We start from the raw sequence: 53,323 nt of genomic DNA, 5'->3' as shown, positions 1-53,323 counted from the left end.
CCCCCGCGACATGGCCGTATTCCGGGTGGCCCGCGGTGATCGCGCCCCACTGGCGGAAATTCCTGATCTGGTCCAGCGTCATGTCCTCGTAGCCGGTCAGATAGAGAAGCGCATAGATCAGCATCGATCCATGGCCTGCCGACAGGATGAAGCGGTCGCGGTCCGGCCAGCGCGGCGCCTTGGGGTCGAACTTCAGGTGCTTCTCGAACAGGACCGTCGCCACATCGGCCATGCCCATCGGCATCCCCGAATGGCCCGAATTCGCCGCCGCCACCGCATCCAGCGTCAGAGTGCGGATCGCGGTCGCGCGCATCCAGTGGTCGGGGTTCTTCTGGCGCAGGGTCTGGATGTCCAAGGCGGCATTCCTTCAGGTCAAGCGTGGCAAGGGGATCGCAAGCCTCCTAACCAGCGCGACCGGCAAGATCAAGCTTGCTGGCCAAGGCCTTGGGAAGAAAGGCCGGTCGCCTTTCCCGGGTTTCGCGCTAAGATCGCTGCACGGTTGTGACGGGCGATTCGGGACGGAATCGTTCAGGGGGTTGCGGGTAAGGCTTCGACGCCCGGGGCAAGAGGGTAAGGGATGCAGGAAATCACCGAACTGGAAAAGCGGATCGCCGCCGCGCTGGAACGGATCGGCAAGGGGCTGGACCGCCTGCCCCTGGTGTCACGCGCGGCTCCGGCGGCCACGGGGCCGGCGGGGCAGGGGGCCGAGGCTTTGCTGCGCGCCCAGCTTGAGGAAGAGAAGGCCCTCACCGCCCAGTTGCAGGCCCGCCTCCGCGCCGCCAAGGACCGCGAGGCGCGCGGTGATTTGCAGGAAAAGGTCGACCGGCTGACGCAGGAACTGGACGTGCAGGGGCTGGAACTGCAACGGATGCGCCGCGTCAACGCCGCCTTGCGCGAACAGCTGGAATCCTTGCGCAGCGCCCAGGCCAGCGGCGTGGTGGAGCCTGGCCAGATCAACAAGGCGATGCAGGCCGAGCTTGAAGCCCTGCGCGCCGCCCGCCTGACCGAGATCGCCGAAATGGACGAAATCCTCGCCGCCCTGGAACCGCATCTTTCGGAGGCTCGCAATGCCTGAACTTGAAGTCACCATCGGCGGTCGTCCGTTCCAGGTCGCCTGCCAACCCGGCGAGGAACATTTCCTGCGTGCTGCCGCCGCGATGCTGGATGCCGAGGCGCAGCCCATCATCGCCCAGCTTGGTCGCCTGCCCGAGGCGAAGATGCTGCTGATGGCCGGGTTGATGCTGGCCGACAAGACCGCCGCCGTCGAGGACGAACTCCGCGCCCTGCGCGCCCGGGTGGCAGAGCTTGAGGCCCGCCCCGTTGCCACCCGCGACGTGGCCGTCGTGCCGAAACAGGTCTCGGACACCCTTGCCGAGATCGCCGCCCGCGCCGAAGCCATGGCTGCGCGGATCGAAGAACAGGTGCGCGCATGATCCGTCCGGTCTTGATCACGCTCGCGCTGCCCACCGCGGCCCTTGCCGCGCCCGAGTTCCAGACCGTCACCTACTACTGCGACCGCGGCGTGCAGGTGCCCGCGACCTATGTCAACACGCCCGAAGGCAGTCTTGTCGTGCTGATGGTGGACGGCCGCCAGATCATGCTTCTGGGCGAACAGGCCGCATCCGGTGCGCGCTATGGCTGGCCCTCGGACGGTTCGACCTATGTCTGGTGGACCTAGGGGCAGGAGGCGACGCTTTACTGGAAGACGCCCGAGGGCGAAAACCCGATCATGACCTGTCTGGGCGACGGTTGACCGTCAGTTGACCGGGCCGGGCCGGGCACAAGACCCCGCGCCCCGCCCGCTTTCGGACTGACCGGCACCGGATCAGGCGTTGGCTTCGCGGATCTTGTCCGCCGCCGCCTTGTCGAAGGGCACACCCTTGGCCTCGAACAGCTGGTCCAGCTCGCCCGACAGCGTCATCTCGGTGACGATATCGCAGCCGCCCACGAACTCGCCCTTGACGTAAAGCTGCGGGATCGTCGGCCAGTCGCTGAAATCCTTGATGCCCTGGCGGATCTCCGGGTCGGCCAGCACGTTCACGTCGTGGAAGTCCACCCCCATGAAGTTCAGGACGCCCGCCACGCGGCTGGAAAAGCCGCATTGCGGCATCATCTTGGTGCCCTTCATGAACAGCACCACGTCGTTCTTCTCGATCACCTCACGGATCGTCGCTTCAGCGCTCATCGCCTGATCTCCTGTTCGTCATCTTCCGCACCGTGATAGCTGGCTGCGCTGCGCTGCGCCAGATAGGCCGCCATCCGCCGTTCGCTTTCCAGTGCTGCCGCTTGCCGGGCCTCGAAATCCCGATCCACCGGCGCGGGCTGCCCGCGCTTTCGGCGGCTCCGGTCCTTGAGGATGGTCATCAGACCCACCAGCGGCAGGATCGCCATGACCAGCCCGCCGGGCCCGACCCCCGGTGCCATCAGTCCGGAGCCTTTGTCGTCAGCGCCAGCGCATGCAGCGCGCCGTTCGGGCCGTCCATCTTGCCTTTCAGCGCCGCATAGACCGCGCGCTGCTGCTGGACGCGGTTCAGGCCCCGGAAACTTTCGTCGATCACCTCGGCCGCGAAATGCGCGCCGTCGTCACCCTGCACGCTGATCTTCGCGTTCGGGAAGGCCTCCCGGATCAGGGCTTCGATGTCGCGGGCTTCGATGGGCATCGCGGTACTCCTCGTCGTTGGTGTCAACCTAGGCCCGGGCCCTGACGGGTTCAAGAGCCTCCCATTCCTCGCGCAGCATGCCGAAGAGGAGGAGGTCCACCGCCCGACCCAGCGCAGGACGGTGCCAATGCGCCCGAAGCCGCCCCTCCTGCCGGAAGCCGGCGCGCGTGTAGATCTTGACCGCGCGGGGGTTCTCGGCGCTTGCGTCCAGCCAGAGCCGGGCGGCCCCGAGGTCGCGGAAGGCGAAATCGACCAGCGCCCGGAAGAAGGCATCGCCCAGGCCGCCGCCCGCACGGTCCAGCGCGATGCGGAACAGCTCGACCACCGGCTGGTCGGCGCTGCGGAAGATCGCAAAGCCCCTGGCCGGACCCTCCCAGATCAGCACCCGGTCCGCGGGGCTGTCGATCCAGGCCTGAAGCTGCGCCTCGTCGGCGTCCCCGATGAAGGGCGCATAATCCGGCCGGGTCGTCAGGCTGCGGATGAAGGGAATGTCCCCCGGGACCGCTGCCCGCAGCATCAGAGCCCGACCTTGTCGGCAAAGGCCGTCCGGTAAAGCCGCGACAGCTCGACCATCGGCGCGCTGTCGCCGCCCATGGACACGATCGCCCCCCCGAACTGCCCGACCCGCGTCAGGGGCACGCCCGCCGCCTGTGCCGCCGCCTGCAAGCCCGCCAGATCGCCCGGAGCCACCGCCAGCAGATAGCGCGCCTGATCCTCGCCGAAGAGGGCAGGGGTGCCGGTCACGTCAAGCGTCACGCCCAGCCCCGCGCCTTCCGCCATCTCGAAGGCCGCCAGCGCCAGCCCGCCGTCGCTGAGGTCGGTGCAGGCGCGGATCGCCTTGCGGTTCGCGCGGACAAACTCCCCATTCCGCCGCTCGGCCACCAGATCGACGGGCGGAGCATCGCCCGCCTCGATCCCGAAGGCCTCGGCCAGAAGCGCGGATTGCCCCAGATGGCCCCGCGTCTCGCCCACCAGCACCGCAAGGTCGCCCTCGGCGGGCCGGCCCGCGATCAGCTCGTCCATCGTCCGCAACAGCCCCACCGCGCCGATCGTGGGCGTCGGCAGGATGCCCTTGCCGTCGGTCTCGTTGTAAAGCGACACGTTGCCCGACACGATGGGCATGTCCAGCGCGCGGCAGGCCTCGCCGATGCCTTGCAGGGCGCCGACGAACTGTCCCATGATCTCGGGCTTTTCCGGGTTGCCGAAGTTCAGGTTGTCGGTCGCGGCCAGGGGCAGGGCGCCCACCGCCGTCAGGTTCCGGTAGGCCTCGGCAACCGCCTGCCTGCCGCCCTCGACCGGGTTCGCCTTCACATAGCGCGGGGTCACGTCCGAGGTGAAGGCCAGCGCCTTCCCGGTCCCATGCACCCGCACCACGCCCGCAGGCAGGCCCGGCGTGACCAGCGTATCGGCCCCCACCTGGCTGTCGTATTGCTCATAGACCCAGCCCTTGTGGGCATGGCTGGGCGAGCCGATCAGCGCACGCAGGCCATCGATCGCGCCGATCTCGGGCACCTCGCCCAAAGGTGCCGCCGGGGGCGTCGGCACCCAGGGCCGGTCGTATTCCGGCGCAGAGGACGACAGCTTGGACAGCGGAATATCCGCCTTCACCTCGTTGCCGTGCAGGATCAGGAAGCGGTCCTCGGGGATCGTCTCGCCGACGATGGCAAAGTCGAGGTCCCACTTCTCGAAAATCGCCCGCGCCTCGGCCTCCTTTTCCGGCTTCAGCACCATGAGCATCCGCTCCTGGCTTTCGGACAGCATCATCTCGTAGGCGGTCATCCCCGTCTCGCGCTGCGGCACGTCGTCGAGTTGCAGCTTGATGCCAAGCCCGCCCTTGTCGCCCATCTCCACCGCCGAACAGGTCAGCCCCGCGGCCCCCATGTCCTGGATGGAAATGACGGCACCACTGGCCATCAGCTCCAGACAGGCCTCCAGCAGGCGCTTTTCGGTGAAGGGGTCGCCCACCTGCACCGTGGGGCGCTTTTCCTCGATCGTGTCGTCGAACTCGGCGGATGCCATCGTCGCCCCGCCGACGCCATCGCGGCCCGTCTTGGCGCCGAGGTAAACCACCGGCATCCCCACGCCCGAGGCCGCCGAGTAGAAGATCTTGTCGGCATCCGCGAGACCGGCCGCAAAGGCATTGACCAGACAGTTGCCGTTGTAGGCAGCGTGAAACCGCACCTCGCCGCCCACCGTGGGCACCCCGAAGGCATTGCCGTAACTGCCGATGCCTTCCACCACGCCCTTGACCAGATGCGCGGTCTTGGGATGCGAGGGCAGGCCGAAGGACAGCGCATTCATCGCCGCGATGGGCCGCGCGCCCATGGTGAAGACATCGCGCAGGATGCCGCCGACACCGGTCGCCGCGCCCTGATGCGGCTCGATGTAGGAGGGGTGGTTGTGGCTCTCCATCTTGAAGATCACCGCCTGCCCGTCGCCGATGTCCACCACGCCCGCATTCTCCCCAGGCCCGCAGATCACCTGCGGCCCGGTGGTCGGCAATTTCTTGAGGTGGATCTTCGAGGACTTGTAGGAACAATGTTCGTTCCACATGGCGCTGAAGATGCCCAGTTCGGTGAAGGTCGGCTCGCGCCCCAGGATCTCCAGCAGACGCTCCCATTCATCGGGCTTGATGCCATGCGCGGCCACGACGTCGGCGGTGATGAGCGGTTCGGCCACGGCGGTCCTCCTGACGAATTGATCCGGCCCCGCTAGTAATCCAAGCGCGCAAGGGCCGAAAGGGGCCTTCCCGACTTTCCAGTGCCATGCTAGCCCTTGGGGCGGGAGGACATCATGCGGATCTCACGCAATACGCTCTGGCAGTCGCTGTCGGACCGGTTGCGCCCGGTCGTGGCCACGCTGTTTGCCCGCGTCTGGCCGGGCCTCGATCAGGAGGGGGCCGAAGCGCGGCTTGCCGCCCTGTCTCCGCGTGACGAGGCGACGGTGATCCTGTCCGTGCTGCTGCTGCTTTTCCTCTGCGCCGTCCTTGCCGCGCAGTTCGGCTGGCTGGGCATGGCCCTGTATTTCCTGGCCGTGATCCTTCTCGCCCGGTGACGGTATGCCGCCGCATACGGTATGCGGCAGTATGCGATTGAAAAGACTAGACTTTTTGTCGCACCTCTGATCCGGCCCCGGTGACGCGGCGTAATCCAACCCATGACATCAGACATGGAGAGGCACATGGACGGCGCACTTGGTTTCCTGACGTTCGGCACGCTCGGTTTCGTGGCGGCCTTTGCTTATCTGTCCGCCCGCGCGACCGAAAAGCGGCGCCGCGAGGGGGGGCCGAAATCGGCCTTGGCCCGCGGAAAATACGCGAAGATCGAAGAAGAGGCGGCAGCCCGTCGCGTCTGACCGCCCGGCAGCACGTCAGAGGGGCCCGGCACCGGAACGTGCCGGGCCTTTCCCTGTGATGCCTGACGCGTCGCGTGCCCTGCGCGACAGACCATGGCGTGCCGACCCTTCAACCGGATAGGGGGGCGCGACGGGGGCAACATTCCCGCCCATGGATCGCCGCACAGGCCCGCCCAGGCCGCCAGTGACCGCACCATCCTTCGGATACGCCGCGTGGGAACGTGACGAAAAAAAAGGCCGAGCATTACGCTCGGCCAAGTCCAACAGGGAGGTACGAAGGGGCAAGAGCCAGGCTCATCACCGCTTCGACTGTTCAGATAGTGCCCCATGCTTGCGCAAACAAGTCCGGAATGCCCGACGTTTGGGCAAGGCCGCTATGCAGATGCTGCATGGCAGCATTTCAGGCGGCGGCATCCTCGGACTGGCGGCGGCGGAAGGCCATGATCTCGTCGACCACGAAGTCGCGGAAGGCCGCGACGCGCTTGGAATGGCGCAGCTCTTCGGGATAGGCCAGGAACACCGGCACCTCGGCGCTTTCGACATCGGGCAAGACCCTGACCAGGTTCGGGAAATCCTCGGTCAGATAGTCCGGCAGCACCCCGATTCCCAGATGGTTCAGCACCGCCTGCAACACGCCGAAATAGTTGTTCACCGTCAGCGTCGAGGGGATGTCATGCGTCATCAGCTCCGCCACCAGCATCGCCCCCGCCGCGACCTGAGGCGTCCCGGCATGTTGCGCGATCAGCCGGTGGCTGCTGAAATCGTCCATCGTCTCGGGCGTGCCATGCGCCGCCAGATATTCGGGCGTGGCGAAAAGCTGCATCTTGATGTTCATCAGCCGCTTGCGGATCAGGTCGGCCTGGGATGGCTCCTTCATGCGGATCGCCACATCCGCCTCGCGCATCGGCAGGTCAAGAACCCGCTCCTCCAGCATCAGGTCGATCTTAAGGGCCGGATACTTCTCGTACAGCCGCGCCAGCCGCGGGGCCAGCCACAGCGTGCCGAACCCCATCGTCGTCGTCACCCGCAGCTCGCCGAAGACCTCGTCCTCGCTGTCGCGGATCCGCGCCGCCGTCGCATCCAGCCGCCGCACCATCTGCTGCGTCGCATCATACAGAAGTTCGCCCTGCTCCGTCAGGATCAGCCCCCGCGCGTGGCGGTGGAACAGAGTGACCGACAGGCTCTCTTCCAGCGCGCGGATCTGGCGGCTGACCGCCGACTGCGACAGGTGCAGCACATCCCCGGCATGGGTCAGGCTGCCCTTTTCCGCCACCGCGTGAAAGATCCTCAGCTTGTCCCAATCCATGCGTTTCCCTCGTCCCTCTGCGCCCGGCACCCTAGCATGAACAGCGTCACTTAGGGAAACGCGTTCGAAAGTAAAGCCGACTTCCCCCGATCTTGACCGCGCGCCTTGGGACTTTCGCAGCCATCGGTCCCGGCCTATGATCGCCGAAAAGGCACGTCCGCGCAGCGGATGCGCGCCCCCAGGCGGTAGAGGCAGGCATGGCAGTTGGCGTCTTCGATTCGGGCCTTGGCGGGCTCACTGTTCTTGATGCGTTGACAAAGCGCCTTCCTGACGTCCCCTTTGTCTACTTCGGCGACAATGCTCATGCCCCCTACGGCGTCCGCACGGCAGACGACATCTTCAACCTGACCTGCGCCGCCACCGAACGACTCTGGGCCGAGGGCTGCGATCTGGTGATCCTTGCCTGCAACACCGCCTCGGCCGCCGCGCTGAAGCGGATGCAGGAAACCTGGGTGCCTGCCGACAAGCGCGTCCTGGGCGTCTTCGTTCCGCTGATCGAGGCCCTGACCGAACGCCAATGGGGCGACAACTCGCCCCCGCGCGAAGTGGCCGTGAAACACGTCGCCCTCTTTGCCACCCCTGCCACCGTCGCCTCGCGCGCCTTCCAGCGCGAACTGGCCTTCCGCGCCATCGGCGTCGATGTCGAGGCGCAGCCCTGCGGCGGCGTGGTCGATGCCATCGAACAGGGCGATGAAATCCTGGCCGAGGCGCTCGTCCGCTCTCATGTCGAGGCGCTGAAACGCCGGATGCCGAACCCCGAGGCGGCGATCCTGGGCTGCACCCACTACCCCCTGATGGAAAAGGTCTTTGCCGAGGCTCTGGGGCCGGGGGTCAAGGTCTATTCCCAGGCCAACCTCGTTGCCGAGGCGCTGGCCGACTATCTGACCCGCCGCCCGCAATTCGTCGGCACTGGCACGCAGTCGAAGTTCCTTACCACCGGCGACCCGGCCTCTGTCTCGAACAAGGCGACCCAGTTCCTGCGCCGGAAGATCACGTTCGAGGCCGCCTGATGCTGCCCATTGCCGACTGGCGCGCCGCCCGGCTTGCCGCGCTGACCGCGCCGGACGGCTGGCTGAACCTCGTCGCCCGCATCGAGCTGGCCCCCGGCCGCCACCCGGTCGGCGCGGCGCAAGCGGTGCGGCTTCCCTCCGGCCCCGACCTCCTCGGCACGCTGGAGATCACCGGGACCGGCGCCAGCTTCGCCCGACCGGGCGAGGCGCCGCAACCCTTCCTCCCGATCCCCGACGCTTTCCCGCAGCTTCGGGTCGATCCGTTCCTGCTGGAGATCCACACGGTTGACGGCATCCCGGCCCTGCGTGTCCGTGACCTGACCTTGCAGCCCGCGATCACGCTGCGTCATTTCCCTGACGCACCGGATTGGACGATCCGTGCAAAGTGGAAGAGCATCGCCCCACAAGCCTCGGAAGTGGCAATGAAAGACGGCTCGAAAGCCGTCGTCACCCTGACCCACCGCGCGACCTTCCAGCATCAGGGCAAGACTGTCGCCCTGACGCCCACGCACTGGAAATCCGGCAAGCCGATGTTCGTCTTCCGCGATGCCACGGCGGGCGAGACCTATCCCGCCTGCCGCTTCCTCTTCGGCGAAGACGCCACCGACAGCGAGATCACGCTGGACTTCAACCGCGCCATCTCGCCCCCCTGCGCCTTCACCGACTTCGCCATCTGCCCCCTGCCGCCACCCGGCAACATCCTGTCCTTCCGCATCGAGGCCGGCGAACTGGCTCCCTGACCCGAACGGACGCCGGGCGAACCGCCCGACGCCCCCGGCCGCGCATTGCGCCACGGGCACAGCGAAAGGCCAGGCCACGCCGCCCGGCACTCCTTTCGGGCCGAACCCCAAGCCTGCGCCCGCCGTGGCGACACACCAGACTGACCGCCAAAGCGGTATGCTGCCCCCGGCACAGCGAAAAGGCACGCCCAGCGGCGTGCCTTCCAAAGCTTTCCCGTTCCTTAATGTCCGCAACCAACCCATTGAAAAGATTGGTCCGAAAAAAGCGCCGCGCGCGGCGCGTCAGTCCTTGGCACGCTCGACGTAGCTGTCGTCGTCGGTGTTGATGACGATCCGCGTGCCCGGCCCGATATGGGGCGGCACCATGACCCGAAGGCCGTTGTCCGTGATCGCCGGCTTGTAGGAGGACGAGGCGGTCTGCCCCTTGGTGACCGGCTCGGTCTCGACGATCTCGACGGTGATCTTCTGCGGCACCTCGATCGCGATCGGCACGCCCTCGAAGGTCTTCACATAGCAGCGCATGCCTTCCTGAAGATAGGGCTTGTTCGCCCCCATCACGTCCTCGGTCACGACGACCTGCTCGTAGGTATTCGGCTCCATGAAATGGAACCCCTCGCTGTCCTCGTAGAGGAAGTCATACTCCCGCTCGTCCACGGTGGCCTTCTCGACCATCTCGGTGGTCCGCCAGCGTTCCGACACCTTCACCCCATCCGAAATCCGGCGCATGTCCACCGAGGTGGTGGGGGTGCCCTTGCCGGGGTGGAAGTTCGAGGCGGTCAGGACGACATAGAGCTTGCCGTCCATCTCGACGACGTTGCCCTTGCGAAGCGAGGAGGCGATGACTTTCAAAGGTCGGGTCCTTGTTATATCGGGGGGTCGGTCCCCTGCGACCGACATCTGCCCGCGCCCCTAACCGATCCGAACCGGAATTTCCAGATGAATCCCGCATCCCCCCCGTCCACCCCGTGGTGGAGCCCCGCCCGCCACGCCGACCGCCGCCCGATCCTTCTGGCCCGCAACCGGATTCAGGCGGCGATCCGGGGCTGGCTGTCGGCAGAGGGTTTCACCGAGGTCGATCCGGCCGCGCTGGCGATCAGCCCGGGCAACGAGGCGCATCTGCACGGGTTCGCGACTCAGGCGATCGGGAACGACGGGGCGGGGCGGACCCTGTTCCTGCACACCTCGCCCGAATTCGCGATGAAGAAGCTGCTCGCGGCGGGCGAGACCCGCATCCACGCCTTTTCGCACGTCTGGCGGAACCGGGAGCGGGGGCCGCTGCATTCCCCCGAGTTCACGATGCTGGAATGGTATCGGGTGGGCGAGGGGTACGAGGTCCTGATGGCGGATACGATGGCCTTCCTCCGCCTGGCTGCGCAGGAGGCGGGGGCCGGGGTGCTGCGGTTCCGGGACCGGACCTGCGACCCGTTCGCGGAGCCGGAGCGGGTCTCGGTGGCCGAGGCTTTCGCGACCCATGCAGGGGTGGATCTGATGGCCTCGATCCGGGCGGATGGGTCAACGGACGCGGATGCTCTCGGGGCGGAGCTGGACCGGATCGGGGTCAGGCGGGCGGCGGATGACACCTGGTCGGACATGGCAAGCCGGGTCCTGTCGGAGAAGGTCGAGCCGAAGCTGGGGGACGGGCGGGTGACGATCCTGGATCGGTATCCGGCGGCGGAGGCGGCCCTGGCCCGGAAGGTGCCGGGGGATGCGAGGGTCGCCGAGCGGTTCGAGGTCTATGCCTGCGGGGTGGAGCTGGCCAACGGCTTCGGAGAGCTGACGGACGCGGGCGAGCAGAGGCGGCGCTTCGAGGCGGAGATGGCGGAGAAGGCACGGGTCTACGGGGAGAGCTACCCCCTGGACGAGGAGTTTCTGGCGGCGCTGGAGATCATGCCGGCGGCCGCGGGGATCGCGCTGGGGTTCGACCGGGTGGTGATGCTGGCCACAGGCGCGCCCAGGATCGAGGATGTGATGTGGATCCCCGTTCCTTGACCTGACCGCGCCCATGAGCTGTCCACGCGTGGGCAGGTTTGGGGATCTTTTGATTTCAATGGGTTGGCTGTGGGCGTTCAAGATTTCTTAACTTCTGTCAACTGACCGGGTCGGGGCGCTTCTTGAAAGGAGCGCTGACGCGCGAAGTCCTTTTGTCTCGTCGTCGGGCTGCGCCTCCTCCTCGGGCATTGGGGGCGCTTCGCCCCCCAAACCCCCCGAGAGTATTTGGAAAAGAGCAAGAACCGGGGCCGGATTGTGCCGGGTACATCCTGCGGCCTTGCATCGGGGGCACGCGCGGCGCAAAGAGGGCGCGTTTCTGTGCAGGAGCCGCGCCATGACCCATCGCATCGCCATCCTCGGGGCCTCGGGCTATACGGGGGCAGAGCTTGTCCGCCTGATCGCGACGCATCCGTCGATGCGCATCGTGGCGCTGTCGGCAGACCGCAAGGCGGGGATGCGCATGGCCGAGGTGTTTCCGTTCCTGCGGCATCTGGACCTGCCGAAGCTGGTGAAGATCGACGAGATCGATTTTGCCAATGTCGATCTGTGCTTCTGCGCGCTGCCTCATGCCACGACGCAGGAGGTGATCGCGCGGCTGCCAAGGACCTTGCGGATCGTCGATCTGTCGGCGGACTTCCGGCTGCGGGATCCGGCAGAGTACGAGAAGTGGTATGGGCAGCCCCACGCGGCGGTCGAGATCCAGAAGGAGGCGGTCTATGGCCTTACCGAGTTCTACCGCGACGAGATCAGGTCCGCGCGGCTGGTGGCGGGGACGGGCTGCAACGCGGCTACAGGGCAGTTCGCGCTGCGGCCGCTGATCGCGGCGGGCTGCATCGACTTGGACGATATCGTGATCGACCTGAAGGCGGGCGTGTCGGGCGCAGGGCGGAGCCTGAAGGAGAACCTTCTTCACGCGGAATTGTCCGGCGGCACGCACAGCTATTCGGCGGGCGGCAGGCACCGGCATCTGGGCGAGTTCGACCAGGAGTTCTCGAAGCTCGCGGGCCGCAAGGTCGAAGTGCAGTTCACGCCGCATCTTCTGCCGATGAACCGGGGAATCCTGGCCACGGTCTATGTGAAGGGCGATGCGAAGGTCGTGCATCAGGTGCTTGAGAAGGCTTATGAATCCGAGCCTTTCCTGAAGGTGCTGCCCTTCGGGTCGCTGCCGTCCACGCGCGACATCGCGGGGTCGAACTTCTGCCATCTGGGGGTGATCGGCGACCGGAAACCGGGGCGTGCCGTGGTGGTGGCGGTGCTGGACAACCTGACGAAGGGGTCCAGTGGCCAGGCGATCCAGAATGCCAACCTGATGCTGGGGCTGCCCGAAACCGAGGGCTTGATGCTGGCGCCGGTCTTTCCGTAACGTCGGTGCGACGTGCGGCCTGCATCGGCGGGACTTGACCAGGGTCAAGGCTTCCCCACTTCTGAGGTGAGACAAGGCCGCGACGGCAAAGGGTGCAGGCGATGACGGGCAAGCAGGAATTCCGCGGGCTGAAGGGTCTGAAGAAGCAGCGGCGCATCCAGATCATCGCGCTGGCGGCGGTGGCATTGATCGGGGCCACGGGCCTTGTCGGCTATGCGATGCGGGACGGGATCAACTTCTTCCGCTCGCCGACCCAGGTTGTGCAGGCGCCGCCGTCGCCGGGCGAGACCTTCCGTATCGGCGGGCTGGTGGTCGAAGGCTCGATCCGGCGCGGACATGGGACCGAGGTGAGCTTTGCAGTGACCGACACCAACGCCACGGTCCCGGTGCGTTATACCGGCATCCTGCCCGACCTGTTCGGCGAGGGACAGGGCATGGTGGCGCTGGGGCGGATGGAGGGCGATACCTTCGTGGCAACCGAAGTGCTGGCCAAGCATGACGAGACCTACATGCCGAAGGAAGTGGTCGACGCGCTGAAGGAACAGGGGGTCTATGTCGACCCCGACGCCAAGCCGCAAAGCTGAGCGCACGGTCGGGCAGGGCGGCGTTAAGGCCGCCCGGGCAGGCTGTCCCCGTCAAAGGGGGTGCCCATGCCGAAGGTCCGTCAGATTGCCGAAGAGATCGTCGCCCGCGAGGGCGGTTTCGTGAACGACCCGGACGATCCGGGCGGGGCGACCAACCACGGGGTGACGATCGGGACGCTGCGGCGGCTGGGGATCGACGTGAACCGCGACAGCCGGATCGACGCGGCGGATGTGAAGGCCTTGACCCGGGCGCAGGCGGTCGAGATCTATCTGGAGCATTACTACAGGCGGTCGGGGATCGCGGCCTTGCCGGAGGTTCTGCAGGCCAGCGTCTTCGACATGTATGTGAATGCGGGCAGCAATGCGGTGAAGATCCTGCAACGCCTGCTGACCGACATGGGGTTCCCCTGTGACCCGGATGGCGCGATCGGGCCGCAGACGATCCGGGCGGCACAGATGGCTTTCGAGGCGGCGCCGTTGCATCTGGCGGATGCCTACGGGATCGCGCGGCGGAACTACTATTACGCGCTGGCCGACAGCCGCCCCGCGAGCCGCAAGTTCGCCCGGGCGCGGGATGGCGGCAAGGGCGGCTGGATCAGGCGGGCCGAGGAGTTCATCTCTCCGAAATATCATCTGACCGAGGCGCAACATGCTGCGCGGGTGGCCAAATGGGGGTGATCGGCAAGCTGGTCGGCGCGCCCGGGGCGGTCACGGCGCTGGGGGAGGCGGCAAAGGGCGTGGCGGAGGTCTTCGTGCCCAGTGCCACCAAGCGGATGGAATATTCGGCCGAGGCGCAGATGGCGGCCCTGCGGCAGCTGGGCGAGGAGTATCAGCATCCCGCGCTGTCCTGGTTCGACCGGCTGGTGAACGGGTTGAACCGGCTGCCGCGGCCGTTTCTGGCCTTCGGGACCATCGGGCTGTTCGTCTATGCAATGGTGGACCCCGAGGCGTTCGCGTTTCGCATGGTGGGCCTGAACGCGGTGCCCGAGCCCTTGTGGTGGCTGCTGGGGGCCATCGTCGCCTTCTACTTCGGCGCACGGGAGACGCATTATTTCCGCAACCGGGCCGTGGTGTCTCCGTTTGTGACGGGGGGCGCGGTGGCGGAACCGGAGGAGAACGCGGCGCTGGAGGACTGGCGGCGGGAGTGATCCCGGCGCCCGATCCTTGACCTCTCGCATGGGCTCTGGCATGGCCTTGGGTACGAGAGGATGTGATCAAATGAACCTGTTTGCCGATATCCGTGAGCTTGTGGTGGCCGAATTGCAGGGGCTGATGGCCGAGGGCGCGCTGCCTGCGGGGCTGGACCTGGCGGGGGTGGCGGTGGAGCCGCCGCGCGATCAGGGGCATGGCGAGATGGCGACCAATGCGGCGATGGTGCTGGCCAAACCCGCCGGGATGGCGCCGCGGGCGATTGCCGATCTCCTGGCGGTCAAGCTGATGGAGGACCCTCGGATCGCGGGGGCGGATGTGGCGGGGCCGGGGTTCCTGAACCTGCGGCTGGAGCCGGCGGCCTGGCAGGGGCTGGTGCGCGAGGTGCTGGTGCAGGGGGCGGGCTATGGGCGGTCCGGCCTTGGTGCGGGGCGCAAGGTGAACGTGGAGTTCGTCAGCGCCAACCCGACGGGGCCGATGCATGTGGCCCATGCCCGCGGCGCAGTGGTGGGCGATGCGCTGGCCGCTTTGCTGGACTTTGCCGGCTATCAGGTCACGCGGGAATACTACATCAACGATGGCGGCGGGCAGGTCGATGTGCTGGCCCGGTCGGCCTATGAACGCTATCGCGAGGCGCATGGGCTGAGCCCCGAGATCGCCGAGGGGCTGTATCCCGGCGACTATCTGATCCCGGTCGGTCAGGCGCTGAAGGACAAGTATGGCGACAGTCTGCTGAACCAGCCGGAAAGCGTCTGGCTGGCGGATGTGCGCACCTTTGCCACCGACATGATGATGGCGATGATCCGCGAGGATCTGGCGGCTTTGGGCGTGACGATGGATGTCTATTCGTCGGAGAAGGCGCTGTATGGCACCGGCCAGATCGAGGCGGCGATCGAGCGGCTGAAGGGGCTGGGGCTGATCTATCAGGGCGTGCTGGAGCCTCCGAAAGGCAAGGCGCCGGAAGACTGGGAGCCGCGCGAGCAGACTCTGTTCCGGTCAACCGCCTTCGGAGATGATCAGGATCGTCCGGTGCAGAAATCGGACGGCTCATGGACCTATTTCGCGCCGGATATTGCCTATCACTACAACAAGGTGCAGCGCGGCTTCGATGAGCTGATCAACATATTCGGCGCCGACCATGCGGGCTATGTCAAGCGGCTGAAGGCTGTTGTCAGCGCGCTGTCCGAGAACAGGGTCGCGCTGGACATCAAGCTGATCCAGCTGGTCAAGCTTCTGAAGGGCGGGCAGATCGTCAAGATGTCGAAGCGCGCGGGGACCTTCGTCACCCTGCGCGACCTGATCGACGAGGTGGGCCCCGATGTCGTCCGCTTTGTCATGCTGACGCGGAAGAACGATGTCGCACTCGACTTCGACTTCGACAAGGTGACGGAACAGTCGAAGGACAACCCGGTCTTCTATGTGCAATATGCCAATGCCCGGGTGAACTCGATCCTGCGGAAGGCGCGCGAGGCGGGGCTGGATGTGAGCGATGCCTCGCTTTCGGCAGCGCATCTGTCGCATCTGGGTCATGAGGCGGAACTGGATGTGATCCGCAAGCTGGCGGAATGGCCGCGGCTGGTGGAAATCGCCGCCAAGGGGCACGAGCCGCACCGGGTGGCCTTCTATCTTTATGAACTCGCCTCGGACTTCCATGGGCTGTGGAACAAGGGCAACGACGACGAGAGCTTGCGGTTCATTCAGGGGGATACCGCAGTTTCCGCGGCGAAAATCGCCCTGGTGCGGGCCGTGGGCGTTGTTATTTGCGCAGGCCTTGGTATCCTTGGCGTGACGCCGGTCGAGGAAATGCGCTGACCAACAGCGCCCCGCCGGGCATGAGGCGTGAGGGCAGGGGTGGATCAACCGCCTCGCCAAGCAGGGGCAGCAGATGGCGGACGCGGATTACGACTTCGGCGGCGGCTTTGCACCTGACGGTGCAACGCCGCGCCATGGTGTGCGTGACATGCGGGCTGCGGCGAGGCTTCAGCGCACGATCAACATCGCGGGGGCGCTGACCTCGCTGGCGCTGGTCGTGGGGCTGGGTGTCTGGGGCTACAAGCTGGCGGTGCGCGATGTGCGCGGCGTGCCGGTGATCCAGGCTTTGGAGGGCCCGATGCGGATCGCGCCAGAGGATCCGGGTGGCGAGATCGCCAATAACCAGGGGCTGGCGGTCAACGTTGTTGCCGAAGCCGGCGTTGCCACGCCGCCGCCGGACAAGCTGGTGCTGGCTCCGCGTCCGATCGACCTTGCGCCGGAGGACATGTCCGGTCTGGCCGGGGCGATGCGACCGGGCCTGACCGAAGCCTCGGCGCCGACGGGACTGGCGACGCCGGGCGCCGACCTTGCGTTGGCTGCGGCCCCGCCGATGGAAAGCGCCAACCCGACCGAAGTGGCGATCGACGCGGCCCTTGCCGAGGCGCTGGGCGAAGTGCCCGGGGATACGGGCTTTGAACCCCTGGACGATCCTGCCGTCGAGCTGAACGACGAGCCGGTGCCCGAGGGCGCGCTTCTGGTCTCGCCCCGGCCGATGCCGCGACCGGGGACGCGGGCGGCGACAGCGGCTTCGGCCCAGATGGCCGCCTTGCCCGCCGCGAAAGAGGTGGACCCGGCGACGATCACCCCCGGCACCCGGCTGGTGCAGTTCGGCACCTTTGACACGGCGGACGAGGCGCGGGCGGCCTGGGTGCTGTTGCAGGGCCGCTTCGGCGAGCTGATGGCCGAGAAGGCGATGGTCGTTCAGCCGGCGGAAAGCAGCGGGCGGACCTTCTATCGGCTGCGGGCGCTGGGCTTTGACGGCGAGGACGACGCGCGCCGGTTCTGTTCGGTCTTCGTGGCGCAGGACGCGACCTGCATTCCGGTGCCGCACAAATGACGGTCGGCTCCGGGGCGGTGATCTTCGGCTGCGCCGGGCCCAGGCTCTTGCCGGATGAGCGCGCCTTCTTCCGGGACGCGGACCCGTTCGGCTTCATCCTGTTCGCGCGCAACGTGGAAGACCCCGACCAGCTGCGCCGCCTGACCTCCGACCTGCGCGAGGCGGTGGGGCGCGATGCGCCGATCCTGGTGGATCAGGAGGGGGGCCGGGTGCAGCGGTTGCGCGCACCGCATTGGCGCGACTGGACGCCGCCTCTGGATACGGTCGATGCCGCCGGGTCGCTGGAGGCGGCCGAGCGGCAGATGCGGCTGCGGGCCACGGTGATCGCGGCGGAACTGGCGGCGGTGGGAATCGACGCCGACTGCATCCCGACGCTGGATGTGGCGCGGCCCGGGACGCATCCCTTCCTGATGAACCGCTGCTATGGGCGCGATCCGGTGACGGTGGCGCGGATCGGGCGGGCGGTGGCCGAGGGGCTGATGGCGGGCGGCGTGCTGCCGGTGATGAAGCACATGCCGGGGCATGGGTTGTCCCATGTCGACACGCATCACGACCTGCCAACGGTCACGGCGCCGCTGGAGGATTTGCAGGCGGTGGATTTCGCCCCGTTCCGGGCGCTGGCCGATCTGCCGATGGCGATGACGGCGCATCTGGTCTTTGCGGCGCTGGATGCCGAAAGGCCCGCCACGCAATCCCCGACCGTGATCCGGCTGATCCGCGAGGAGATCGGGTTCAAGGGTCTGCTCATGTCGGATGACCTGAACATGCAGGCCCTGGCCGGGACTTTGGCCGAGCGCACGGCGCGGACCATCGCGGCGGGGGTGGACATCGCGTTGCACTGCAAGGGCGACATGGCCGAGATGGTCGAGGTTGCGGCGGCGGCGGGGGTGATGGGGCCCGAGGCGCGCCCCCGGGCCGAGGCAGCGGTGGCGGCCAGACGGGCGGCGACGGTGGACCTGGGCAGCGCGCTGGCGGAGCTGGCGCATGGCTGAGGAAGACTGGGACCAGCCCGAACGCCTCGCGCCCGAGGAGCGGCTGGCCGCCGAGGCGCTGATCGTCGATGTGGACGGGTTCGAGGGGCCGCTGGACCTGCTGCTGACGCTGAGCCGGACGCAGAAGGTGGATCTGCGGAAGATCTCGGTCCTGAAGCTGGCCGAGCAGTATCTGGGCTTCGTGGAACGGGCGCGGTCCCTGCGGATCGAACTGGCGGCGGATTACCTGGTGATGGCGGCCTGGCTGGCCTTCCTGAAGTCGCGGCTGTTGCTGCCGCCGGAACCGGGGGATGAGGGGCCGTCAGCCGAGGATCTGGCGGCGCATCTGGCGTTCCAGCTGGAACGCCTGCAGGCGATGCGCGATGCGGCGGCGCGGCTGATGGGGCGCGATCAGCTGGGGCGGGATTTCTTTGCGCGCGGCATCCCCGAGGACATGACGCACCAGAAGAAGGTGAAGTGGACAGCGACGCTCCTGGACCTGATGCGGGCCTATGCGCAGATCCGCACGAGGGACGAGTTCCGGCCTTTCGTGCTGGACCGTGAACATGTCTACACGATGGAACAGGCGCTGGAGCGGATGCGCGGACTGATCGGCTATGCCGGCGACTGGGCGACGCTGGTCAGCTTCCTGCCGGAAGGCTGGGACGCCAGCCCGATGGCGCGGCGGTCCTCGCTGGCCGCGCATTTCGCCGCCGTCCTGGAACTGGCCAAGCGCGGGCAGGTGGTGTTGCGGCAGAGTGAGACCTTTGCGCCCATCGAATTGCGGTTGAAGGACGGATGATGGCGACCGAGGACGCAGGTGAGGAAAGCCTGTTCGACGCCCCCCCGATGGGCGAGCAGGAGCGGATGGTCGAGGCGATCCTGTTCGCCAGCGCCCAACCCGTGACGCTGGCCGAGTTGCAGGCACGGATGCCGCATGGCGCGGACCCGGCCGAGGCATTGGTGCATCTGAGAAAGCGCTATGAGGGGCGGGGGGTGAACCTTGTCCGCGTGGGCGATGCCTATGCCTTCCGCACCGCCGCCGATCTGGGGTTCCTCATGCGGCGCGAGACGGTCGAGGTGCGGAAACTGTCACGGGCGGCGATCGAAACGCTGGCGATCATCGCCTATCACCAGCCGGTCACGCGGGCGGAAATCGAGGAAATCCGCGGGGTTGCGGTCAGCCGCGGCACGGTGGACCAGCTCTTGGAGCTGGACTGGATCCGGCTGGGGCGGCGGCGGATGACACCGGGGCGGCCGGTGACCTTTGTCGTGACCGAGGCCTTCCTCGACCACTTCGGCCTTGAATCGGCGCGCGACCTGCCGGGGCTGAAGGAATTGCGCGCGGCGGGACTGCTGGACAACCGGCCTGCTCCCGGGCAGGCCCGGACCTCGGACGACGAGGATGAGGCCACCTCGGGCCAAAGCGAATTGTTCGAGGACTGAACGGAGCGCGGGATGGATCTGAACGGGCTTTTCAACACGCTGGCCAGGATGTTCGTTCGCAGCGCGACGAAGGCTGGCATCGACTATGCCGCGCGCAAGGGCAAGCCCGAGGCCGAGATGACGCCCGAAGAGCGCCAGCAGGCCCGGCAGGCGCGCGACCTTGCGGCACGGGCGCAAAAGGCGCAGCGGTTGGTGCGCCGGCTGTGGCGGTAGCTTCGCTGCGCTGACAGGGCAGCCGTCAGCCCGACCGGAACTGCTTGGCGAGTTTCAGGCCCTGGCCCTGATAGTTCGACGCGATCCCCGCGCCATACAGCGTCTCGGGCCGTTCCGACATCCGTTCATAGACCAGACGCCCGACCACCTGCCCGTGTTCCAGCACGAAGGGCGCTTCGTGGCAGCGGACCTCGAGCACCCCGCGCGAGCCTGCGCCCCCGGCCACCGCATGACCGAAACCGGGGTCGAAGAAGCCCGCGTAATGGACGCGAAACTCGCCGACCATCGCCAGATAGGGGGCCATCTCGGCGGCATAGTCGGGGGGGATGGTCACCGCCTCGCGGCTGACGAGGATGTAGAAAGCGCCAGGGTCGAGGATGATCTGCCCGTTATCGGAGTGAAGTTCCTCCCAGAAGTCCCGCGCCGGGTAGTGGCCGATCCGGTCCAGATCGACGACGCCGGTATGCGGCTTGGCGCGGTAGCCGACCAGCGTGCCCTTGGCGGGCTTCAGATCGACCGAAAAGCCGAGCCCCTCCGAGATCACCGCCTCGCCCGAGACCAGCGGGTCAACGGCGTGCAGAGCGGTCAGGTCGGCGTCGGACAGCACGGCCTGGCCCTGGCGAAAGCGGATCTGGTTCAGCCGCTGGCCTTCGCGGACGAGGACCGAAAAGCTGCGCGGGCAGACCTCGGCATAAAGCGGGCCGGTGTAGCCCTCGGCGATGCGGTCGAATTCGGTGCCGCCGTCGGTGATGGTGCGGGTCAGAAGGTCCAGCCGGCCCGAGGAGCTTTTGGCGTTGGCGACTGCCGTCACGCCCGGGGGCAGGGCAAGGCGTTCGGCCAGGGGAATCACATAGACGCAGTTCTTTTCCAGCACGGCGCCTTCGGCGAGGTTCACCCTGTGCATGGTGAAGTCCCTGAGCCGATCTTCGACAGTGCGGCCATGCCCGGCCAGGAACGAGGCGCGGACCCGGTAGGCGATGGGACCAAGACGAAGATCCAGGCTGGCGGGCTGGATCTGGTCGTCGCGGATCGCGGGGCTGGCAGACAGGATGCCGTCCGCGATCAGGCGGCGCAGGGTCTGGGCGGGCAGCACACCGGATGTCATCGTGTCCCCCCGTGGGTCAGATATGAAACCGCCCGCACTGCCGGGTGGCAGGCGGGCGGGTTTTCGATGGTCGGGCCGGAGAGATTCGAACTCTCGACCTCCCGCCCCCCAGACGGACGCGCTAACCAGGCTGCGCTACGGCCCGACACGGGGCGATACATACTGGTATTCCGGGCCGGTGCAAGCGGGAAAGCGCATCGGAGGCTCAGTCGGCGCGGCCATCGGCGCGGGCGGCCAGTCGGTCGCGCAAGGCACGCAGGCGCCGGGCGATCCCGGCCAGCTCTGGCTGGCGTGCCTGAAGCGATCCGGGCGGCAATGCCCTGACCAGGCTGGCAAAAGTCGCGTCGTCGCGAAGCGTCGGCTTGCGCGGGGCCGCCATGGGCGGTGGCGCGTCGAAGAGCGGCAGGCCGAACTGCGCCGTGGAGTCGGGGTGCACCGGCGGCGGAGCCGGGCGAAGGGTGGCGGCCGGGGGTTCTGCCACCTCTTCTGCCTTCTTCGGATCGGCGACCTGGGCCGGAGGGCCGTCCTCGACCGGGGGCGCGGCTGTCGCGGCGCCCGCAAGATCGCCGATGCTGACGCTGTCGTCGGTAAGCCCCGCCACCTGGCGCACGCCGTGGTCGCGCAGGATCTTCTGCACGCCGCGAATCGTCAGGCCCTCCTCATGCAGAAGCCGCTTGATCCCGGTCAGGAGCGCGACATCCGACGGACGGTAATAGCGCCGCCCGCCCGCGCGCTTGACCGGCTTGATCTGCGGAAACCGGCTTTCCCAGAAGCGCAGCACATGCGCAGGCGTGTCGAGATGTTCGGCGACCTCGCTGATGGTGCGGAAGGCGTCCGGCGACTTGTCCACCCGCTAGACCCCTCTCAGCGTTTCTTCCCGGCAGCCACGCGGGCCTTCATCAGGTGCGAAGGGCGGAAGGTCAGGACGCGGCGGGGGGAGATCGGAACCTCTTCGCCGGTTTTCGGGTTGCGGCCGACGCGGGCGGTCTTGGACCGGACCGAGAAGGTGCCGAAGGACGAGATCTTCACCGTCTCGCCCGCCGCCAGCGCGTCGGACATGTGTTGCAGCACGGCCTCGACCAGATTGGCGGATTCGTTGCGGCTGAGACCGACTTCGCGAAAGACGGCTTCGCTGAGATCCATCCGGGTCAGTGTCTTCTCGCTCATCGCATTCCCCCCACGAGATTTATCGCGCGAGGATGGGCCGGATGGATTTACGAGTCAATATCAACCACTTGGGAAGCGGTGTTAAAGGCGCTTACCAGCGCAGGACGACCGAGCCCCAGGCAAGGCCGCCGCCGATCGCCTCCATCACCAGAAGATCGCCGGGCTTGATCTGGCCGCGCTGCTTGCCCACCGACAGCGCCAGCGGGATCGAGGCGGCCGAGGTGTTGCCGTGGTCCTGCACGGTGACGACGACGCGCTCCATCGGGACCTGCATGCGTTTCGCGGTGCCTTCGATGATACGGATATTGGCCTGATGCGGCACGATCCAGTCGACATCTTCCGGCGTGAGGCCCGCCTTGTCCAGCGCCGTATGGGCGGTTTCGGCAAGTTTTTCAATGGCATGGCGGAAGACTTCCCTGCCTTCCATCACCAGATGCCCCGTCGTCCCGGTCGAGGTGCCGCCATCGACGTAGAGGATGTCCTTGTAGCGCCCGTCCGAGTTCAGGTCGGTCGCCAGGATGCCGCGGTCGGCGCTGCTTCCGGCGCCATCAACGGCCTCGAGCACCACCGCCCCCGCGCCGTCGCCGAAGAGGACGCAGGTGCCGCGGTCCTTCCAGTTCATCAGGCGGCTGAAGGTCTCGGCCCCGATCACCAGCACCCGGGTCGCCTGGCCCGAGACGATCAGCGCATTGGCATTGGCCAGCGCATAGACGAATCCCGCGCAGACGGCCTGGATGTCGAAGGCGAAGCCCCTGGTGATCCCAAGTGCGGCCTGCACCATGGTGGCGACCGAGGGAAAGGTCAGGTCCGGGGTCGAGGTGGCGACGATGATCGCGTCGATCCGGGAGCCGTCGATCCCGGCATCGGCAAGTGCTGCCTGCGCGGCGCGGGTCGCAAGGTCGCTGGTCATCTGGCCATCGGCGGCAAAATGGCGCCGTTCGATCCCCGAGCGCGACCGGATCCATTCATCCGAGGTATCGACAATGGTTTCGAATTCGGCGTTGGGGACGACACGTTCGGGCAGATAATGCCCGACGCCCCTGACTGCGGCGCGTATCGTCATTCGGTCGGATAGCCTCCGGTCGCTGGCGCCGCATTCTGGCGGTCGGCCTCCACTCGCGCGGCATCCTGCCCCGCGGCTTCGGCGGATGCAACCCGCGCTGCAAGGCGTTCCAGGAAACGCGCTTGTGCAAGTTGGTAGGCCAGCCCGATCGCCGCCGCGACCCCGGTGGCATCGGCCGAGCCGTGTGACTTGACCACCGTGCCGTTGAGGCCCAGGAACACCCCGCCGTTCACCCGGCGCGGGTCGATGCGCATTTGCAGCCGCCTCAACGCCCCGCGGGCCAGCAGCGCGCCAAGCCTGGCCATCAGCGTCGAGGTGAGGCTTTGCTTCAGAAGCTCGCCCACCAGCCTCGCGGTGCCCTCGATCGCCTTCAGCGCGACATTGCCGGTGAAACCGTCGGTCACGATCACATCCACCCGGTCGGACAGGATGTCGGTGCCTTCGATGAACCCCACATAATCGAAGCTGCCCGCCTCGGCGCTGCCGCCAAGCAGCACATGCGCCTCGTGCAGTTCGGGGCGGCCCTTGTGTTCCTCGGTGCCGACGTTCAAGAGGCCGACGCGCGGGCGGGGGATCGACAGGCCGTTCCTGGCATAGGACGCGCCCATGAAGGCGAATTGCAAGAGATCGGTCGGATCGGCCTTCACATCGGCGCCCATGTCCAGCATGACGTTCATCTTGCCGGGGGTGGGTGTCGGAAACAGGCTGGCGATGGCCGGACGGTTCAGCCCCGGCAGCTTGCGCAGCCGCAGCATCGACACCGCCATCAGCGCGCCGGTATTGCCGCAGGACACGGCGGCGGCGGCCTCGCCGTCCTTGACCGCGTCGATGGTCGAGAACATCGAGGTTCCCTGCCCATGCCGCATGACCTGGGCGGGCTTGTCCTCCATCTTCACCACACGCTCGGCATGACGAAGCGTGATGCGCGAGGCCAGGTCCGGGTGCCGCGCGAGAAGCGGTTTCAGCACCGCCTCGTCGCCGTGCAGGATCGCGTCCATCCGCGGACGCCGTGCCAGGGAATCGACCAGACCGGCAACAACGACCGCCGGCCCGCGATCGCCACCCATGGCGTCAACTGAAATGACGACGCGCTCGGTGGCCGGGGCAGACGCAGACTCTGGTCCGAGTGCCATGGGGGGCGCGGGCGCGAAAGGCGCGGCTTACGCCGCGTCTTCGTCCAGGTCCACTTCCCGCGCCATCGAGACGACTTCGCGCGAATCGTAGTGGCCGCAAGCGCTGCAGACGTGGTGCGGACGCTTCAGCTCGCCACAGTTCGGGCATTCGTTCGGGTTGGCGGCAACCAGGGCATCATGCGCACGACGCATGTTGCGGCGGGATTTCGTGGTGCGGTTCTGCGGGACAGCCATGTCTCAACCTTCGGGCAGTGGGGACATGCCCCGGATTTCCTTAGTGAATCGGCCCCGTAACCAGCCCTTCGGGCAATAGCTGACGGATGCTGCTTCACAGCTTGAATGAGGCGCGGAACATACTCGGATTTCGGGGCGGCGCAAGCCCCTTTTCGCAGCTGCAACGCGGGGTCGCGCAGGCCACCGCTCAGTCCTTGTCCGGCCCCCGATCGCCCTTCGCCGCAAGTTTTGCGGCCAGACCCTGAAGGGCGGCAAAGGGCTTCAGGTCGGCGTCCGAAAGCGGGGTCACGCCCTCGCCGGCATGGGTCGCCTGGCCGAACTCTGCCCCCGGCGCGCGGGGATAGAGAGGGAGCGCAAGGGCCAGCGCCTCGGCGGCGATTTCGGCGAGGTCGATCACCTCGGGCAGGGGCTCGAGGCTGTCGTCTTCCGGCATCTCGACCTCTTCCCCTTCGGGCAGGGTCAGGCCGGCGACATAGCGGCGCAGCACGGGTTCGTTGATCCGGGCCGGGACCGGCACCAGCGTGACGCTGCACGGCTGATCGGCGCGGGCAACCAGCGTCGCTTCCAGCACCAGTTCGTCCCGGCTGGCGGGCCGAATCTCGCCCTTCAGCTCCAATGCATACAGCGCCAGAAGACCAAGGTCCGACGCAAGTGCTGCGCGGTCCCGGGTGTCGGCGCTGTAGGCAAAGCGCGTCGGCTTGCGCGGGCTGAGCGCGCCGGTGCGGAACTGGCTGGGACGGGAAGGGGGGACGTCGGGCATGTCTTGGGCCTTTGCGGCAGGGGCCGGACCGGATGCGGTGCGGCCGATGAGGCGGCTTTCTGGGCAGAGCCGCAGGGTGCGGCGTTCCATTCTTGAACTAGGGGCTCATAGTCTGTTATCCCGAAGCCCAAGGGTTTTGAAGAACCCGCGTCGGAATTCGGCGTTTCAGCGGGGCATGAGGGCAGGCATGGCAGATTTCCGGTTGGCGCGGTCGGTCCTTGCGGCCTGCCGCCATGCGCGCAGGCAGGGGCTGATGCTGGTGCTTCTGGCCGCCATCGCCGCCTGCTCGGCCGTTTACCGCAATCACGGCTATGTCCCTTCGGAAGAGGAACTGGCCCAGGTTCAGGTCGGCAAGGACACGCGCGAAACCGTCGGCCAGAAGATCGGCCGCCCCTCGACTTCGGGGCTGCTGAACGACGACGGCTGGTTCTATGTGCAAAGCCGCTACAAGCTGGTCGGCCCGCGCGAACCGAAGGAGATCGACCGCCAGGTACTGGCCATCACCTTCACGGAAGGTGGCGTGGTGGAAAACATCGCCCGCTATGGCCTGGAGGATGGCCGCGTGGTGGAAATCTCGCGGCGGGTGACCCAGCCGAATGTCAAGAGCCTGTCGGTCATCCAGCAGATCCTGGGCAACTTCGGGCGGTTGCAGGCGGGCGACCTCCTGGGACGCTGATCGCCCGCCGCTGCGGGGTCAGTCCCTGGGCTCGAAGGTCAGCGCGACCCCGTTGATGCAGTAGCGCAGGCCCGTGGGCGCGGGGCCGTCGGGGAAGACGTGGCCCAGATGCGCGTCGCAGCGGTTGCAGTGCACCTCGGTCCGGCGCATGAACCAGCTGCGATCCTCTTGCTCGCCCACCATCTCGGGGTCGAGGGGGGCATAGAAGCTGGGCCAGCCGGTGCCGCTGTCGAATTTGGTGGCCTGGTCGAACAGGGGGGCGCCGCAGCAGACGCAGCGGTAGGTGCCGGGCACTTTCGGGAAGTCGTCGTGGGTGAAGGCGCGTTCGGTGGCGTGCTTGCGCGTCACCTTGTAGGCGAGGTCCGAAAGCTGGGCCTGCCATTCGGCGTCGGTCTTGACGATCTTGTCCATGCGGGTCTCCTTTGGACAGCGAATGTAGGCTGCCGGTGGCCCGGAGGAAAGCGTGGAGCCGATCCGTAAAGGCAAGTTGATCGCGCGGCTGGTGCAGGACCGCGCCGGGATGGACCGGGTCCTGGCCTTTCGCCGCGCGGCCTTTCCCCGCCGCGCGGGGCAGGAGGAGGACGCGCAGGACGCAGTGTCGGCGCATGTGGCGGTCGAGGGGCCGGAGGGCCTGCTGGCCTGTTTCCGGGTGATGCTGTTCGGCTGGGGGGCGGGCCTTGCGCAGGGCTATGCGGCGCGGTTCTACGACGTGGGGCCCCTGTCGGGCTATGCGCGGCCCATCGCCGAGATCGGGCGATTCTGCGTCAGGCCGGGGGGGGTGCACCCGGACGTCCTGCGGCTGGCCTGGGGGGCGATGACGCGGATCGTGGACGAGGGGCAGGCGGGGCTTCTGGTCGGCTGCACCTCGTTCCGGGGCGCCGGGTGGGAGGCGCACCGTGCGGGGCTGGCGCTGCTGGCGGCCGAGTTCGTGGGGCCGGAGGAGCACCGGCCGGGGCGGAAGGCGGCGGAGGTGGTCGGGCTTGATCTGGCCGGGCCGCTGGGGGACAGAGGGGCCGCGCTGGCCGCGCTGCCGCCGCTGTTGCGGACCTATCTGGGGATGGGGGGCTGGGTCAGCGACCACGCGGTGGTGGACCGGGAGCTGGACACGCTGCATGTCTTCACCTGCGTCGAGGTGGACCGGGTGCCTGCGGCCCGGGCAGCGAGCTTGCGGGCGGTGGCGGGGTAGCGCGCCGCGCGCGGCGCAGGTTCTGGGGTAAGGAATTTCAAGGGGTTGGCTGTGGGCGTTCAGGTTTGGTTAACCCCTGACGCAGCCCTCAGCCGCCGCCATGGACGGCCTTGATCGTGTCGCCGATGGCATAGGCTTCGGCCTCCACCGCCTGATGGTCGCGGACATAGGCCCGTGCGAAGCCCATCAGGCCCCAGCGGCGGAACTGTTCGACATGCTTCACTTCGTGGCCCCAGAGGGCGAGGTTGTTTTCCGCGTCCGACGCATTGCGGAAGATGATCGTGTCGATGGCGGTGACGGCGGTGGCATCGCCGTAGCGCATGGCGAGCGACTGCACGCTGCCGTCCTCGGGCGCGCCGACGCGGTATTCGATGCCGTCGAGGAGGTCGGCCGGATACCAGGCCAGGAGCGCCTGGCGGATGTGCGGCGGCATCGGTCGGGTGCCCTGCTGCCAGGCGGCATCGCGCGAGGCGACCAGCGCGCGGGCCAAGGCGGTCGCGGCGATCTCGTAGCCGGTCTCCAGCGCGGCGGTGGGGTCGAACAAGCCTTGCGCCAGCGGCGGTGTCGCGGAAAGGGCCGCGAGCAGAAGGGCGAAAAGCGGGGCGGCACGCATGGGCGAAGGGTGCCAAGGTTCGGCCAGGGCCGCAACCGGGGCAGGGGGGCGGTGACGGAAAGGTGAGCGCGTGCGGCGGCGGGGCGGTTATCAGAAGGAGCGCGTTCCGCGCAAGGCTTTTGTCTCGCGGGTTTGGGTGAAGGACGCAAACCCGCTCGGGCGTGCCTCCGGCGGGGATATTTGGGGACAGATGAAAGGGCTGTCCCCGCTTGTCGGGTTACGCCCGGCCCCTGCGCCCGCCGCGCCGGCCCCCGGCGGCCTGGGAGGCGGCGGCGGAGGCCTCGGCGAAGGTCATGCCGCCTTCCACCGATTCCAGCACCTTGGCGAAGCGGATCCATTCGCCGCCGTTCGGATCGTGGTTCATCAGGAAGTTGGCGGCGCGGATCGCCTCCATCTCCTGCTGGCGGACGGGGTTCATGATGGCGCTGGTCATGCCGGCGCAGATCGCCATGGGCAGGAAGGCGCCGTTGATGCCGTGGCGATGCGGCAGGCCGAACGAGATGTTGGAGGCGCCGCAGGTGGTGTTGACGCCCAGTTCCTCGCGCAACCGGCGGACGAGGGTGAAGACCTGCTGCCCGGCCGAGGCCATGGCGCCCACCGGCATCACCAGCGGATCGACCACGATGTCATGCGCGGGGATGCCGAAATCGGCGGCGCGCTGGACGATCTTCCTGGCCACGGCAAAGCGCACGTCGGGGTCGGGCGAGATGCCGGTGTCGTCGTTCGAGATGGCGACGACGGGGACGTTGTATTTCTTGACGAGCGGCAGGACGAGCTCCATCCGTTCCTCTTCCCCGGTGACGGAGTTCAGGAGCGGGCGGCCTTCGCAGGTTTGCAGGCCTGCTTCCAGCGCGCCGGGGACCGACGAGTCGATGCAGAGCGGCACATCGACGGTCTGCTGGATGATCTCGATCAGCGCCTTCATCAGGGGCGGCTCGACGAAATTGTTGTCGGCATAGCGCGGGTCTTCGGCCATCTTGTTGGTGAAGACGGCGCCCGAGTTCACGTCCAGCACCGTGGCCCCGCAGGCGACCTGTTCGAGCGCGTCCTTGATGACGGTTTCGAAATTCCCGGCCTCGAGTTCCGCGGCGAGTTTCTTGCGCCCCGTGGGGTTGATGCGTTCGCCGATCACGCAGAAGGGTTCATCGAAACCGATGACGACGGTTTTCGTTTTGGATTCAACGACAGTACGGGTCATTCTTGAGCCTTTGGATTAAGCGGAGGCAGAGGCGGGAACGCCCGAAGCGCCGCCGTGTTCGGTGACCCACTGGGCATTGGTCTTGATGCCGCCGAGGGGGAAGAAGTGGACCTGCTCGATGCCGAAGCCGGGGTTCGCGGCCTTGTGGGCGGCGAGGGCTTCCAGCACCTCGGTCGGCTCGTAGGGCAGGAGGAGCTTGGTCACGTCCATCGCGCGTTTCTGGAGCACGCGGAGCGAGGGGCCGACGCCGCAGGCGATGGCGAACTTGATGAGGGTCTGGAGTTTCGCAGGACCCGCGATGCCGATGTGGACGGGCAGCCTGATGCCTTCGGCCTGGAGGCGGTTCACCCAGTCGATCACCGGCTGGGCCTCGAAGCAGAACTGGGTGGTCATCGCCATCCGGGCGTCGGTGCGTTCGGCAAAGGCGGATTTCCAGCGGGCGGCCTCCATCACCATGCGGTCGGAGCCGTCGGGGTCGATGTCGCGGTTCCCCTCCGGGTGGCCCGCGACGTGGAGCCGTTCGAAGCCGGTGAAGGCGCCGGTTTCCAAGAGTTCCATCGAGGAGGAGAAGTCGCCGACCTGCGCGGCGGGGTTGCCCGCGAGGATCAGGCCCTGTTTGACGCCCACATCCTTGTAGCGGGCGACCCAGTCGAACAGCGTGGCCTTGTCCTTGATGATGCGCGCGGGGAAGTGGGGCATGGGCTCGTAGCCTTCGCGCTTGATGCGGGCGGCGGTGGCGACCATGTCCTCGATGGGCGTCTCGATATGGGCGATGTAGACGCGGGTGCCGGCGGGCAGGATGTCGCGGAAGTTTTCCACCTTTTCGGCGGTGCGGGGCATGACCTCGATCGAGTAGCCCTTGAGGAAGGCCTCGAGCGATCCGGTCGCGGGCGCGGCCTCTTCCTTGCGGCGGAAATTGAACAGGGCCATCACGGTCTCCTTCAGGGTGGAAGGCCTGGGCGGGGACATGGGGCGCGTCAGGCCCTGGCCCAGCCTTCGGCGTCGATCAGGGTCTTGAGGCGGGCGGTGTCGTATTCGGCTTCCAGCCTGGCGGCATAGTCGGCGGCGATGGTGTCGGGCTCGCCCTCGATCTCGGAGACGACGGCCTTGCGCCATTCGGCGAGATAGCTGTCGGTGTCGCGTGCGCCCACCTTCATTGCGCAGCGGTCGATGGCCTGCTCGAAGCGTTCGGAAAGCTGGACCTTGGATCCGCGACGGCCCTTGCCGACGATGACCTGCGCCGGGATGTCGCGCCAGTAGACGATGGTGACTTCGGCCATGTTCGCGTGATTCCCTGCGCTTGCGTTGACCTGTTGATAGACGTCAGTCCCCGACAACCGGTGTCGGTTTTCGACATGGCGGATGCGGGATGCGACCCCGACCGCGCGGCGGGACCTTAGCCGGGCAACCCTGGTCCTGCCAGTCCCGCGCCAGTGAGAAGTTTTCATCACCTGGATGAACGCGGCTCATCCCGAAGGCAGGGGCGGGCCGGAGGGGAAAGCCTGCTACCAGCGCAGGTTCATGCCGACCTGCACCAGGTCGATCTTCACATCGGTCTGACCCGTCGGCAGGTAGGCCGGCAGGTCCAGTGTGCCGAGGTCGAGGTGATCGTAGGACACCGACAGGCTGAGATTTTCGCCGAGGCGTCGTTCCACGCCAAGGCCGGTCACCCAGCCGGACATGGTCTCGTCCGCGACGACAATGAGACCGAAGAGGTTCCTCGCCGTCACGTTGGCGCGCACCAGGCCTGCATCGGCGAAGACATGGGTCTGGCCGAGGGCAAGGCCCACACGCCCGGTCAGGCGGATCAGGTCGGTTGCCGTTGTCGAACAGGTCGAGCAGTTGATGAAGGCGGCGTCGGTCGGAACGGCGACATATCGGCCGGACGCATAGGACAGCTGCGCCCCATAGGTCAGCCGGTCGGTCTGCCAGGCATGGCCAAGCGACAGGACCATGGCCGAACCCTTCCACGCGCCGGGAACCAGTTCGAGGCCGTCGGAGGCCTGCCGCCAGGTGTTCCCGCCCCGGGGAGTGGCAAGCGCAAAACCGAAATAGGGTCCGCTCCAGTCCGCGATGTCAGCGCGGGCAAAGGGTGCGGCAGATGCGTCCGGCGCGGAGGCATCCTGCGACAGGGCAGGAACCCCGGTGACAACTGCAAGCAGGCCAGCGGACAGAGAGCCCGATCGGAATGCCATCACTGCCTCGGCTCGTTCCATTTTTCGGCCAGCGTAGGGAGGAAATCTGCCCGCGGTCAACCGATACGGGGCCGGTGATTCGAGGTGCGACAGGGCTGCAGGCAGAATTGCAACAGAGATGTGGCGATGTGCGCTTGCGCGGGGACGACAACGACATTACCCTTAATCTCAACCACAGATGGAGGGCGGTCATGACGCCCGAGCGTCCCCGTAGGGCGGACGCGACTGACGCGCCGGTCGAGACGCCCGAGACCCGTATGGGGCCTGTTTCCCGCGCAGAGGAGCCGTCAGCCCTATCCGATCCGGGGTCTGCGCCGTTGTACGCGGCGCTTGACCTTGGCACGAACAGTTGTCGGATGCTGATTGCCCAGCCGTCGGGCAGTCAGTTTTCGATTGTCGACAGTTTCTCGAAATCGGTGCAGCTTGGCGTGGGGCTGGAGGCCTCGGGTCGGTTGTCGCGGGCCTCGATGGGCCGGACGATTCAGGCGCTGCGGATCTGCGAGAAGAAGATCGAAAAGCACGGCGTGCGGCGGATGCGGCTGGTTGCGACCGAGGCCTGTCGGCGCGCGCGCAACGCCAGGGACTTCATCCGTCAGGTCCGGCGCGAAACCGGGCTGGCGCTGGAGATCATCCCTCCCGAGGAAGAGGCGCGACTGGCCGTCATCTCCTGCGCGCCTCTGGTCAGCCCCTCGACCGAGCAGCTTCTGGTGGTGGACATCGGTGGCGGCTCGACCGAGCTGGTCTGGATCGACCTGAGCGCGGTGCCGCCCCCCGACCGGCCAAGGGCGATCATGCGGCTGCACATGGGGTTCAACGCCCAAGGTGAAGGCGCGGTCGCGCGGGTGGTGGACTGGATTTCCGTGCCGCTGGGGGTGGCGACGCTGAAGGACCAGTTCGGCGATGTCGATGACGACGCGGCGCGGTTCGCGCTGATGAGCTGGTTCTTCGAGGAGAACCTGGCGAATTTCAGCCCCTACAACGCGAACAACCCGCGGCAGGGGTTCCAGATCATCGGTACCTCCGGCACGGTGACAACGGTGGCGGCGTCCTTCCTGAACCTGAAACGCTATGACCGGACCAAGGTGGACGGGTTGCAGATGACCAGCGACCAGATCGACCTGGTGATCCGCGAATATCTGGCGCTGGGGCCCGAGGGGCGGCGCACCGACCCGCGGATCGGGCGCGACCGTCAGGCGCTCATCATGTCCGGGGCGGCGATCCTGCAGGCGCTGATGCGGATCTGGCCGACGGACCGCTTGTCGGTGGCCGATCGGGGGCTTAGGGAAGGGCTTCTCTATGCGCAGATGAGCGCGGACGGTGTGCTGGAAGACGGACCATACACATGAGCGAGAAGCCAAATTCCGGGCGCGGCCAGCGCGAGCTGCGGGTGCGGGTCAAGACCGCGAAGGGACGCAAGCTGTCCTCGACCCTGTGGCTGGAGCGGCAGCTGAACGATCCCTATGTGATCCGCGCGAAGAAGGAAGGCTACCGGGGTCGGGCGGCCTACAAGATTCTGGAGCTGGACGACAAATACGGGTTTCTGAAGCCCGGCGCGCGGGTGGTGGACCTGGGCTGCGCGCCCGGTGGCTGGTGCCAGGTGGCGGTGGCGCGGGTGAACGCCCTGGGCCAGAACCCGAAGAAGCCGCAGGGCAGGGTGCTGGGGGTCGATCTGCAGGAGGTGGAGCCGATTGCAGGGGCCGAGATCCACCAGCTGGATTTCCTGGCCGATGACGCGGACGCGAAGGTGAAGGGCTGGCTGGGCGGCCGCGCCGATGTGGTGATGTCGGACATGGCGGCAGCGGCCAGCGGGCACAAGGCGACCGACCATCTGCGCATCGTGGCTCTGGTCGAGGCCGCGCTGGCCTTTGCCTTCGACGTGCTGGAGGACGGCGGGACCTTCGTCGCGAAGGTGCTGGCGGGCGGGGCCGAGAACGAGATGCAGGCGATGCTGAAGCGCAATTTCCGCAAGGTGGCGAATGTGAAGCCCCCGGCCAGCCGGGCCGACAGTTCGGAGAAGTTCGTGGTGGCGATGGGCTACCGGGGCCGCGAGATCGCCGGCGGAGAGGCCTAGGCGCGGCTGCTGATTAGCCTTCGGCTTGTCGTCGCGAGCGAGGAGCGGCGGAAGGTCATCGACGCGCGGGTTCGGTCAAATGCAAACGAACAAATGCAAACGAAAAAGGCGCCCGAAGGCGCCTGTTTTCCACTATCGGGCCGGATCAGCCGCCCCAGCTGCGGACCGGGCCACAATCCATGTGGACGAAATTCGACCGCGAGTATTTGCCCACCCCGCCCGCCGAGCAGGCCGCAGCCGCCTTGGCCATCTGCCCGACCGAACGCGATTGCAGACGCAGGTCGGCCGCCTGGCCCTTCATGTGCAGCGAGTTCTTCGCCACACCCTTCGACCGCGACCGCAGCATCGCGTTGGTCTTGGGGCAGCGGTAGCCGGAGAGCAGCATGTAGGGCTCTGACACATCCATCAGGCGATGCGCGGCGGCCATGATGTCGATGGTGCGCAGATCCATCTCATGCGGCTCATCCGAGCGCCAGTCGCGCATGAAGTGATTGATTTCCTTGGCAACTTCCGGGATGTATTCACCCTCGATCCAGTAGATCGTGTCGATCGATTCCCCCGTGCGGCCCGAATACATGCGGATCCTGCGGATGTCGCCCGCGCCCCGCAGCAGGCCGAACGCGTTCGAGAGGGTGGGGGCTGCGACGACTGCCGTGGCAGCAAACACACCAAGAAGTCCGCGCCGCGAGACGCCTGTAAGCCTGTTGTCCGTCATTCTAACGTCTGTCCCCGTGCTGTCTTCGACTGCCGTAGCGCAGCTCTCGTACCATTTTCCCCAAGTGCAGCGCCGTTATTGCACAAGTCGAATCGAAGCCCAAGTGCCGATTGTCCATCCGGGCCGCAGCACAACCTGAATCGGCAAATTTCTGCTTAACGGGTGCAAAATCCGCCCGGTGTGATGGATATGCACCGTCGCGGGCAATGTCTGTTGCCGGTTGCGACACAATCTTGCGGCCAAAATGCATCTCGGCGGCTTTGTGAATGGACAAGGATTGCAGTTCGGGGAAAAGATGGTCAGACGGGTTCAAGGTATTGAGATCGGGGGTAGAATGTCGTTCCTTGGCGTGCGCGGGCTGGCGGGGCGATCGTGGTTCGCGCCCTTGTCGCTGGTCATTGTCCAGACCCTTTCCTGCGCCGTCTCGGCCCAGACCGCTGCCCCGGAGCAGGCTGCCGCCTTCACCCGGTCGCTGGCGGCAACTGCGGAATCCGACGAGGTGGTGGCCGCCTGGTACCGCGAAACCGGATACGACACGCTGTGGACCGGGGCGGACGATGCGGCACGGCGGGCGGCCTTTCTGACGGCGATCGCCAGGGCGGCCTACCATGGCCTGCCAGTGGCGCGCTATGACGCGGCCGCCCTGATCGCCCAGTTGCGGGCGGCCGAGACCGAGGGCGACCGTGGCCGGGTCGAGGTCGAGATGACCCGGGCCTATCTGGCCTGGGCGCGTGACCTCACCTCGGGGGCGCTGGACCCGAAGACGGTGGACGCCGGCATCGTCCGCGAGATCGACCGGATCGACCCCAAGGTCCTGCTGACCCGGATCGCCAATGGCAACCCCGAGGCGGTGCTGAAATGGCTGGAGCCGAAGTCGACCGTCTATCTGCAACTGATGAAGGCGAAGTTCGGGCTTGAGGCGCAGATCGCGGCGGGCGGCTGGGGTGAGCCGGTCGCGGCACAGGCGCTGGGGCCAGGGGATACCGGGCCTGCGGTGGTCGCGCTGCGCGACCGGCTGGTGCGGATGGGATATCTCGCCCCGACCTCGGTCGCAAGCTATGACCGGGGGATGCAGGCGGCGGTCGCCGGGTTCCAGCTGAACCACGGGCTGACGGCGGACGGCGTCGCCAATGCCTCGACGCTGGACGAGATCAACATCGGCCCCGAAGCGCGGCTGAAATCGGTGATCGTCGCGATGGAGCGCGAGCGGTGGATGCATATCGACCGCTCGGTCAAGCATGTCTGGGTCAACCTGCCGGACTTCAAGGCGAAGATCATCGACGGCGGCAAGACCATCTTCGAGACCCGCGTCGTCATCGGCAAGAACGTCCCCGACCAGCGCAGCCCCGAGTTTTCGGACCAGATGGAGCATATGGTCATCAACCCCTCGTGGGGGGTGCCGCGGTCGATCATCGTCAAGGAATACCTGCCGCTGTTGCAGAAGAACCCGAATGCCGTCGGGCATCTTCAGGTGGTGGACGGGCGCGGTCGCGTGGTGTCGCGCGGATCGGTCAACTTTGCCGCCTACAACGCGCGGAACTTCCCGTTCGCGCTGCGCCAGCCGCCCTCGGACGGCAATGCGCTGGGGAAGGTGAAGTTCATGTTCCCCAATCCCTACAACATCTACCTGCACGACACGCCGTCGAAATCGCTGTTCGCCCAGGAAGTGCGCGCCTACAGCCATGGCTGCATCCGGGTGGCCGACCCCTTCGATCTGGCGCACGAGCTTCTGTCCTGGCAGAGCGACAATGCCGAGGAAGAGTTCGAGGCGGCGCTGAAGACGGGCAAGGAAACCACGGTCAAGCTGAAGCAGGTCCTGCCGGTGCATCTGGTCTATTTCACCGCCTATCCCGACCAGCGGGGCCGGATCGGCTATCGCCGCGATGTCTATGGGCGGGATGCAGCGCTGTGGGAGGCCTTGCAGGCTGCCGGGGTGGAACTGGCGGGCGTTCAGGGCTAGACCTTGGGCCGACGCAGCCGGGGGAGTCATGAGCCACAGGATCCGCGACATCGCACATGCGCTTGGCGCCGAGGCGGCGGGCGATCTTGACCTGATCGTCCGCGGCGCGGCCGAGCCTGCGTCGGCGGGGCCCGACCAGCTGGCGCTGGCGATGGACCCGCGCTATGGCGAGGGGATCGCCAAGGGCCGGGCGCAGGCGGCGGTGGTCTGGCCGGGCGCCGACTGGCGGGGCATGGGGCTGAAAGCCGCGATCTTCGCGCCACGCGGGCGGCTGGCGATGGCGGGGCTGACGCGGCTGATGGATCCGGGGCCGACCATCGCGCCGGGGGTGCATCCGATGGCGCTGGTGGACCCGACAGCAACCCTGGGCGAAGGCGCGGCCATCGGGCCTTTCGTGGTGATCGGGGCCGGAGCGCGGATCGGTCCGGGCGCGCGGATCGCGAGCCATGTCTCCATCGCGGAGGGCGCGCGGATCGGCTGCGATGCGCTGATCCTGCAAGGCGCGCGGATCGGGGCTCGGGTGACCATCGGCGATCGCTTCATCTGCCAGCCCGGCGCGGTGATCGGGGCGGACGGGTTCTCGTTCGTCACGCCCGAAAAGTCGGGGGTGGAAGAGATCCGCGAGACTTTGGGCTCTCGCGCGGAAATCCGGGATCAAAGCTGGACGCGGATCCATTCACTGGGCGCCGTAACCATCGGGGATGACGTGGAAATCGGCGCGAATGTCTGCATCGACCGGGGCACGATCCGCGACACCAGCATCGGGTCGGGGACCAAGCTGGATAACCTTGTTCACATCGGCCACAACGTGCAGGTCGGGCGCGACTGCCTTCTGTGCGGGCAGGTCGGCATCGCCGGGTCGGCGCGGATCGGCGACCGGGTGGTGATGGGCGGGCAATGCGGGGTCAACGACAACATCTTTGTCGGCAATGACGTGATCTGCGGCGGCGCGACCAAGGTCTTCACCAACGCTCCGGCGGGTCGGGTGCTTTTGGGCTATCCGGCGGTGAAGATGGAAACCCATGTCGAGATACAGAAGGCGCTGCGCCGGTTGCCGCGCCTTGCGGCCCGGGTCGCCGCGCTGGAAAAGGGCGACGCGGACAAGGGCGACGCGGACAAGGGCGCGCCGGAGAGCGCATGATGCGGGCCCAGATCGAGGCAGCGGTGATCGACATCCTGGCCCGGCAGCTCTTGCTGTCGCCCTCCGAGATCGCCCCGGATGCCGATGTCGAGGCGCTGGGGCTGGACTCGCTGGGCAAGGCCGAGGCGATCTTCGCGCTGGAGGAACGCTTTGACATCGCGGTGCCCTTCAACGCCAATGAACCCGACCGGCCGGAGTTCGATTTCACCTCGGTCGCCAGTATCGTGCGCGGGGTCGAGGAGCTGATCGCCCGGAAGGCGGGATGAGGCGGGTCGTCGTCACCGGGATCGGCACGGTGAATGCTTTGGCACAGGATGCGCCGGGCACCTTTGCCGCCTTTGCCGAGGGGCGCTGCGGGATCGGGCCCCTGGGCTTTCGCGATGCGGACCGGCTGACGATTCGCATCGGGGCCGAGGTCCGCGACTGGCGCGCAGAGGACCGCTTTGCCGCGAAGGACCTGCCGCTTCTGGACCGGGCCACGCAATACGCGCTGGTCGCCGGGGCCGAAGCGGTGGCGATGGCGGGCCTGCCGGACGGGATCGGCGCGCGCGGCGGCGTGATCCTGGGCACGGCGGCGGGCGGCATCCAGACCTGGGAGGACAGCTATCGCGCGGTCTTTGCCGAGGCTCGGAACCGGGTCTCGCCGCTGGTCATTCCGCGGCTGATGCACAACGCGCCCGCCTCGCATCTGTCGATCCGGCATGGGCTGATGGGGCCGGTCCTTGCGGTGTCCTCGGCCTGTGCCAGCGCGAACCACGCGATGGCCCTGGCGTTCCAGCAGATCCGCACGGGGGCGGCGGATGTGATGCTGACCGGCGGGGCCGAGGCGATGCTGTGCTTTGGCGGCGTGAAGGCCTGGGAGGGGCTGAGGGTGCTGGCGCCCGATGCGTGCCGCCCGTTCTCTCTGGGCCGCAAGGGGATGGTGATCGGCGACGGGGCGGGGGTTCTGGTCTTCGAAGCCGAGGACCATGCCCGCGCGCGGGGGGCGCGGGTTCTGGCCGAGGTGGCGGGCGTCGGGATGACGGCCGATGCGGGCGACATCGTGGCACCCGGCGTCGAGGGGGCGGTGCGGGCGATGCGGCTGGCGCTGGAGGATGCGGGCCTGTCCCCGGCGGACGTGGGCTATGTCAACGCGCATGGCACCGGCACGCTGGCCAATGACCGGGCGGAAAGCGCGGCTATCCTTTCGGTGTTCGGCCAAGCGCCGCCGCCGGTTTCGTCCACCAAGTCGATGCATGGCCATGCGATCGGGGCGACGGGGGCGCTGGAGGCGATGGCCTGTCTGATGGCGCTGACGCGGGGGCTCTTGCCGCCGACGCTGGGCTTTCAGGCGGCAGACCCGGAGTGCCCGCTGGACATCGTGCCCGACACCGCCCGCCCGGCGCGGGTCGAGGCCGTCCTGTCGAACGCCTTTGCCTTCGGCGGGCTGAACGCGGTGCTGGCCTTCCGCCGCGTCTGACGCAAAAGGCCGACCCGAAGGCCGGCCTTTCCGAATGCCCGTCCGGGGTCCGGCCGTCGCCGCCGTGTCACGGAGAAGCGGGCGCCGCTGCCGGAGCTGCTTCAGGAGCTGCTGCCGGAGCCGCTGCCGGAGCTGCTTCAGGAGCTGCCGCCGGAGCCGCCGCTGCCGCCGCCGCATCCGCCGCATCGTTCGCAGCCGCCACCGCGTCGAACCCGGCGGTGAAGCCCTTGAGCGACACGGTCAGTTCGACCTTGGAGTTCGGATTGACGAAGGGCACGATGGTGAAGACCGCCTTCGCGCCCTTCTTCATCTGGGCGACCTCCTCGGCGGTGAAGCCTATCCGGGCCACGCAGCCGATCTGGGTGCAGAAGGTGAAGGGATAGGCCTTGGGCTTGCCCGCGTCGATCTGCAACAGCATCCCGGCGGGCAGCAGGGTTTCCAGCGGCGCGATGAAGGTGGCACCGGCCACGGCGGGACCTTCCGAGCCCTTGGGCAGGTTGAACATGGTGAATTCGGCGACCGAGTTGCCGTCCTTGTCCTTCAGAAGCTGGTAGAGCTGGCAGGGATCGACGCCGGATTCGGTGCGCACGCAGCGCTGCTCCCAGGCCTCGAAGGTCGCGGCGGTATAGTTGGTGCCCGGGCCGTCCGGGGTGCCGACTTCCTGACCCAGGGCCAGGTTGTCCGCGGTCGGTGCGTCCGCCGCCACCGCGCCCTCGCCCTGGGCCGGGGCCTCGGTCGTCTGCGCGGCAAGCGGGGCGGCCGCCAGCGCCAGCAGGAGGGCGAGTGTCGTGCTCGTAGTCTTTGCCATCTTCGACAGTTCCTTTGGTCGGTCGATTGTCTGCGCGGTCTCTAGCACGCTGCCCGACCCAAGTCAGGTGCGAAAAACATGGCCGGCGCGGTTCTGCCCGAGAGGGGTGCCAGAACATGAAAAAGGGCCGGAAGGACCGGCCCTTTTCGGATATGTTGTTTGCTCCCTGTCGGACTGGCCGACTTCATGGGTAGGGACGCTAAGGTGGAAAAGCCCGGGCGTCAACGGGTTCTTTACGGGAACATGACAGAAAAAACCGCGCCTTTTCAAGGGCGCGGCCAGTCAACAGGGAGGAAGTCACCGTCATCCCGCGGGATCGCCCGGGTCTGACCAGTTGAGTCTGGCAGATTGGGGTTAACAATGTATGTTTGCCCCGTAATGTTTCCGGGCCCCGTCCTGCGGGGTCTTTCAACCTTGGGTCATGAGGGGCGGACGTGGCGGATCAGGCAGGTCAGGCGGACAGCATATTCGTGGGCGGCGGTGGCGAGGGCTACAGCCTGCCGCAACGGCTGTTGTTGAAGTACGGCAACCGCCACGGGCTGATCGCCGGGGCGACCGGAACCGGCAAGACGGTGACGCTGCAGATCCTGGCCGAGGGCTTTTCGGCGGCGGGCGTTCCGGTGTTCATGGCCGATGTGAAGGGCGATCTGGCCGGGATCTCGGCCGCGGGTTCGCCCGAGCACAAGCTGCACGACGCCTTCATGAAGCGGTCGGCCCAGATCGGCCTTGATCTGCAATATCGCAGCTTTCCGGTCATCTTCTGGGACCTCTTCGGCGAAAAGGGTCATCCGGTCCGCGCGACCGTTGCCGAGATGGGGCCGCTGCTCTTGTCCCGGCTTCTGGAGTTGAGCGAGCCGCAGGAGGGCGTGCTGAACGTGGCCTTCCGGCTGGCGGACGAAGAGGAACTGCCGCTGCTGGACCTGAAGGACCTGCAGGCGCTGCTGACCTTCGTGGCCGAGAATGCGCAGGCGATCTCGGCGCGCTATGGGCTGGTGTCGAAAGAGTCGGTCGGCGCGATCCAGCGGCGGCTTCTGGTGCTGGAGAACGAGGGCGGTGCGGCGCTGTTCGGCGAACCGGCGCTGGACCTGATGGACCTGATGACCGTCGATCCTTCGGGCGCGGGGCGGATCAGCATCCTGGCGGCAGAGCGGCTGATGAACTCGCCCCGGCTTTATGCGACCTTCCTTCTCTGGCTGCTGTCCGAGCTGTTCGAGGCGCTGCCCGAGGTGGGCGACCCGGAGAAGCCGAAGCTGGTCTTCTTTTTCGACGAGGCGCATCTTCTGTTCAACGATGCCCCGAAGGCGCTGATTTCCAAGGTGGAACAGGTGGCCCGGCTGATCCGGTCCAAGGGGGTGGGGGTCTATTTCATCACCCAGAACCCGGCGGATGTGCCTGACACCATCCTGGGCCAGCTGGGCAACCGGGTGCAGCACGCGCTGCGCGCCTTCACGGCGAAGGACCAGAAGGACCTGGCCAAGGCGGCCGAGACCTACCGGCCGAACCCGCGCTTTGCGATCGACGAGGCGATCCGCGATGTGGGGACCGGCGAGGCCGTGACCTCTCTTCTGGAGGCCAAGGGGATACCGGGGATGGCAGAGCGGACGCTGATCCGCCCACCGTCCAGCCAGCTGGGCCCGATCGACGATGCAGCGCGGGCGGCGGTGATGGCGGGCTCGCCGGTCCGGGGGAAGTACGAGCAGGTGCTGGACCGCGACAGCGCCTATGAAAGGCTGCGCGCGCGGGCAGAGACGGCGGCACGCGAGGCGGCCGAAGCGGAGGCGCGGCAGGCCGAGGAAAAGCGCGAGTTCGAACGGGCCCGGCGCTATGACGGGCAGGGCTACGGCACGCCGAAGCCGCGGACGACAAGTTCGTCCAGCCGCTCCGATTCCATCGGCGAGGCCTTTGCGAAAAGCTTTGCACGCCAGTTGGGCACCAAGTCGGGTCAGGCGCTGGTGCGGGGCGTGCTGGGGTCGCTGTTCGGCAAGCGTTAACCGGTCGTCAACCTGAATCGGGGCAGCATCGGCGCATGTCGATGCTGCCGCCCGTCTCGCCCGAACAGTTCCTGGCCGAACTTTTCAGTTCGCGCGCCGCGGCCACCGGCGCGGTGATCCGGCGCAATGCGCGCGACATCGACCGCTATTACGGCCGCGCGGCCTTTCTGGAGGAAATGCGCCGTCGGGGATTCTCGGTGGTGGAAAATGCGGGACAGATGGTGATCTTCTGCAACCGCGAACCGATCCGCCGTCTGGCGTGACGGCGGGGCCGGGCGCGATTTCCTGCGGAAATCGGTCCGGAAACCGCAGGGTTTCCGGGGTGGCCCGGTGACATCGGTGGGGAAATCGGATCATCTCGGCGGGCGAGTCGGGAGGAACCCATGAAACGGTCACGCATCAACGAGATCATGCGCGCGGCGGATGACATGATCCGGCACTACGGTTTCGTGCTGCCGCCCTTTGCCAACTGGTCGCCGGAAGAGTTCAAGGCGCGCAAGGACGCGAGTGCCATCGTCGAGGCGCGGTGCGGCTGGGACATCACCGACTATGGACAGGGTCGGTTCGACGAGATGGGGCTGTTCCTCTTCACCCTGCGCAACGGGCGTCTGGCCGATCTGAAGCGCGGCGGCGGCATGTGCTATGCCGAGAAGCTGCTGATCTCGCGCCAGGATCAGCTGTCGCCCATGCACACCCATGTCATCAAGGCCGAGGACATCATCAATCGCGGCGGGGCGACCCTGGTGGTCGAACTTTACGGCTCGGACGATCAGGGCAATTTCGCCTGGGACCGCGGCGGGGTGGTGCGCTGCGACGGGATCGAGCGGGCCTACAGGCCGGGCGAGAAGCTGCGTTTCGCGCCGGGCGAAAGCGTCACGCTGATGCCGGGGGACTGGCATGCCTTCTGGGGAGAGGGGGGCGATGTGCTGATCGGCGAAGTCTCGACCGTGAACGACGACCTGACCGACAACATCTTCCGCGAGCCCATCGGCCGCTTTGCCGAAATCGAGGAGGACGAGGCGCCCTGGCACCTGCTGGTCAGCGATTACGACCGCTGGCTGAGCTAGTCGGGGCGGACAGGCAATAGGGGGCGCCGGTGGGCGCCCCCTTTGTCATTCACGGGATGTATCAGTTGCCGGGCGGGCAGACGCCACCCACCAGCGGAACCTTGCAGGCCGGTGCCGCCGGATCGGCCGCGGGGGTCGTCGTCGGGGCTGCGGCCGGAGTGGCCACCGCCGGGCTGCCCGTGGCGATGGACGGCGGCGGCAGGACCTTCAGGGCCGGGATGGCGGCAGCGGGGACCACCGGCTCGGCCTTGGGCCTGGCGGCGGCGACCTTGGGCGCGGGCGGCTTGGGGATGTAGAGACCCTTCGGCATCTCGCCCGAGGCGGTCAGCACGATCACCTTCTCGCCGCCCTTGACGCGGTTGTAGAGGTCAAGCACGTCCTGGTTGATCATGCGGATGCAGCCGGACGAGGCGTTGCGCCCGATCGACTGCCATTCCGGCGTGCCGTGGATGCGATAACCATAATCGCGCCCGCCCGAGGTCAGGTAGATCGCGCGCGCGCCCAGAGGGTTCGTCGGACCGCCGGGCTGGCCGACTTCGTCGAACTTGGCAAGCTCGGGCCGGCGGGCGATCATTTCCTTCGGCGGGATCCAGCGCGGCCAGGGTTTCTTGTCGGCCACGATGGCCTCGCCCGACCATTCGAACCCGGCCTTGCCGACCGCAATGCCGTAGCGGATCGCCTTGCCGTTGCCCAGCACATAATACAGCAGCTTGGTGGCAGGATTGATGATGATCGTGCCGGGGGCCTGGTCGGTCTTGTACGAGACGACCTGACGACGATGCGTCTCGGGGATCTTTTCGACCGGCAGCGCGGGAATGGTGATGCCGGAATCCATCGTGGCGACGTAGACGTTCTCATCCGCCTTGGGCAGCGGCTGGGTGCTGGCGGTCGGCCCGGCTGCCGGATCGACACAGGCGGCGAGGAGCGCGAGGGACAGCAGCGCCGGGGTCAGGGCAGCCTGGCGGAGTGTGCGGCGCGAAGTCTTGGGCATGAACCAATCCATTTTCAAATACCTGCCGGCAAGATGCCGCAGGCGCTTTGCCCGCAGGCTAGACGAGCGTTTTCCACAGGTCAAACCGTGCGGGCGTCGGAATGCGATCACGCCGCTGTGAAAATTGCTGATTTTTCCCGCATAGTTGCCGCCGTGCCGCAGCTTTGTCCCCGGCGGAGAAAGGGGGCGCTCACAGGGCGGTGCGCAGCGACCAGAGTTCGGGGAACAGCTCGACATCCAGCATCCGGCGCAGATAGGCCACGCCAGAGGTGCCGCCCGTGCCGCGCTTGATCCCGATGACCCGCGCCACGGTCGTCAGGTGGTTGAAGCGCCAGCGGCGGAAGTAATCCTCGAAATCCACCAGTTTCTCGGCCAGTTCGTAAGCCTGCCAATAGGCGGTCGGGTCGCGGTAGACGGCGGCCCAGACCGCCTCGACGCCGGGGTGCGGGGTCCAGGGCTGGCGCAAGGGGCGCGCGAGGACCTCGTCCGGGACGGCGTGCCCCGCGCGGGCGAGGAAGTGCAGTGCCTCGTCATACAGCGGGCGGCGGGCCAGTTCGGCCTCGAGCCTTGCGGTCAGGTCGGGGCGGTGGGCATGGGGCTTCAGCATCGCGAGGTTGCGGTTGCCCACGGCATATTCGATCAGCCGATACTGCCAGGACTGGAAGCCCGAGGACTGGCCCAGGCTTTCGCGGAAGGCGGTATAGTCCGAGGGCGTCATGGTGCGCAGCACGTCCCAGGCCGAGTTCAGCTGTTCGAAGATCCGCGCGACGCGGGCCAGCATCTTGAACGCCTCATTCACGCGGTCGGTGGCAATCATCCGGCGCGCGGCGTCCAGTTCGTGCAGCGCCAGGCGCATCCAGAGTTCCGAGGTCTGGTGCTGGATGATGAACAGCATCTCGTCATGGGCATCCGACAGGGGATGCTGGGCATCAAGGATGCGGTCGATCTGGAGGTAGTCGCCATAGGACATGCGGCCGTCGAAGGCCATCTGGGCGCCGTCCTCGGCGGGGTTGAAGGGGCAGGTGGTCATGGGTGTCTCCGATCTTGAAAGGGGATTTCAGCGTCGGAGAGCAGGCTTTCGGGCAAGGACGGACAGGGTGCCCATGCGCCGCCAGAGGGCGACCCATCCGGCGGGGCGGCACAGAGGGGGCAGGGTCAGTTGCCGCATGGCAGGCCCAGGGCGCGGCAGGTGTCGCGGTCAAGGCGGCGGTCGGGGGCGTCTTCGCTGGCGATGCCCATGCCGCCGACATGGCTGAGCACGGCCCAGGACAGGCCCGCGGCTTCGGCGGCAGCGCGTTTGTCGGCCAGGAAGGCCAGATACCAGTCGCGCGGATAGGTCTCGCCTTGGGTGTTTGTGTGCAGCGCGCCGAATTCGCCAAGGTAAAGCCGGTCGCGCGGGATGCCGTGCCCGTCGGCCCAGGCGATGGCGCGGTCGATCTCGGTGGTGACGATGCTGTCGGGGTAGGCGCGGTAGTCGGCGATGGCCTTGTCGATCAGCGCGTCATCGGTGGCGCCTTCGGCGGCGGCCATGGCCTCTTTCGCTGCGGCCGCGATCCCGGCGGCCTGGTCGTCGGTCACGGCAGAGGGCGGGTAGGGCAGATTCCAGACGTATTTCTCGGGCGCGCCGGACCAGCTGGCGCCCTGGTGGCTGAAGAGAAAGGGTTCATAGCTGTGGAAGGTCCAGAGCACGTTGTCGTCGGCGAAGTCGGCGGGGTTCAGGGCGGCAAGGGCGTTGGCCTGACCCCAGCAGGCGCCGGTGAGGACCACGGTCAGATCGGGGGCCCGGGCGCGGACGGCGGCAAGGAGTTCGGCCTGCATCGCCGGCCAGCGCGGGGGGGCGCCGGCATAGACCGCCTCGCAGTCGAAAGTGGGTTCGTTCAGAAGTTCCAGCGCGACCCTGTCGGCGGGAAGGGTGGCAAGGTCGGCGGCAAGGCGGCCGACAAGGGCGACATAGTCGGGCCAGAGGCTGTCGAGGATATCCTCGATCCCGCCGGTTTCCTCGCCCCGGTTGACCGGGTGGAGGTCGACGACGACCTTGAGGCTCGCCTCCAGCGACAGTTCCGTCGCGGCGCGGATTTCGGCGATGAGCCTGTCCTGATTGACGCCCGGCCCATAGGCGAGAAGGGGGCCGGGGTCGGTGGGCATGCGGACATGGTCGAAACCCTGCTTTGCCAAGGCCGACAGCATCGCGGGGGTCACGTCGCGCCGCCAGTCGGGGAAGGGGGCAAGCGTTTCGGGACGGGCCAGCATCTCGCCCAGCGACAGCCAGTCGTTCCAGAGGCCAAGGTTCACCCCGCGCTTCAGGCTGATCGGCTCGGCCAGCGCCGCGCCGGGCAGGATCAGGGCAAGGATGAGCACGGCGCGGAGCATGGGGGTCCTTCGGGGTCAGGTCACACGGGCGCGCTGTTTGAACTCCGGCTTGTCCCAGGTGCCGTAGTCCATGATCTTCGCCAGCACGGATACTGCACGGGCCACATCGTCCTCGTCGATATACAAGGGCGTGAAGCCGAAGCGCAGGATGTCCGGCGCGCGGAAATCGCCGATCACGCCTTCACTGATCAGCGCCTGCATGATGGCATAGCCTTCGGGATGGCGGAAGCTGACCTGTGAGCCGCGCATCAGGTGCGAGCGGGGGGTGGCCAGTTGCAGCATCGGCGCGCGGGCCTCGACGCCCTTGATGAACTGGTCCTGCAAGCGCAGCGATTGCGCGTGCACCTCGCGCAGGTCGATGCCGTCCCAGACATCCAGCGCGGCGTCGAGTGCTGCCATCTGAAGGATCGGCGGGGTGCCGACGCGCATCCGCTCGATCCCCGCGCCTGGGCGGTAGGTCAGCTCGAAGGCAAAGGGGCTTTCGTGGCCAAGCCAGCCCGACAGCGCCGGGCGGGCCACGTCGGCGTGGCGGGGGGCGACGTAGATGAAGGCCGGGCCGCCGGGGCCGGAGTTCAGATACTTGTAGGTGCAGCCCACCGCGAAGTCGGCCTTGGCCGCTGTCAGGTCCACCGGGATCGCGCCCGCGCTGTGGGCAAGGTCCCAGACCGTGAGCGCCCCCATCTCGTGCGCGCGTTTCGTGATGTCGGCCATGTCGTGCCGCCGGCCGGTGCGATAGTCCACCTCGGTCAGCATGACCACGGCGACGGTCTCGTCGATCGCGGCCATCACCTCCTCGGGTGCCACGGTCTTTAGGCGATACTGACCGCCCAGCGTGCGGCACAGGCCCTCGGCCATGTAGAGATCGGAGGGGAAGTTGCCGCTGTCCGACAGGATCACCCGGCGTTTCGGGTTCATCTCCAGCGCCGAGGCCAGCGCCTGGTAGACCTTGATCGACAGCGTGTCGCCCAGGACCACCGTGCCGGGGGCCGCGCCGATCAGCCGGGCAATCCGGTCGCCCATGGCGGCGGGCAGGGCCATCCAGCCGGCCTTGTTCCAGCCGCGGATCAGAAGCTCGGCCCATTCGTCCTGCATCACCCGGGCCATCCGGCCCGGCGCGGTCTTCACCATCGGCCCCAGCGAGTTGCCGTCGAGGTAGATCACCCCCTCGGGCAGGTGGAAGCGGGCCTTGGTTGCGGCAAAGTCTATGGGCATGGGCGGATCCTTCGGGGTTCGGCCTGTCATGCCGCCTGGACCAGGAAATTTCAAGCTTGAAATTTCTCCGGTGTTGAGTTCCCCGCGCGCGGGGCGCAGAGTTCGGGCATGACGCTGCAATCCGTTCCCGAGGCGGGCTCTGCCCTGCGCCGCGATCCGCGCGCGCCTCAGATCGTGCGGCTGCGCCAGGCCGTCCGGGCCGAGTTCCGCGCCGTGGTGGGCGAGGCGCCGCTGATCCTGCGCGTGGACGGCGGGCGCAAGGTGATCCGGGGCGCGGTGCAGGCCGAGGTGCCCGCGGGCGCGCTGGTGCTGATGCCGGCGGGCGTGCCGCTGGATGTGGAGAACCACCCCGCGCCGGATGGAGCCTATCGCGCGACGGGGCTGATGATCGGCGCGGGCGTCGTGGTGCCGCGCGGTGCCTCGCTGCGGATGCAGACGCAGGATCGCCGCGCGCTGGCGGCCTTCGACCGCGCGCTCGATCTGGCCCGCCACCCGGGAGTGCCTGCGGCGATCCGCGATCATGCGGTGGCCGAGGTGCTTCTGTGGCTGGACAGCCTGGGCATCCGCCTGCCCGAGGTCGGGCCGGTTTCGGTTGCGGCGCGGGTGCGCGCGCTGGTCGCCCGTGATCCGGCGCAGGACTGGGCCGCGACCGGGATCGCCCGCGCGCTGGGGATGAGCGAGGCGACGCTGCGCCGGCGTCTGGCGCGCGAGGGGACGGGGCTGACCGCGCTTGTCACCGACCTGCGGATGAACCGGGCGCTGGGGCTGTTGCAGGCGACCGACCTGCCGGTAGAGCGGATCGCAGCCGAGGTGGGCTATGCCTCGGCCTCGCGCTTTGCGGTGCGGTTCCGCGCGCGGTTCGGTCTGCCGCCGGGTGCGATCCGGGGCGATGCGCGGATCGGCACGGGGATTGAGCGTTTCGGCACGGGCTGAGGCGGCGCGGCGGGCCAGACTGGGGATCCTGAAAGGAGACCCTGACATGATCTGCCGCTTTTCCCTGCTGCTTGGCCTGCTGGCCTTGCCCGCCCATGCCGATCTGATGTTGACCTCGCCCGACTTTGCCGATGGCGCGACCCTGCCCGAGGCGCAGGTGCTTTCCGGCTTCGGCTGCACGGGCGGCAATCTTTCGCCCGCGCTGTCCTGGTCGGGCGCGCCCGAGGGGACGCAGAGCTTTATCCTGACGCTCTACGACCCCGATGCGCCGACCGGCTCGGGCTGGTGGCACTGGACGGTGGCCAATATCCCGGCCGGGGTGACGGAACTGCCCGCCGGGGCGAGCCCCGACACCCTGCCCGCAGGCGCGGTCGAGGGCCGGACCGATTTCGGCAGTCTCGGCTATGGCGGGGCCTGCCCGCCCGAGGGGGCAGCCCCTCACCGCTATGTCTTCACGCTTTACGCCATGCCCGAGGCCAGCCTGCCGCTGGATGCCGGGTCCTCGGGCGCGATGGTGGGCTTCTATGCCCATGCGATGGCACTGGACCGGGCCGAACTGACCGTGACCTACGGCCGATAGGCTTGCACCTGCCCGATGGCTCTGGTCTAGTCCGGGCGCAGAGGAGTGTCCCTTGCGCCCGACCCTTCGTGACATCGACATCCCGCCCAGCTGGCTGATCCTGCATCTGGTCGCGGCCTGGGCAGTGTCCAAGGTCTCGCCCGCCCTTTTCGGTGCCGCCGGACGGGTGGGCGGGCTGATCCTCGTCGGCACGGGCCTTGTCCTGATGGCGGCGGCGGTGGCAGAGATGGCGCGGCACAGGACCACGGTGATCCCGCGCCGGAACCCCTCGGCGCTGGTGACGGGCGGTGTCTTCGGCCTGTCGCGCAACCCGATCTATCTTGCCGATGCGATGATCCTGCTGGGCGCGATCCTCTGGCTGGACGCAGGTCTTGCGCTGCCGCTGGTCGCAAGTTTCGTCTGGCTGATCCAGACCCGTTTCATCCGCGACGAGGAGGCGCGACTGACCGAGGCCTTCGGGCCGGAGTTCGACCTCTGGGCCGCCCGCACCCGGCGCTGGTTCGGGCGGCGGGGCTGATTTCATGCTGCGGCCGCAAACGGGGTTTGAAATATTGTTGCGCGATGGTAAGTGCAACGAGTCAGATTATGGCGCAAGCCTTGCAATCGGGGGATGGGTGTGAAGATAGGCGCTTTGACAGAGGTCTTTCCGGGCGAGAACCGGGTGGCGATGACGCCGGACTCGGCCATGCAACTGGCCAAGCTGGGCCATACGGCCTGCATCCAGGCGGGCGCGGGTGCCAAAGCCGGGTTCACGGACGCGGCCTATGCGGCGGCGGGGGTCGAGGTGCTGCCGGATGCGGCCTCGGTGATCGCGGCGGCGGATGTCATCGTCAAGGTGCGGGGGCCGGACGCGCAGGAACTGGCGTCCTTGCAGGACGGGCAGACGCTTATCAGCTTCTTCTGGCCCGCGCAGAACCCCGAGCTTCTGGAGGCGGCGGCGAAGAAGAATCTGACCATCGTCGCGATGGACATGGTGCCGCGGATTTCCCGCGCGCAGAAGATGGATGCGCTGTCCTCGATGGCCAACCTTGCCGGCTATCGCGCGGTGATCGAGGCGGCGAACAATTTCGGCCGCTTCTTCACCGGCCAGGTGACGGCGGCGGGCAAGATCCCGCCCGCGAAGGTGCTGGTGGTGGGCGCGGGCGTGGCGGGGCTGGCGGCCATCGGTGCCAGCGTCAGTCTGGGTGCCGTGACCCACGCTTTCGACGTCCGCCCGGAAGTGGCCGAGCAGATCGAGTCCATGGGCGCGAATTTCGTGTTCCTGGAGTTCGAGCCGACCCAGGACGGCGCGGCCACGGGGGGCTATGCCGCCCCGTCGAGCCCCGAGTTCCGCGAAAAGCAGCTGGCGAAGTTCCGCGAGCTGGCGCCCGAGATGGACATCGTCATCACCACCGCGCTCATCCCCGGCCGGCCTGCGCCGAAGCTGTGGACCGAGGACATGGTGCGCGCGATGAAGCCGGGCAGCGTCATCGTGGATCTTGCGGCGGAACGCGGCGGCAACTGCGATCTGACGGTGCCGGACCAGAAGATCGTCACCGACAACGGGGTGACGATCATCGGCTACACCGATTTCCCCAGCAGGATGGCGACGCAGGCCTCCACGCTCTATGCCAACAACATCCGCCACATGCTGACCGACCTCACGCCGAAGAAGGACGGGGTCATCCTGCACAACATGGAGGATGACGTGATCCGTGGCGCCACGGTTGCGCATATGGGGGCTGTGACCTATCCGCCGCCGCCGCCGAAGGTGCAGGCCATCGCGGCGGCCAAGCCCAAGGAGAAGCCGAAGGAACTGACGCCCGAGGAACGCCGCGCGCAGGAGGTCGCGGCCTTCAAGGCGCAGACGCGCAATCAGGTGGGGCTGCTGACGATCGGCGGCGGGCTGATGCTGCTGGCGGGGCTTTACGCTCCGGCCAGTTTCATGAGCCATTTCATCGTCTTCGTGCTGGCGGTCTTCGTTGGCTTTCAGGTGATCTGGAACGTCAGCCACAGCCTGCACACGCCGCTGATGGCGGTGACGAACGCGATCTCCTCGATCATCATCCTGGGGGCGCTGATGCAGATCGGCTCGGGGTCGTTCCTGGTGATCCTGCTGGCGGCCCTGTCGGTCTTCATGGCCGGGATCAACATCTTCGGTGGCTTCATGGTCACCCGGCGCATGCTTGCCATGTTCCAGAAGTCGTAAGGGAGCGCGCGTCATGGCTTACGGATTCACCACGGCTGCCTATGTCGTTGCGGCCGTTCTCTTCATCCTCTCGCTGGGCGGGCTTTCGGGGCAGGAAAGCGCCAAGCGCGCGGTCTGGTATGGCATCGTCGGCATGGCGCTGGCGGTCCTTGCCACGCTTTACGGCCCCGGAGCGGGGCTCTGGTGGCTGTCGGTCGCGCTGATCGCGGGCGGCGGGGTGCTTGGCTGGATCGTCGCGCAGCGCGTCCAGATGACCGAGATGCCGCAGCTGGTGGCTGCCATGCACAGCCTGGTCGGCCTTGCGGCGGTGTTCATCGGCTTCAACACCCATATCGAGATGATCCGCCTTGCCGGCATGGACGAGGCCGCGCGCGCCGCGCTGACCGGCTTTGCCGCGACGGTGGCGCACAAGACCGGGGCCGAGATCACCATCCTGCGGATCGAGACCTTCCTCGGCGTCTTCATCGGGGCGGTGACCTTCACCGGCTCGGTCATCGCCTTCGGCAAGCTGGCGGGCAAGGTGGATGGCAAGGCGAAGAAGCTGCCCGGCGGGCATCTGCTGAACGCGGGCGCGGCGCTTTTGTCGCTGGTCCTTCTGGTCGTCTATCTGCAATCGGGCTCTACCCTGGCGCTGATCGTGATGACGCTGGCCGCGCTGTTCATCGGCTATCACCTGATCATGGGGATCGGCGGGGCAGACATGCCGGTCGTGGTCTCGATGCTGAACAGCTATTCCGGCTGGGCGGCGGCGGCGATCGGCTTTTCGCTGTCGAACGACCTCCTGATCGTGGTGGGGGCGCTGGTGGGCAGTTCGGGTGCGATCCTGAGCTACATCATGTGCAAGGCGATGAACCGCAGCTTCATCAGCGTGATCCTGGGCGGGTTCGGCAATACCACCGGCCCGGCGATGGAGGTCACGGGCGAACAGATCGCCATCGATGCCGAAGGGGTTGCGGCGGCGCTGAACGATGCCGACAGCATCATCATCATCCCCGGCTACGGCATGGCGGTGGCGCAGGCGCAGCAGTCGGTCAGCGAACTGACCCGCAAGCTGCGCGCCAGGGGCAAGAACGTCCGCTTTGCCATCCACCCCGTCGCAGGCCGTCTGCCCGGCCACATGAACGTGCTTCTGGCCGAGGCCAAGGTGCCCTACGACATCGTGCTGGAGATGGACGAGATCAACGAGGACTTCCCGCACACGGATGTCGCCATCGTCATCGGGTCGAACGACATCGTGAACCCGGCCGCGCAGGAGGACCCCAACAGCCCCATCGCCGGGATGCCGGTGCTGGAGTGCTGGAAGGCCAAGCTGGTCATCGTGTCGAAGCGCGGGCAGGGGACGGGGTATTCCGGCATCGAGAACCCGCTGTTCTACAAGGAGAACACGCGGATGTTCTACGGTGACGCGAAGAAGTCGATCGACAGCCTGTTGCCGCTGATCGAGTGACGGAAAAGCAGGGTGGGCAGATTGCCCACCCTACCTTGCCCTATTCCTTGCGCGAGGCGCGCTTCCGTTCGTTCGGGTCCAGTTCCCGCTTGCGCAGGCGGATGATCTTCGGCGTCACTTCGACCAGTTCGTCGTCGTCGATATAGGCAATCGCCTCTTCCAGCGACATCTTGATATGCGGAGTGAGGCGAACGGCCTCGTCAGTGCCCGAGGCCCGGATGTTGGTCAGCTTCTTGCCCTTCAGCGGGTTCACTTCCAGGTCGTTGTCCCGGCTGTGTTCGCCGATGATCATGCCGACATAGACCTGTTCCTGCGGGCCGATGAACATGCGGCCACGGTCTTCCAGGTTCCACAGCGCATAGGCCACCGAAACCCCGGACTCGGTCGAGATCAGCACGCCCTGCCGCCGCCCCTGGATCGGGCCCTTGTGCGGCGCCCAGCCGTGGAAGATGCGGTTCAGCACGCCTGTGCCGCGCGTGTCGGTCAGGAACTGGCCCTGATAGCCGATGAGACCCCGCGACGGCACATGCGCGATGATCCGCGTCTTGCCGACGCCAGCGGGCTTCATCTCGACCAGCTCGCCCTTCCGCTCGCCGGTCAGCTTGTCGATGACCGCGCCGGAATATTCGTCGTCCACATCGATGATGACTTCCTCGATCGGCTCGTGCCGGACGCCGTCGATGTCCCGCATGATGACGCGGGGGCGGCTGATCGACAGTTCGAACCCCTCGCGGCGCATGTTCTCGATCAGCACGCCCATCTGCAATTCGCCCCGGCCCGAGACCTCGAAGGCCTCGCCGCCGGGCGTGTCGGCGACCTTGATCGCCACGTTGACCTCGGCCTCCCGCATCAGCCGGTCGCGGATGACGCGGGACTGCACCTTGGTGCCGTCGCGGCCTGCAAGCGGGCTGTCGTTGATGCCGAAGGTCACGGTGATCGTCGGCGGGTCGATGGGCTGCGAGGGCAGCGCGGTGTCCACCTCCAGCGCGCAAAGGGTATCGGCCACGGTGGCCTTGGTCATGCCCGCAAGCGTCACGATGTCGCCCGCGACGGCCTCGTCGATCGGGGTCTGGCTGAGGCCGCGGAAGGCGAGGATCTTCGTCACGCGGAACTGCTCCAGCCGCTCGCCGGTGCGCGACAGGGCCTTGAGCGTGGTGCCGGTGCTGATGCGGCCGGATTCGACTCGGCCTGTCAGGATGCGGCCCAGGTAGGGATCGGCGGAAAGGGTGGTGGCCAGCATCGAGAACGGCTCGTCCACGCGGGCCAGCACCTTCGGCGCGGGGACGTGGCGGACGATCAGGTCGAACAGCGCGGACAGGTCCTTGCGCGGCCCGTCCAGCTCCAGATCGGCCCAGCCCGACCGGCCCGAGGCATAGACATGCGGGAAATCCAGCTGCTCGTCGCTG

62 protein-coding genes and 1 tRNA gene (2 of these 63 cut by a window edge) are annotated in these 53,323 nt (G+C 67.4%); 34 read left to right on the top strand and 29 right to left on the bottom strand.

What is annotated here, in order from left to right; genetic code table 11:
* Positions 1–355, bottom strand: partial view of a transketolase gene (gene tkt / locus D5084_RS18195; RefSeq protein WP_128516916.1) — the start only. 1,661 nt of this gene lie to the left of the window's left edge; the window shows 355 of its 2,016 coding nt (coding positions 1–355); it begins with the start codon at positions 353–355; its stop codon lies off the left edge, out of view.
* 222 nt (positions 356–577) lie between these two features.
* Between tkt and D5084_RS18190 the strand changes: the two genes are divergently transcribed.
* Genes D5084_RS18190 through D5084_RS18180 form a run of 3 tightly spaced genes read left to right on the top strand, consistent with a single transcriptional unit; the run spans position 578 to position 1,678 of the window.
* The gene (locus tag D5084_RS18190; protein ID WP_128516915.1) at positions 578–1,075 is read left to right on the top strand and encodes a hypothetical protein; all 498 of its coding nucleotides are present in this window, start codon (positions 578–580) and stop codon (positions 1,073–1,075) included.
* Positions 1,068–1,433: a cell division protein ZapA gene (locus D5084_RS18185; RefSeq protein ID WP_128516914.1), complete on the top strand. Its 366-nt coding sequence runs from the start codon at positions 1,068–1,070 to the stop codon at positions 1,431–1,433. Before D5084_RS18190 ends, D5084_RS18185 begins: the two co-directional genes overlap by 8 nt.
* Positions 1,430–1,678 carry an MliC family protein gene (locus D5084_RS18180; RefSeq protein WP_128516913.1) on the top strand — a complete coding sequence of 83 codons (249 nt, stop codon included), beginning with the start codon at positions 1,430–1,432 and terminating at the stop codon, positions 1,676–1,678. Before D5084_RS18185 ends, D5084_RS18180 begins: the two co-directional genes overlap by 4 nt.
* A 147-nt stretch (positions 1,679–1,825) precedes the next feature.
* Here the strand turns inward: D5084_RS18180 and grxD are convergent, their stop codons facing one another.
* From grxD to purL, 5 genes are read right to left on the bottom strand one after another with little or no spacing between them, the layout of a single operon-like run.
* Entirely contained in the window at positions 1,826–2,185 is a 360-nt protein-coding gene (grxD, locus tag D5084_RS18175) for a Grx4 family monothiol glutaredoxin (RefSeq protein WP_128516912.1), read from the bottom strand.
* Positions 2,182–2,424, bottom strand: a complete 243-nt coding sequence (locus tag D5084_RS18170) for a hypothetical protein (protein ID WP_128516911.1) — start codon at positions 2,422–2,424, stop codon at positions 2,182–2,184. Before D5084_RS18170 ends, grxD begins: the two co-directional genes overlap by 4 nt.
* A complete protein-coding gene (locus D5084_RS18165; RefSeq protein WP_128516910.1) occupies positions 2,424–2,660 on the bottom strand; it encodes a BolA/IbaG family iron-sulfur metabolism protein in 237 nt (78 codons plus the stop codon). The genes D5084_RS18170 and D5084_RS18165 overlap by 1 nt, the downstream gene beginning before the upstream one ends.
* Positions 2,661–2,688: 28 nt before the next feature.
* Entirely contained in the window at positions 2,689–3,177 is a 489-nt protein-coding gene (locus tag D5084_RS18160; protein WP_128516909.1) for a GNAT family N-acetyltransferase, read from the bottom strand.
* Complete coding sequence (purL, locus tag D5084_RS18155) at positions 3,177–5,339, bottom strand: phosphoribosylformylglycinamidine synthase subunit PurL (RefSeq protein ID WP_128516908.1); 2,163 nt, start codon at positions 5,337–5,339, stop codon at positions 3,177–3,179. The genes D5084_RS18160 and purL overlap by 1 nt, the downstream gene beginning before the upstream one ends.
* A 114-nt stretch (positions 5,340–5,453) precedes the next feature.
* Here purL and D5084_RS18150 point away from each other — a divergent pair, with 114 nt between their 5' ends.
* Both D5084_RS18150 and D5084_RS18580 read left to right on the top strand, forming a co-directional pair.
* Positions 5,454–5,714 carry a hypothetical protein gene (locus D5084_RS18150; protein ID WP_128516907.1) on the top strand — a complete coding sequence of 87 codons (261 nt, stop codon included), beginning with the start codon at positions 5,454–5,456 and terminating at the stop codon, positions 5,712–5,714.
* Between the two features lie 126 nt (positions 5,715–5,840).
* A complete protein-coding gene (locus tag D5084_RS18580) occupies positions 5,841–6,014 on the top strand; it encodes a hypothetical protein (RefSeq protein WP_166402853.1) in 174 nt (57 codons plus the stop codon).
* 400 nt (positions 6,015–6,414) lie between these two features.
* Here the strand turns inward: D5084_RS18580 and D5084_RS18145 are convergent, their stop codons facing one another.
* On the bottom strand, positions 6,415–7,320 hold the full coding sequence (locus D5084_RS18145; protein ID WP_128516906.1) for a LysR family transcriptional regulator: 906 nt from the start codon (positions 7,318–7,320) through the stop codon (positions 6,415–6,417).
* 197 nt (positions 7,321–7,517) lie between these two features.
* On the opposite strand from D5084_RS18145, the gene D5084_RS18140 reads away from it, so the two are divergent.
* Entirely contained in the window at positions 7,518–8,330 is an 813-nt protein-coding gene (locus D5084_RS18140; protein WP_128516905.1) for a glutamate racemase, read from the top strand.
* Complete coding sequence (locus D5084_RS18135; protein ID WP_128516904.1) at positions 8,330–9,070, top strand: DUF1684 domain-containing protein; 741 nt, start codon at positions 8,330–8,332, stop codon at positions 9,068–9,070. Before D5084_RS18140 ends, D5084_RS18135 begins: the two co-directional genes overlap by 1 nt.
* 282 nt (positions 9,071–9,352) lie before the next feature.
* Here D5084_RS18135 and efp read toward each other — a convergent pair whose 3' ends face one another.
* Positions 9,353–9,919 carry an elongation factor P gene (efp, locus tag D5084_RS18130; protein WP_128516903.1) on the bottom strand — a complete coding sequence of 189 codons (567 nt, stop codon included), beginning with the start codon at positions 9,917–9,919 and terminating at the stop codon, positions 9,353–9,355.
* 87 nt (positions 9,920–10,006) lie between these two features.
* Here efp and epmA point away from each other — a divergent pair, with 87 nt between their 5' ends.
* The 11 genes from epmA (at position 10,007) to D5084_RS18075 (ending at position 19,654) form a co-directional block, all read left to right on the top strand.
* A complete protein-coding gene (epmA, locus tag D5084_RS18125) occupies positions 10,007–11,059 on the top strand; it encodes an EF-P lysine aminoacylase EpmA (protein ID WP_128516902.1) in 1,053 nt (350 codons plus the stop codon).
* 334 nt (positions 11,060–11,393) lie between these two features.
* Positions 11,394–12,422 (top strand): N-acetyl-gamma-glutamyl-phosphate reductase, encoded by a 1,029-nt coding sequence (gene argC, locus D5084_RS18120; protein ID WP_128516901.1) that lies wholly within the window; start codon positions 11,394–11,396, stop codon positions 12,420–12,422.
* A gap of 128 nt (positions 12,423–12,550) precedes the next feature.
* Positions 12,551–13,006, top strand: coding sequence for a cytochrome c maturation protein CcmE (ccmE, locus tag D5084_RS18115; protein WP_128516945.1), 456 nt, complete (start codon positions 12,551–12,553; stop codon positions 13,004–13,006).
* Positions 13,007–13,072: 66 nt separating this feature from the next.
* Positions 13,073–13,684, top strand: a complete 612-nt coding sequence (locus D5084_RS18110; protein WP_128516900.1) for a holin-associated N-acetylmuramidase — start codon at positions 13,073–13,075, stop codon at positions 13,682–13,684.
* Positions 13,675–14,154 carry a holin family protein gene (locus D5084_RS18105; RefSeq protein ID WP_128516899.1) on the top strand — a complete coding sequence of 160 codons (480 nt, stop codon included), beginning with the start codon at positions 13,675–13,677 and terminating at the stop codon, positions 14,152–14,154. Before D5084_RS18110 ends, D5084_RS18105 begins: the two co-directional genes overlap by 10 nt.
* A gap of 70 nt (positions 14,155–14,224) precedes the next feature.
* Positions 14,225–15,967, top strand: coding sequence for an arginine--tRNA ligase (argS, locus tag D5084_RS18100; RefSeq protein WP_128516898.1), 1,743 nt, complete (start codon positions 14,225–14,227; stop codon positions 15,965–15,967).
* A 73-nt stretch (positions 15,968–16,040) separates the two neighbouring features.
* Complete coding sequence (locus D5084_RS18095) at positions 16,041–17,024, top strand: SPOR domain-containing protein (RefSeq protein WP_128516897.1); 984 nt, start codon at positions 16,041–16,043, stop codon at positions 17,022–17,024.
* Positions 17,021–18,016: a glycoside hydrolase family 3 N-terminal domain-containing protein gene (locus D5084_RS18090; RefSeq protein WP_128516896.1), complete on the top strand. Its 996-nt coding sequence runs from the start codon at positions 17,021–17,023 to the stop codon at positions 18,014–18,016. The genes D5084_RS18095 and D5084_RS18090 overlap by 4 nt, the downstream gene beginning before the upstream one ends.
* On the top strand, positions 18,009–18,797 hold the full coding sequence (locus D5084_RS18085) for a segregation and condensation protein A (protein WP_128516895.1): 789 nt from the start codon (positions 18,009–18,011) through the stop codon (positions 18,795–18,797). The genes D5084_RS18090 and D5084_RS18085 overlap by 8 nt, the downstream gene beginning before the upstream one ends.
* On the top strand, positions 18,797–19,441 hold the full coding sequence (gene scpB / locus D5084_RS18080; RefSeq protein ID WP_128516894.1) for an SMC-Scp complex subunit ScpB: 645 nt from the start codon (positions 18,797–18,799) through the stop codon (positions 19,439–19,441). The genes D5084_RS18085 and scpB overlap by 1 nt, the downstream gene beginning before the upstream one ends.
* A gap of 12 nt (positions 19,442–19,453) precedes the next feature.
* On the top strand, positions 19,454–19,654 hold the full coding sequence (locus tag D5084_RS18075) for a hypothetical protein (protein WP_128516893.1): 201 nt from the start codon (positions 19,454–19,456) through the stop codon (positions 19,652–19,654).
* Positions 19,655–19,679: 25 nt separating this feature from the next.
* Here D5084_RS18075 and D5084_RS18070 read toward each other — a convergent pair whose 3' ends face one another.
* The 8 genes from D5084_RS18070 to D5084_RS18035 all read right to left on the bottom strand — a co-directional run bounded on the left by D5084_RS18070 (position 19,680) and on the right by D5084_RS18035 (position 25,116).
* Positions 19,680–20,759, bottom strand: coding sequence for a 2'-deoxycytidine 5'-triphosphate deaminase (locus D5084_RS18070; protein WP_128516892.1), 1,080 nt, complete (start codon positions 20,757–20,759; stop codon positions 19,680–19,682).
* Between the two features lie 67 nt (positions 20,760–20,826).
* Positions 20,827–20,904: transfer RNA gene (locus tag D5084_RS18065), tRNA-Pro, on the bottom strand.
* Between the two features lie 60 nt (positions 20,905–20,964).
* Entirely contained in the window at positions 20,965–21,609 is a 645-nt protein-coding gene (locus D5084_RS18060; RefSeq protein WP_128516891.1) for a MerR family transcriptional regulator, read from the bottom strand.
* Between the two features lie 14 nt (positions 21,610–21,623).
* On the bottom strand, positions 21,624–21,926 hold the full coding sequence (gene ihfA, locus D5084_RS18055) for an integration host factor subunit alpha (RefSeq protein WP_128516890.1): 303 nt from the start codon (positions 21,924–21,926) through the stop codon (positions 21,624–21,626).
* 91 nt (positions 21,927–22,017) lie between these two features.
* Entirely contained in the window at positions 22,018–22,989 is a 972-nt protein-coding gene (locus tag D5084_RS18050) for a beta-ketoacyl-ACP synthase III (protein ID WP_128516889.1), read from the bottom strand.
* The gene (gene plsX / locus D5084_RS18045; RefSeq protein ID WP_128516888.1) at positions 22,986–24,122 is read right to left on the bottom strand and encodes a phosphate acyltransferase PlsX; all 1,137 of its coding nucleotides are present in this window, start codon (positions 24,120–24,122) and stop codon (positions 22,986–22,988) included. Before plsX ends, D5084_RS18050 begins: the two co-directional genes overlap by 4 nt.
* A gap of 27 nt (positions 24,123–24,149) precedes the next feature.
* Positions 24,150–24,356: a 50S ribosomal protein L32 gene (gene rpmF / locus D5084_RS18040; protein WP_128516887.1), complete on the bottom strand. Its 207-nt coding sequence runs from the start codon at positions 24,354–24,356 to the stop codon at positions 24,150–24,152.
* A 187-nt stretch (positions 24,357–24,543) separates the two neighbouring features.
* Positions 24,544–25,116, bottom strand: a complete 573-nt coding sequence (locus D5084_RS18035; protein WP_128516886.1) for a YceD family protein — start codon at positions 25,114–25,116, stop codon at positions 24,544–24,546.
* A gap of 187 nt (positions 25,117–25,303) precedes the next feature.
* Here D5084_RS18035 and D5084_RS18030 point away from each other — a divergent pair, with 187 nt between their 5' ends.
* Positions 25,304–25,792: an outer membrane protein assembly factor BamE gene (locus D5084_RS18030; protein ID WP_238382703.1), complete on the top strand. Its 489-nt coding sequence runs from the start codon at positions 25,304–25,306 to the stop codon at positions 25,790–25,792.
* Between the two features lie 18 nt (positions 25,793–25,810).
* Here the strand turns inward: D5084_RS18030 and msrB are convergent, their stop codons facing one another.
* Complete coding sequence (gene msrB / locus D5084_RS18025; protein ID WP_128516885.1) at positions 25,811–26,203, bottom strand: peptide-methionine (R)-S-oxide reductase MsrB; 393 nt, start codon at positions 26,201–26,203, stop codon at positions 25,811–25,813.
* 52 nt (positions 26,204–26,255) lie between these two features.
* Between msrB and D5084_RS18925 the strand changes: the two genes are divergently transcribed.
* Positions 26,256–26,978: a GNAT family N-acyltransferase gene (locus D5084_RS18925; RefSeq protein WP_128516884.1), complete on the top strand. Its 723-nt coding sequence runs from the start codon at positions 26,256–26,258 to the stop codon at positions 26,976–26,978.
* Between the two features lie 88 nt (positions 26,979–27,066).
* Here D5084_RS18925 and D5084_RS18015 read toward each other — a convergent pair whose 3' ends face one another.
* The 5 genes from D5084_RS18015 to D5084_RS17995 form a co-directional block, all read right to left on the bottom strand.
* Complete coding sequence (locus D5084_RS18015) at positions 27,067–27,591, bottom strand: eCIS core domain-containing protein (RefSeq protein WP_128516883.1); 525 nt, start codon at positions 27,589–27,591, stop codon at positions 27,067–27,069.
* Positions 27,592–27,808: 217 nt separating this feature from the next.
* Positions 27,809–28,789, bottom strand: a complete 981-nt coding sequence (locus tag D5084_RS18010; RefSeq protein ID WP_128516882.1) for a methyltetrahydrofolate cobalamin methyltransferase — start codon at positions 28,787–28,789, stop codon at positions 27,809–27,811.
* Between the two features lie 15 nt (positions 28,790–28,804).
* The gene (locus D5084_RS18005) at positions 28,805–29,719 is read right to left on the bottom strand and encodes a methylenetetrahydrofolate reductase (RefSeq protein WP_128516881.1); all 915 of its coding nucleotides are present in this window, start codon (positions 29,717–29,719) and stop codon (positions 28,805–28,807) included.
* A 47-nt stretch (positions 29,720–29,766) separates the two neighbouring features.
* Entirely contained in the window at positions 29,767–30,069 is a 303-nt protein-coding gene (locus D5084_RS18000; protein WP_128516880.1) for a virulence factor, read from the bottom strand.
* 225 nt (positions 30,070–30,294) lie between these two features.
* The gene (locus tag D5084_RS17995) at positions 30,295–30,984 is read right to left on the bottom strand and encodes an outer membrane protein (protein ID WP_162302468.1); all 690 of its coding nucleotides are present in this window, start codon (positions 30,982–30,984) and stop codon (positions 30,295–30,297) included.
* A gap of 191 nt (positions 30,985–31,175) precedes the next feature.
* Here D5084_RS17995 and D5084_RS17990 point away from each other — a divergent pair, with 191 nt between their 5' ends.
* Positions 31,176–32,330, top strand: coding sequence for a Ppx/GppA phosphatase family protein (locus D5084_RS17990; RefSeq protein ID WP_128516878.1), 1,155 nt, complete (start codon positions 31,176–31,178; stop codon positions 32,328–32,330).
* Positions 32,327–33,055, top strand: a complete 729-nt coding sequence (locus D5084_RS17985) for an RlmE family RNA methyltransferase (protein ID WP_128516877.1) — start codon at positions 32,327–32,329, stop codon at positions 33,053–33,055. The genes D5084_RS17990 and D5084_RS17985 overlap by 4 nt, the downstream gene beginning before the upstream one ends.
* A gap of 145 nt (positions 33,056–33,200) precedes the next feature.
* Here the strand turns inward: D5084_RS17985 and mepK are convergent, their stop codons facing one another.
* Positions 33,201–33,770 carry a peptidoglycan L,D-endopeptidase MepK gene (mepK, locus tag D5084_RS17980; RefSeq protein WP_128516876.1) on the bottom strand — a complete coding sequence of 190 codons (570 nt, stop codon included), beginning with the start codon at positions 33,768–33,770 and terminating at the stop codon, positions 33,201–33,203.
* 334 nt (positions 33,771–34,104) lie between these two features.
* On the opposite strand from mepK, the gene D5084_RS17975 reads away from it, so the two are divergent.
* Genes D5084_RS17975 through D5084_RS17960 form a run of 4 tightly spaced genes read left to right on the top strand, consistent with a single transcriptional unit; the run spans position 34,105 to position 38,330 of the window.
* Positions 34,105–35,730 carry a L,D-transpeptidase family protein gene (locus tag D5084_RS17975; RefSeq protein ID WP_128516875.1) on the top strand — a complete coding sequence of 542 codons (1,626 nt, stop codon included), beginning with the start codon at positions 34,105–34,107 and terminating at the stop codon, positions 35,728–35,730.
* Positions 35,731–35,758: 28 nt separating this feature from the next.
* The gene (locus tag D5084_RS17970; RefSeq protein WP_128516874.1) at positions 35,759–36,871 is read left to right on the top strand and encodes a UDP-3-O-(3-hydroxymyristoyl)glucosamine N-acyltransferase; all 1,113 of its coding nucleotides are present in this window, start codon (positions 35,759–35,761) and stop codon (positions 36,869–36,871) included.
* Positions 36,868–37,137, top strand: coding sequence for an acyl carrier protein (locus tag D5084_RS17965; RefSeq protein WP_321183378.1), 270 nt, complete (start codon positions 36,868–36,870; stop codon positions 37,135–37,137). Before D5084_RS17970 ends, D5084_RS17965 begins: the two co-directional genes overlap by 4 nt.
* Positions 37,134–38,330 carry a beta-ketoacyl-[acyl-carrier-protein] synthase family protein gene (locus tag D5084_RS17960; RefSeq protein WP_128516873.1) on the top strand — a complete coding sequence of 399 codons (1,197 nt, stop codon included), beginning with the start codon at positions 37,134–37,136 and terminating at the stop codon, positions 38,328–38,330. Before D5084_RS17965 ends, D5084_RS17960 begins: the two co-directional genes overlap by 4 nt.
* A 67-nt stretch (positions 38,331–38,397) precedes the next feature.
* Here D5084_RS17960 and D5084_RS17955 read toward each other — a convergent pair whose 3' ends face one another.
* A complete protein-coding gene (locus tag D5084_RS17955) occupies positions 38,398–39,138 on the bottom strand; it encodes an invasion associated locus B family protein (RefSeq protein WP_128516872.1) in 741 nt (246 codons plus the stop codon).
* Between the two features lie 434 nt (positions 39,139–39,572).
* Between D5084_RS17955 and D5084_RS17950 the strand changes: the two genes are divergently transcribed.
* The 3 genes from D5084_RS17950 (at position 39,573) to D5084_RS17940 (ending at position 42,196) form a co-directional block, all read left to right on the top strand.
* Positions 39,573–41,129 carry a helicase HerA-like domain-containing protein gene (locus tag D5084_RS17950; RefSeq protein ID WP_128516871.1) on the top strand — a complete coding sequence of 519 codons (1,557 nt, stop codon included), beginning with the start codon at positions 39,573–39,575 and terminating at the stop codon, positions 41,127–41,129.
* A 35-nt stretch (positions 41,130–41,164) separates the two neighbouring features.
* Positions 41,165–41,392 (top strand): N-(5'-phosphoribosyl)anthranilate isomerase, encoded by a 228-nt coding sequence (locus D5084_RS17945; protein WP_128516870.1) that lies wholly within the window; start codon positions 41,165–41,167, stop codon positions 41,390–41,392.
* 120 nt (positions 41,393–41,512) lie between these two features.
* Entirely contained in the window at positions 41,513–42,196 is a 684-nt protein-coding gene (locus D5084_RS17940) for a D-lyxose/D-mannose family sugar isomerase (protein ID WP_128516869.1), read from the top strand.
* 61 nt (positions 42,197–42,257) lie between these two features.
* Here the strand turns inward: D5084_RS17940 and D5084_RS17935 are convergent, their stop codons facing one another.
* From D5084_RS17935 to kynU, 4 genes are all read right to left on the bottom strand, one after another.
* Positions 42,258–43,187 carry a L,D-transpeptidase gene (locus D5084_RS17935; RefSeq protein WP_128516868.1) on the bottom strand — a complete coding sequence of 310 codons (930 nt, stop codon included), beginning with the start codon at positions 43,185–43,187 and terminating at the stop codon, positions 42,258–42,260.
* 190 nt (positions 43,188–43,377) lie between these two features.
* Positions 43,378–44,217, bottom strand: coding sequence for a tryptophan 2,3-dioxygenase (gene kynA / locus D5084_RS17930; RefSeq protein ID WP_128516867.1), 840 nt, complete (start codon positions 44,215–44,217; stop codon positions 43,378–43,380).
* A 125-nt stretch (positions 44,218–44,342) separates the two neighbouring features.
* On the bottom strand, positions 44,343–45,557 hold the full coding sequence (locus D5084_RS17925; RefSeq protein ID WP_128516866.1) for a glycoside hydrolase family 5 protein: 1,215 nt from the start codon (positions 45,555–45,557) through the stop codon (positions 44,343–44,345).
* 15 nt (positions 45,558–45,572) lie between these two features.
* Entirely contained in the window at positions 45,573–46,769 is a 1,197-nt protein-coding gene (gene kynU / locus D5084_RS17920) for a kynureninase (protein ID WP_128516865.1), read from the bottom strand.
* 108 nt (positions 46,770–46,877) lie between these two features.
* On the opposite strand from kynU, the gene D5084_RS17915 reads away from it, so the two are divergent.
* The 5 genes from D5084_RS17915 (at position 46,878) to D5084_RS17895 (ending at position 51,917) form a co-directional block, all read left to right on the top strand.
* Positions 46,878–47,702: a helix-turn-helix transcriptional regulator gene (locus D5084_RS17915; protein WP_128516864.1), complete on the top strand. Its 825-nt coding sequence runs from the start codon at positions 46,878–46,880 to the stop codon at positions 47,700–47,702.
* Between the two features lie 46 nt (positions 47,703–47,748).
* Positions 47,749–48,282 carry a YbhB/YbcL family Raf kinase inhibitor-like protein gene (locus D5084_RS17910; protein ID WP_128516863.1) on the top strand — a complete coding sequence of 178 codons (534 nt, stop codon included), beginning with the start codon at positions 47,749–47,751 and terminating at the stop codon, positions 48,280–48,282.
* Between the two features lie 52 nt (positions 48,283–48,334).
* A complete protein-coding gene (locus D5084_RS17905) occupies positions 48,335–48,799 on the top strand; it encodes a methyltransferase family protein (protein ID WP_238382702.1) in 465 nt (154 codons plus the stop codon).
* A gap of 99 nt (positions 48,800–48,898) precedes the next feature.
* The gene (locus D5084_RS17900) at positions 48,899–50,470 is read left to right on the top strand and encodes a Re/Si-specific NAD(P)(+) transhydrogenase subunit alpha (RefSeq protein ID WP_128516941.1); all 1,572 of its coding nucleotides are present in this window, start codon (positions 48,899–48,901) and stop codon (positions 50,468–50,470) included.
* 13 nt (positions 50,471–50,483) lie between these two features.
* A complete protein-coding gene (locus D5084_RS17895) occupies positions 50,484–51,917 on the top strand; it encodes an NAD(P)(+) transhydrogenase (Re/Si-specific) subunit beta (protein ID WP_128516862.1) in 1,434 nt (477 codons plus the stop codon).
* A 40-nt stretch (positions 51,918–51,957) separates the two neighbouring features.
* On the opposite strand, the gene typA is transcribed toward D5084_RS17895, so the two are convergent.
* Positions 51,958–53,323 carry the 3' portion of a translational GTPase TypA gene (typA, locus tag D5084_RS17890; protein ID WP_128516861.1) on the bottom strand. Its footprint extends 452 nt past the window's final position, so the window shows 1,366 of its 1,818 coding nt (coding positions 453–1,818); the start codon falls outside the window, past its right edge; it ends in the stop codon at positions 51,958–51,960.

The organism is Tabrizicola thermarum (assembly GCF_003574395.1).
In the GTDB taxonomy this organism is placed as follows: Bacteria; Pseudomonadota; Alphaproteobacteria; order Rhodobacterales; family Rhodobacteraceae; genus Tabrizicola; species Tabrizicola thermarum.
This window is presented reverse-complemented; position numbering and strand designations above follow the sequence as displayed.

Bases quoted from the DNA above. Each gene is read 5' to 3' on its own strand.
- D5084_RS18135 (WP_128516904.1), top strand. From the start codon at position 8,330: ATGCTGCCCATTGCCGACTGGCGCGCCGCCCGGCTTGCCGCGCTGACC.
- D5084_RS17965 (WP_321183378.1), top strand. From the start codon at position 36,868: ATGATGCGGGCCCAGATCGAGGCAGCGGTGATCGACATCCTGGCCCGG.
- D5084_RS17945 (WP_128516870.1), top strand. From the start codon at position 41,165: ATGTCGATGCTGCCGCCCGTCTCGCCCGAACAGTTCCTGGCCGAACTT.
- D5084_RS18070 (WP_128516892.1), bottom strand. From the start codon at position 20,759: ATGACATCCGGTGTGCTGCCCGCCCAGACCCTGCGCCGCCTGATCGCG.
- msrB (WP_128516885.1), bottom strand. From the start codon at position 26,203: ATGGACAAGATCGTCAAGACCGACGCCGAATGGCAGGCCCAGCTTTCG.
- D5084_RS18030 (WP_238382703.1), top strand. From the start codon at position 25,304: ATGGCAGATTTCCGGTTGGCGCGGTCGGTCCTTGCGGCCTGCCGCCAT.
- D5084_RS17955 (WP_128516872.1), bottom strand. From the start codon at position 39,138: ATGGCAAAGACTACGAGCACGACACTCGCCCTCCTGCTGGCGCTGGCG.
- kynU (WP_128516865.1), bottom strand. From the start codon at position 46,769: ATGCCCATAGACTTTGCCGCAACCAAGGCCCGCTTCCACCTGCCCGAG.
- D5084_RS18085 (WP_128516895.1), top strand. From the start codon at position 18,009: ATGGCTGAGGAAGACTGGGACCAGCCCGAACGCCTCGCGCCCGAGGAG.
- D5084_RS18005 (WP_128516881.1), bottom strand. From the start codon at position 29,719: ATGGCCCTGTTCAATTTCCGCCGCAAGGAAGAGGCCGCGCCCGCGACC.
- D5084_RS18015 (WP_128516883.1), bottom strand. From the start codon at position 27,591: ATGCGTGCCGCCCCGCTTTTCGCCCTTCTGCTCGCGGCCCTTTCCGCG.
- D5084_RS18180 (WP_128516913.1), top strand. From the start codon at position 1,430: ATGATCCGTCCGGTCTTGATCACGCTCGCGCTGCCCACCGCGGCCCTT.
- D5084_RS17915 (WP_128516864.1), top strand. From the start codon at position 46,878: ATGACGCTGCAATCCGTTCCCGAGGCGGGCTCTGCCCTGCGCCGCGAT.
- D5084_RS18165 (WP_128516910.1), bottom strand. From the start codon at position 2,660: ATGCCCATCGAAGCCCGCGACATCGAAGCCCTGATCCGGGAGGCCTTC.
- D5084_RS17995 (WP_162302468.1), bottom strand. From the start codon at position 30,984: ATGGCATTCCGATCGGGCTCTCTGTCCGCTGGCCTGCTTGCAGTTGTC.
- kynA (WP_128516867.1), bottom strand. From the start codon at position 44,217: ATGACCACCTGCCCCTTCAACCCCGCCGAGGACGGCGCCCAGATGGCC.
- D5084_RS18145 (WP_128516906.1), bottom strand. From the start codon at position 7,320: ATGGATTGGGACAAGCTGAGGATCTTTCACGCGGTGGCGGAAAAGGGC.
- D5084_RS18095 (WP_128516897.1), top strand. From the start codon at position 16,041: ATGGCGGACGCGGATTACGACTTCGGCGGCGGCTTTGCACCTGACGGT.
- D5084_RS18000 (WP_128516880.1), bottom strand. From the start codon at position 30,069: ATGGCCGAAGTCACCATCGTCTACTGGCGCGACATCCCGGCGCAGGTC.
- D5084_RS17985 (WP_128516877.1), top strand. From the start codon at position 32,327: ATGAGCGAGAAGCCAAATTCCGGGCGCGGCCAGCGCGAGCTGCGGGTG.
- mepK (WP_128516876.1), bottom strand. From the start codon at position 33,770: ATGACGGACAACAGGCTTACAGGCGTCTCGCGGCGCGGACTTCTTGGT.
- ihfA (WP_128516890.1), bottom strand. From the start codon at position 21,926: ATGAGCGAGAAGACACTGACCCGGATGGATCTCAGCGAAGCCGTCTTT.
- D5084_RS18035 (WP_128516886.1), bottom strand. From the start codon at position 25,116: ATGCCCGACGTCCCCCCTTCCCGTCCCAGCCAGTTCCGCACCGGCGCG.
- D5084_RS18190 (WP_128516915.1), top strand. From the start codon at position 578: ATGCAGGAAATCACCGAACTGGAAAAGCGGATCGCCGCCGCGCTGGAA.
- D5084_RS17970 (WP_128516874.1), top strand. From the start codon at position 35,759: ATGAGCCACAGGATCCGCGACATCGCACATGCGCTTGGCGCCGAGGCG.
- grxD (WP_128516912.1), bottom strand. From the start codon at position 2,185: ATGAGCGCTGAAGCGACGATCCGTGAGGTGATCGAGAAGAACGACGTG.
- D5084_RS18090 (WP_128516896.1), top strand. From the start codon at position 17,021: ATGACGGTCGGCTCCGGGGCGGTGATCTTCGGCTGCGCCGGGCCCAGG.
- D5084_RS17910 (WP_128516863.1), top strand. From the start codon at position 47,749: ATGATCTGCCGCTTTTCCCTGCTGCTTGGCCTGCTGGCCTTGCCCGCC.
- D5084_RS18105 (WP_128516899.1), top strand. From the start codon at position 13,675: ATGGGGGTGATCGGCAAGCTGGTCGGCGCGCCCGGGGCGGTCACGGCG.
- epmA (WP_128516902.1), top strand. From the start codon at position 10,007: ATGAATCCCGCATCCCCCCCGTCCACCCCGTGGTGGAGCCCCGCCCGC.
- plsX (WP_128516888.1), bottom strand. From the start codon at position 24,122: ATGGCACTCGGACCAGAGTCTGCGTCTGCCCCGGCCACCGAGCGCGTC.
- D5084_RS17895 (WP_128516862.1), top strand. From the start codon at position 50,484: ATGGCTTACGGATTCACCACGGCTGCCTATGTCGTTGCGGCCGTTCTC.
- scpB (WP_128516894.1), top strand. From the start codon at position 18,797: ATGGCGACCGAGGACGCAGGTGAGGAAAGCCTGTTCGACGCCCCCCCG.
- argS (WP_128516898.1), top strand. From the start codon at position 14,225: ATGAACCTGTTTGCCGATATCCGTGAGCTTGTGGTGGCCGAATTGCAG.
- D5084_RS17935 (WP_128516868.1), bottom strand. From the start codon at position 43,187: ATGCCCAAGACTTCGCGCCGCACACTCCGCCAGGCTGCCCTGACCCCG.
- D5084_RS18050 (WP_128516889.1), bottom strand. From the start codon at position 22,989: ATGACGATACGCGCCGCAGTCAGGGGCGTCGGGCATTATCTGCCCGAA.
- D5084_RS18160 (WP_128516909.1), bottom strand. From the start codon at position 3,177: ATGCTGCGGGCAGCGGTCCCGGGGGACATTCCCTTCATCCGCAGCCTG.
- D5084_RS18075 (WP_128516893.1), top strand. From the start codon at position 19,454: ATGGATCTGAACGGGCTTTTCAACACGCTGGCCAGGATGTTCGTTCGC.
- D5084_RS18185 (WP_128516914.1), top strand. From the start codon at position 1,068: ATGCCTGAACTTGAAGTCACCATCGGCGGTCGTCCGTTCCAGGTCGCC.
- D5084_RS17990 (WP_128516878.1), top strand. From the start codon at position 31,176: ATGACGCCCGAGCGTCCCCGTAGGGCGGACGCGACTGACGCGCCGGTC.
- D5084_RS18010 (WP_128516882.1), bottom strand. From the start codon at position 28,789: ATGACCCGTACTGTCGTTGAATCCAAAACGAAAACCGTCGTCATCGGT.
- D5084_RS18170 (WP_128516911.1), bottom strand. From the start codon at position 2,424: ATGGCACCGGGGGTCGGGCCCGGCGGGCTGGTCATGGCGATCCTGCCG.
- D5084_RS17925 (WP_128516866.1), bottom strand. From the start codon at position 45,557: ATGCTCCGCGCCGTGCTCATCCTTGCCCTGATCCTGCCCGGCGCGGCG.
- D5084_RS18150 (WP_128516907.1), top strand. From the start codon at position 5,454: ATGCGGATCTCACGCAATACGCTCTGGCAGTCGCTGTCGGACCGGTTG.
- D5084_RS18140 (WP_128516905.1), top strand. From the start codon at position 7,518: ATGGCAGTTGGCGTCTTCGATTCGGGCCTTGGCGGGCTCACTGTTCTT.
- D5084_RS17960 (WP_128516873.1), top strand. From the start codon at position 37,134: ATGAGGCGGGTCGTCGTCACCGGGATCGGCACGGTGAATGCTTTGGCA.
- rpmF (WP_128516887.1), bottom strand. From the start codon at position 24,356: ATGGCTGTCCCGCAGAACCGCACCACGAAATCCCGCCGCAACATGCGT.
- D5084_RS17940 (WP_128516869.1), top strand. From the start codon at position 41,513: ATGAAACGGTCACGCATCAACGAGATCATGCGCGCGGCGGATGACATG.
- D5084_RS18580 (WP_166402853.1), top strand. From the start codon at position 5,841: ATGGACGGCGCACTTGGTTTCCTGACGTTCGGCACGCTCGGTTTCGTG.
- D5084_RS18110 (WP_128516900.1), top strand. From the start codon at position 13,073: ATGCCGAAGGTCCGTCAGATTGCCGAAGAGATCGTCGCCCGCGAGGGC.
- argC (WP_128516901.1), top strand. From the start codon at position 11,394: ATGACCCATCGCATCGCCATCCTCGGGGCCTCGGGCTATACGGGGGCA.
- D5084_RS17975 (WP_128516875.1), top strand. From the start codon at position 34,105: ATGTCGTTCCTTGGCGTGCGCGGGCTGGCGGGGCGATCGTGGTTCGCG.